Raw genomic sequence first — 57,671 nt, 5'->3', positions numbered from 1 at the left:
GCGCTGAGAGTTTTCTCCTTCCTCACCGTGTCAAACATCAGGGTGTCCGCATAGACATTCAGACGCACCTCTGCCTGTGGGTCATAGTAGCCCAGCTCCATCAGCTTAGTTTCTGGCATTCATACCGATTCTCCTTTCGTTTTTGGACAAAAAAAGACCGCAACTGCCTTTGCGGGCAATTACGGTTTTTCAGATCCATTATTATATTCTTTCAGATGCTTTTCTGTGGAACGAAGGGGCAGACTGCCCCCTTGTTTTCGCCGATCCACCCTGCATACTCCGCCCTACTTACTCCGCCCTGAAATACACCCTCATTCTACCATGCGCCTTATACACTGTACAGGTGAAGATCTTTCACATAGATCAGCGAACGCCTACGCTGCACCTTTCCGGATGGGCGACCTCGTTTCCGCCGCTGGCGTCGATGGCGTGGTAAAGGGAGTCCCGCTCCCAAAGTGACGATGGAGTTTACCGTTCGCGCATGGTGCAAGAGCGAAGATTACTGGGATGTCTATTTTGAACTTACGCAGAGAATTACCGAAGCGATAGCGGCGAACGGCGTACAGACCCCTGTTGTACGTGCCTGCGTGGAATCTGTAAAGAAACTTGAATTGATCCGCAAAGTGAAAATCGCCGTCTGCCCACGCGAAATGGGCAGACGGCAATTTTACTTAAAAAGATATTCTTTTAACGCATGAGGAGATTACATTTTATACGTGTTGAGCTTGATAAAAGACGGGATGCGGCAATGCATGCTATATTGCGTGCCCCGAAAAAACATGATATGATGAGGCTGTATAGCAAGGGGATACCCCCTTTCGTTCACATCTGATACCAGACAAGATCTTAAGCGGATAGGGAGGCGAAGCACCATGCGTATTGCTATCTGTGACGACCTGGAAGCTGATCGAGCCTCACTCCGGGCAGCTCTGAACAGCATCCCCGCGCTCTTCGCTGGAACAGCGACAGAGGTTCGGGAGTATGTCAGCGGTGAGGCCCTTTTAATGGAGACCGAAGATAACGGTGCCGTTTTCGACCTCATTTTTCTGGACATTTACATGGGCGGCATAACCGGAATGGACACCGCAAAAGAGCTGCGGCAGTTAGGCGCTTCCGCTCCGGTGATCTTCCTCACCACCTCGCCGGACTTCGCCGTGGAGAGTTACGAGGTGAACGCTGCCGGCTATCTGCTCAAGCCGATTCAACTGGAGAAGCTGTCGGCCCTGATTAGCCATCTCCTTACTTCCGTAGAGCGCCCTCGGGTCTGTATCCAGTCCGGTCGGCGCCGCCGGTATGTCTTTCTGGATGATATCCTGTTCGCGGAGAGCGACAACCACAGCCTGGCCATCCATCTGTCCGGCGGAGAGATCCTGCCCTGCTCGGAAAAGCTCAGCGACCTGGCCGCCCGGCTGGACGGCCGCTTCCTCCGCTGCCATCAGAGCTATCTGGTTAACATGGCCCATGTGGCCGACGTGGTGGAGGACTTCATCCTGAAAGACGGCCGCCGGGTCCCCATCCGCACCAGGGAGCGCCGGGAGATCGCCGACGCCTATTACCGCTTCTTTGTTACCCATACCCTGAGCGCGCTGTAAGGAGAGAATTGCCATGACCATGACAGGGAACAATCTGATCTACAGCACCGTACTCATTTTCTGCCAGCTCAACACCATGGCGGCCGCCTTGCCCTCCCGCTTCTCCCGGAAGAAGACTTTCCTGTTTATGAATCTGGTGGGTGCGGTGCTGCTGGGGTTGTGTGCCCTGCTTTCCGTCCTGTTGGACGCGGAGACCGCCATCGCCATCTTCGGCGAGCTGTACGTATTCCCCCAGATCGCCGCCGGACTGTTCATCTCCAGGTACCGGAAGGGGCGTTTCTGGTGCATTTTCTTCGCCTGCGACGTGTCCTCCGTCCTGTGTTCCACGGGGGCTTATACCCTGGGCTCCCTGTTCTTCTCCTATAACCAGGCGAACCTGGGGATGCTGATTTTCCGCACCGGGGGCGTAGTCCTGGGAACGGTGTACGCCGTCTTCTTCCTGATACCTAAATTCAAGAATCTGATGGACACCAAGGGCGTACCCTGGGGTTCCCTGGCCCTGGCCGTGGGCATGATGGAGGTGATGATCATGGTCATGAGCACCTCTCCGGCCCTGATCTTCCTGCGTCCGGAGGAGCGGTTCAACCTGCTGGGTGTCTGCGTGGGCAGCGGAGTGGTGCTGTCCATGCTGGTCATCTCCCTGAATCGGGTGAAGCTGGCGGCGGACGAGAGCCGGGCCGCTTCCGAGCGGGCTGGGGTGCTGGAGGGCCAGTTGGCCCTCTCCGAGCGATACTACACCGATCTCACCACCCAACTCCAACAAAACCGGATGCAGGTCCACGACCTGCGCCACCACATCAACACCCTGGGCGGCCTGTGCCGGGAGGGTGACCTGGAGGGCATCCGAGTCTATGTGGCCAGCATGGAGACCATGACGCCACCGGCGGAGGTGCGGCAGTACTGCGCCAGCAGTCCGGTGAATGCCCTCCTGGCCTATTACGACGCCCTGTGCCGGGAGGCTGGCATCGAATTTTCCTGCGACCTGCGGCTGCCGCCCCTGGAGAAGGTAGACCCTCTGCACCTGTGCCTCATTTTCGGCAACGCCCTGCAAAACGCTCTGGAGGCCATCGGTCACCTGCCACAGTCGGCAGAGCGGTATCTTCGTGTCCGGGGCGCCAAGACCGGGGATAAACTGGTCCTTTCTGTGGAAAATCCTTTCTCCGGAGAACTCCAGCTGAGGCCGGACGGTCTGCCCGAGACCAATAAACAGGAACCCGGTCACGGCTTGGGCCTGGCCAGCATTCGCCAGACGGCGGAGCGCTACGGCGGCTGGTGCGGCGTCCAGGCGGAGAGCGGCATATTTACCCTCCAGGCAGTGCTGAGGGATTGAACCAATGGTTACATTTTTGCTTTTTGGATGCAAATGAGTGCCGTTTTCGTAATTATACCGGCAGTTTTCGCAAGCGCCCCACAAGGGGGCGCTTTTTTGCTATGATAAACAGGAGAAATTGTCAAGTCCCCATGTCATCTCATCTTGAGGGAGGGATGTCCGAATGTTAAACGCAGACCGGATTATCGGCCTAACGGATAGCGGGGAGCCCATTGTGCTGCCAGACCACAGCTGTGCGTATTTCATCCCCGGCAAAAATCCAACGCTGGACTTTCCTACCTGCTGGTATTGCAGGTACGCGGATTTTCGCAAACGCACGGATGTGATGTTGACGCAAAGCATCTGCCACTGCCCGGATAACCGCGTGGACATCATCCCGGGCAGTGAAAACGAACACCTTGGAGAAAAGGGAGGAACCGAGAGATGAAGAAACGGATATTCAGTGCATTCCTAGCGATGTGTATGTGTCTGAGCTTGCTGCCGGTCAGCGCGATGGCGGCGGAGCATGACCACAACACCGGCGACTGGAAAGCGTTGACTACCACGAGCGGAACACTGGAGGAGGGGAGCTACTACCTTGCGGTACCCGCAGAATCCGCAGCCCCCGAAACCTCATTGACCCTGACCGGCAATTTGACCATCAGCGGTGCGGTCACCCTCTGCCTGAATGGGCAGACGCTGGACTGCGGCAACTACTATATTGAGGTGTCCAGCGGAGCAAGTCTGACCATCTGCGACTGCAGTACCGGCGGCTATGTGACGGGAAGTAACTGGTCAGGTACCGTGCAGAATTACGGTATCCTGACGCTGGAAAGCGGCAAGGTGGAAAACACATACTCATATTCCGGAAGCCAAGCGGTCTATAACGCTGGAACGTTCTACCTGACCGGCGGCGAGGTATCATCGATGAGCGGATGTGGCCTTTTCAATTCTGGCTCTACTGAGGCCAAAATCTCCGGCGGCTCCATCACGGGCGGCTCGGCGGCGATCTATAATGATTACAGCAGTGAAAAAGTGTATTTGAGCAATACGCCTACCCTGACCTCTGGTGAGAACTATGCGGATATTTACAGTGGCACGGTTTACGCCAACGACGGAAGCACGGACGCTCCCGCCTATTATACGGGCGAAGCGATTACGGTTCAGCGTAGGTCTTCCTACCCCAACGGCGAAGCGGCGGTATGCGGAGTGAACGAAAACAACAAGTCGAGCTTCACTTCCTTTAATATCAATTATACCTTGAATCCTGATGAGGGCGATCCGACTGCGCTGGTCTACAAGGGCGTGGCCTGCAATCTGACCTGGCTCGACCGGGACGGCACAACAACGCTGACCGGCGACAGCTATCCCACGATTGAGGAGTATGGAGAGAGCATCTCTCCGCCCACTTATTCTGCGGACAATCAGGTTTTCCTTGGATGGAAGTACAAGGTGGACAACGGCGAATTTAACAGCAACTATGCCAGCTCCTCCCAGCGGATCACCGGCGCGATGACCTTCCAGGCCGATGCGGTGGCCGCCATGCCCGGTAGCGGAACAATAGCCGAACCCTATGAGATCGACAGCACGGAAGATTTGAAAACGCTGGCCACCATCGCCAACAGCGGCAATACCACCTATAACAATAGGGATGTTTGGTACAAGCTGACGGGGAGCATTGACCTGAACAACGAGGAGTGGACGCCCATTGGCAAGAATTCCAGCTGTGCGTTCCAGGCCAACTTTGACGGCGGCGAGCACACCGTTTCCAATCTGAAGATCACCGGTACAAATAGTTATTGCGGCCTGTTTGGTTACGTGTATGGTGACTACTCCATCCATACCAAAATTCAAAATGTGACTGTAAGCGGTTCCGTGAGCGGTTCATCCAATGTGGGTATGTTGGCGGGGTACGCCAGTTATGCCGACATCGCAAACTGCACCGTATCCGGCACCGTTCAGGGGAGCGACTACGGCTATCAGGCGCTGGTCGGTACGGTTGATTCCTCGGTGATACTGACAGGTAACAATACCAGTGCCTGTCATGTAAGCCCTATGGGCTATACCACGGACGACAATGGTGTCATGGCCATTGGCCAAGGTGATGGGAGCCTTGATATCGTAGGCTGTTATAAGGGGAAATGGATACAAACAACTTATTCTAATAATGGATACAGAACAGAAACGCAGACAGACAGCGAATCTATGGCGGTGACGGTGAAACCTGCTTTCCTGAACGACGGTAAATATATTCAGCTTAATTATACCGTAACAGCTGGAAACAGCGCCGTTTCCGGCGGCAAGCTGGCTGTTCACGCCGATGTGCAGATCGGTGACAACGATGCTGCTACGGTAGAAGTGATCAAAGACCGCGCCGGAAAGGCCATCGGTCTGCGGATGGTGGACACCCACACCAATGGCTGTGCCTCGCAAGATGCCCAGTTCAACCTCTACTTCGGCGGCACTGGCGGCGTGACCCCAGCCGATACCTATTGGTTTGGATACTATAGCAACCGTGACGATAAAAATTCTGTTTCAGGTACTTATAATTACTTTACACAAATCGGTGCGGAAACCATCAACAGCAGCTATGCGAGCTACTATAATACCGACTATGCCGCGACAGGGATCCATTCTTTCTCAAATAAGGACAGCGGCATCGCCTTCTCCTGGCAGGGCATCGACCTTGCCGCCAACGAGTCCAAGACCTTCTCCGTGGTCATCGGCGTGGGTGAGAAGTCCGACCCGCCCCAGTGGGGTACCTACCCCGTGGAGGGCGGTGAGCCCGTTCCCGTGGTGGCCCTGAGCGTAGGCGAAAATGCGACTTCCTTCCAGGTAAAGGCCCTGGTGAAGGATGCCGCCGGCCAGACCAACACCCTCCATTACAGCGTCCAGGACAGCGAAGGGATCTATCTGACCGACAAGGAAGATGTGAACCTGGTCAGTGTGGTCGCGGACGACACCATGAAGGAGTTGGCCCAGACCATCAACACCAGCAGCGGATATGAACCCGGGACCTATACCTTTACCTTCTGGGTCAGCAACACCGCCGGCGCCCTGACCGAAGCCGTGACCAAGACCATCATCATCGGAGAAAATGGCGTGGTCATCGGTGGGATGGACACGATCACTGATGCCCCCAGTGAAGCCCATACCTGCGCGGGCCAGGACCACGGCGTCACCGGTGCCCAGCCGTTTGCCGCCACCGGCGGGGAACTGGCATCGGGCAGCTACTATCTGACCGGCGACGTGACCCTGACCGACACTCTGGTGATTCCCGCCAATGTGACGGTCAGCCTCTGCCTCAACGGCCACACCCTGGCCGGGCCGAATGTCGAAGATGCTGTTTCTACCATCGAGATTCGCCCTGGCGGAACGCTGAATGTTTACGACTGTTCCGAAGGGGAAAAGGGTGCCATCACCGCGACCAGTATCGGAAATGTTATCTGGGTCGGCTCCGACACGGAGAGCGTGAACGCGACACTCAACCTGTATGGCGGCACGCTGAAAGCAATGCGGGCTTTTGCAATCTCGATGCAAGGCTATGGCAAAGCCTATCTGTATGGAGGCAAGGTGGAGGGGCAAACTCAGGATATCTCCATCACTACGGGAGACCTTGAGAAGACAATTTTCCTCAAGGGAAACACCACTCTGAACAGCATCTATGTGGGGCGTTCCAATAGCATCGACGCGAAAGACTGGGTGGGTAGTGCCCCCATCACGCTTGTACTGGATGGAGCTGCGGAGACCACATGGGAAACCATTGTCTGCAACGCCAGCGACCCCGACAAATTTATGGTGACGGATTACAACGGCACGCCCCGCACCCTGGTGGCCGAGAACGGCAACTTGATCCTGCTCCCTGTTGCCGCCTATGTTCTAACCCCCAATGGAACTCTTGCGAAGGATACGCAGTATCTGGACAGCGAGAGCGGCACCATCACCTATGACAAGAATACTAATACCCTGACCCTGACCGATTTCCATTTGACCGCCAAAGAACCCTCTGAATGCCACGACATGGTCACCGGCTTGTGGGTAGGTAAAGACTGTGAAATTGAGCTGGCAGGCGAGAACGAGGTCATCACGCCTACGATTGACAGCGAGAGCTTTGACGGCTCAATGGGCATCCATATCTCCGATTGTTCCGCGACCGTGAAAGGCACCGGCAGCCTGACGGCGGAAGGGTATACCACCGGTATTTTCTGCCCGAATGGGACTCTGACGCTGAAGAGCGGTACGGTGAACGCAAAGGGTGCGTTGTATTATGGAGTTTTTTGTGCTGGCGAACAAACCACGGGCAAACTGGCTGTCACGGGCGGCACATTGATCGCTTCCGCGCCTACCTTTGCAATCTCCGTCAACGAATTGGACGTTGACGGAATGACCTGCGTGGGCAGCACCAACATTTCCGCCACCGAACTGGAAGATGTAAAATTCGCTGACATTCAAGGAATGCAGATTCCTTATACTGGTGACAGCTTTGACAGTGAGGAATATACAAACGCCGCCAAGCTGGTGAAGATCTACGCCCCCGCTCCCGCAACCTACACCGTGACCCTTGATGTCAACGGCGGTACAGTCAGCGATACTACCCTTGTCACCGGCACAGACAAGAAACTGGCCAATTTGCCTACACCTACCCGCAGCGGCTATGCCTTTAACGGCTGGTACACGACGACAAGCGGCGGGACACAGATAACAACTGAAACTGTATTTGCAGGCGATCAGACCATTTACGCTCAGTGGACGAAGAACAGCACTCCCACCACTGGCGGCTCGTCCACTCAACCCACCTATCCGCCCGTTATCATCGAACCCGTCGGCGGCGATGTGAGCGTTTTCCCCAAACGCCCGGCGCGGGGCGACAAGGTCACTGTGACCCTCAAGCCTGAGAACGGCAGGATCGTTGACAAGATCACCGTCATTGATGAGGACGGCAAGCCCGTCGAGGTCACAGATAACGGCGGCGGTACCTACAGCTTCACCCAGCCCGACAGCAAGGTGAATATTACAGTGACCTTCCGGCCTGCCGCCTGTGACGGCGGTGCAGACTGCCCCAGCGCGGTATTTACCGATGTGAATACCTCCGCCTGGTATCATGAAGCCCTAGACTACGTGATTACCTGCGGTTTGATGTCTGGCTATGGCAACAGCAAGTTTGGCCCCAATGACACGCTCTCGCGCGGTATGGTCGTGACAATCCTTCATCGGCTTGAGGGGTACCCCCCAAGCAAGGAACACTCTGCTTTCCTTGACGTTCCCTCTAATCAGTACTATGCTGACGCCGTGGCGTGGGCTGCTGAAAACGGCATTGTGGGTGGCTACGGCAATGGAATGTTCGGACCGAACGATGATATTACCAGAGAGCAGCTTGCGGCCATACTGTACCGCTATGCGCAGTACAAGGGCATGACGGCTGTGTCGCTGGAGGAAAACCTCATCGGCTTTTCCGACCACGAGAAGATCTCCGGCTATGCGGTCCAGGCGATGAATTGGGCTATAGGCCAGAAGCTGATTAACGGTGTGGGCGACAATATCCTGGATCCCCAGGGCAACGCCACCCGCGCGCAGGCCGCCATGATCCTCATGCGGTTCTGCGAAAACAAGAAGTAAACTTATATTCAAACAGTCAGGGCAGGATGGAGTTCCATCCTGCCCTGTGTTTATAGCGGTAAAATGTGATCTATAACCTCATTTAAAGAAAAACCGATGCCCACTTCTGTGGCTTCATTTTGCTTCTGCTGTTTCAGCCAGGGACACCGGAACAGATTTATTGAAAAGTAAATATTGCAAAACGGAGAAAGATGTACTGTCATATAGTTTGGTTGTAACTACATCTTTCTTGGAGGCAGTCGAATGGATAAGACAGAACGACAGACTACTAAAATAACCAGAGAAGCCGCGAAGCTAACGCTGCAGACTATGCGCGCGGAGGGGGGAACAGCAGAGTTTGACTTCATCCATCTGGTTCGTCATTATCCCGGCATCACCCAGGCAGAACTGCGGGAAGCTCTGAAGATCGATAAGGGCGCCGCTGCCCGGCGGGCCGCCCATCTGGAGGCCAAGGGTTATTTGGTGCGGCGTGAAAACCCCGCAGACGGCTGGAGCCAGCTGCTGTATGCCACCGAGAAGGCAGAGAAACTGAAAAACTCCAAGGCCGGCATTGAATCTGCATTCAAGCGCCTTATTTCTTGAAATGTTCCTATATGTTGCGGACTCAGGTTGCATCAGTCAGCTTATCCAGCTCCAGAAGAAGGGTTTGAATATCCAGCGGCTTTACAATATAGCCGTTCATCCCTGCCGCGCAGGCCAGTTTCTTATCCTCCTCAAAGGCGTTGGCGCTCATGGCAAGGATAGGAACGCTGTTAGCGTCCGGCCGGGGAAGTTCCCGGATGGCCTGTGTGGCAGCCAGTCCGTCCATGACCGGCATGCGGATATCCATCAGCACCGCCAGAAAATGATTCACCGGCGCCGCGGCGAAAAGGTCCACCGCCTGCTGACCATCCTCGGCGGTAACGACTTCCATGCCGTAGATTTCCAAAATTGACTTGGCGATCTCCATATTCAGCGCATTATCCTCGACCAGCAAAATTCTGTGTCCGACCAACGGATTCGCCTGCGCGGTCTGTTCAAGGGATTGACTGCCAAAGCGCAGCGCGGAGAAGGTATCGCAGATCGTGGAGAAAAACAGGGGTTTGGAAATAAAACTGTCGGCCCCGGCCGCCCTTGCCTCATCCTCAATGCTTCTCCAATCGTAAGCGGAGATGACGATAATTGTGGTTTCCGGCCCCACAATCGTCCTGATCTGGCGTGTGGTCTCAATGCCGTCCATATCCGGCATTTTCCAGTCGATCATGGCGATGTCATAGTGCCGGCCCCGGGCGGCCACGGCACGGACCTCCTCCACTGCCTTCCGGCCGGAATCCACCCATACGGTATGGGCGCCAATCTGATCCAAAATCGCGGCGCTTTGTTCTCCCACCAGTTTATCGTCATCTACCACCAGAACTTCGATGCCCTGCATCAAAGAGGCGTTCTTCCGCCGCCGTTCCACTTCCTGGTCGTCCTCCACACGGCCCAGCGGAATGGAAATGGTAAATGTGGAACCTCTGCCCTTGACGCTGCTGATCTCCACGGTGCCGCCCATGAGCTGGACCAGGTTATGCACAATAGAAAGGCCGAGACCGCTGCCCACCTTGTTGCGGGCAAAGCTGGAATCTTCCTGCTCAAAGGGCTGGAAAATCCGCTCTAAAAATTCCCTGGACATTCCAATTCCGGTGTCCGAAACAGTGAAGGTCAGGTAGGAATAGCCGTTGGTCCGGCTGCTTTCCTTCATATGAAGGGAGACCCTGCCGCTTCGGCGGGTAAACTTGAGCGCATTGGACAGCAGATTCATCAGAATCTGATTGAGCCGCAGGGCATCCCCCACATAGATCCGGTCCAGCGGTTCCTCATGGGTGATTTCAAAGAAAATTCCATGCTCGGCAAACTGGGGATACAAAATTGTGGTGAGCTCCTGTATCAGCTCAGAAAAATCAAAGGGCTTTCTCTCAATCGTCATTTTTCCTGTCTCAATTTTGCTCATATCCAGTACATCGTTGATAAGGCTCAAAAGGTAACGGGAGGAAGCGTCGATCTTTTGGAAGCAGTCCTGGGTCCGCTGATGGTCGTCAGCTTTGAGTTGGCCGATGGTGCTCATCCCGATGATGGCGTTCATGGGAGTTCGGATATCGTGGCTCATACGGGACAGAAAATCGCTTTTTGCATGGCTTGCCGCGTTGGCCGCCGCCAGCGCATCCCGAAGCAGCTGTTCCTGCCGGGCCTGTTCCGCGTGCTGATCATCCAGCACCTTGACCAGCATGATGCACAGCTCATCGCTGCCAAACGGATTTTCCACGGAGATCAAACAGAGGGATATCCAATGCTCTAAGCCATTTGCGTCTTTTGCCTGTATTTCGATATAGAGCTCCTTCTCACCACCGGCAAAGCGATTCAGCACGGTTTGCCGGTCAAATGTCGCGGTATAATTCTGCTGGAAAGAGGGAGCAAGATTCTCATTTGTTTCCCGGACCAGTTTGGAATAAATTCCGCCCGCCGGCAGTGTGCTTTCTCTGCCGTTTTCTACAATGCATTGATAGGTATCCTGGGTCAGATTCACGCTGACGATCAACGGATAGGTGGTCTGGATGGCCGTCTGGAGCAAGCGGTTCTCCAGAAGCTGTGCCTGCTCCCGTTCCTGCTGAAGCAGGTGGAGGTTGGTCACATCGGTGAATACCGCCTGGATAACGTCCTGCCCGTTGGCGTTTAAGAGCCGCTCCATCACCACGTTAATCCACACTTGGGTTCCGTCCTGCCGGACGCTTTCCCGGGTATAGGTAGCCGGGCTGCCGTTTAGGGCAAGGCCGTCCGCCACACTGCGGATATGCGCGCGCTCTTGCTCCAGGACAAGCTGGAACGGATCGAGCACCGCCGCGCGGTAAGCCGCCTCGCTCTCATATCCGTAAAATTCCCAGACCATTCGGTTCACGCTCACGATGGCATAAGGGGGCTCTGGTTCAAACTGCAGGATCCCGCAGGGGACCGTATTGTACAGCTGGGTCAGAAAGTGTGCCTGCTGCGCCGCCTCCTGGTTGGACTCCATGATCTGTTGTTCCCGAGCCTTTTTTTCCGAGATGTCAGAGATAAAGCAGTAGATCAGCGCCGTTCCCTGCGCGGAGACGACCCGTTTTCCGAAATCCGCCACCCACAGCGTCCCGCCATCTTTTTTCCGCACCCGGTATTCCGTGCTGTAGGCGTCTTTCTTCAACAGCGCGGCCTTTGTCTGCGCCAGCATCGCGCCGTAATCTTCCGGAACCACGAAACCACGGACGGTACCGCCGGAAGCCCGATACAGTTCGTTGGTATCGGCGTAATCCAGCAGCTCACATAAGCCATCACTGACCCACTCAATGGTAAAATCGTCGTCCGCCCGGCAGGTAAGCATCCCGCCGGGCAGCTGAGAGAGCATCAGCTCAATTTGCTGCTCCCGCTGGGAGAGGATGCCCTTCAGCCGCTCATAACCGTCGCGGGCTTCCTGGATGGGGAACAGCTCTCCCTCCCCAAAGTCTTCCCGCATGGACATGGAGTTGTGGATATACGCCGTTTCCAGCCCGTGGGGCGTTTCGCGGAAGACGAAGGTACAGCGCTGGTGATAACGCACATACATCTGCTGCCCCGGTTTGCTGGTGATCCAGCCGATCCCCTGGCACAGATAAGTGCCGCCGCCCATATCCAAGGTATCGTAGTGTTCTTCCGTCAGGTCGTAGGCGATCATCTCGCCGCCATTTCGGAAAGCGGCGGTCACGGCCTCGCGCCCGCGCGCCCGCATTTCTTTCCCGCCGCCCAGCCATAAAACATCGGGCGCCAGGGTAGAGATCAAGCATTCAACGTCGGAATTGCAGAAATAGCTGGTCAGTATCCTGCGGGCCAGGGCTTCCGCCTCATGACATATTTGCTCTTTAGAATTCACTTTTGCTTCCTCCTAAATGGGACGCAGACTCAGTGCGGAAGAATCCGGGCCTGTGCAGCCAGCCTCTCATGTTTTAGTTAATGTTTTTATGAACAGCGGCGTGAAGTTCGTTATAAAGCGTTTCAACATCCACCGGTTTTGAAATGAAGCTTGTCATCCCGGCCGCCATTGCCGCCTCCACATCTTCCTTAAAGGTGTTTGCGGTCATGGCGATGATGGGAATGGTTTTGGCGTCCGGCCGGTCCAGCGCCCGGATGGCCGCAGTGGCCTCCAATCCATTCATCTCCGGCATCTGGATATCCATTAAGATCGCCTGGAAAGCGCCCGGCCCCTTGTCTTGAAACAGCTCCACCGCGAGCCTGCCGTTTTCCACCCGCTGCACCATGGCTCCCTGGCACCGCAGCAACTCTACCGCAATTTCGGCGTTCAGATCGTTATCTTCCGCCAGCAGGATATTGGCGCCCGCAAACGTCCGTTCTCCGGCCGACATTTCAATCGTCGGCTCTTCCAGAGTCCCTTTCTCGAGCGTGATTGTAAAATAAAAGACGCTGCCTTTGCCCGGCTCGCTTTCCAGGAGCAGGTCGCCGCCCATCAAGCGCACAATACTCCGGCTGATGGCAAGTCCCAGCCCGGTTCCCTGGCTCTTGGAGGTACTGGTCCCGACCTGTTCAAAGCTGCGGAAGATGCGCTGCTGATTCTCAGCGGATACTCCCACGCCGGTGTCGATCACCTTGACGGTCAATGTCCGCTCTGTATCTGTGTCGGAATCCCCCTCAACGCAGAGGCGCACCGTGCCGCCTTCTGGGGTGAACTTGAACGCGTTGGACAGAAGGTTTAAGATCACCTGCCGCAGCCGGATATTGTCTCCCAGGTAGACCTCACCGCGCAGATCACTATCCACTTGGAAATGGATCTGCCGGCGCTCCGCGTCGGTGGTCAGCATACTCTCTATGTCGCACAACAGCGTATCCATGGAAAACGCGGTATGCTCCAATTCCATTTTCCCGCTCTCAATGCGGCTCATATCCAAAATGTCGTTGATCAGGCTCAGCAGATAGTGGGATGAGGATTTTATTTTATTCAGATTGTTCCGGGATTTCTCCGACAGCTCCGGATCCCGCTCGGTCAGATCCGCCAGGCCTACGATCGCGTTCATGGGCGTGCGGATCTCATGGCTCATGCGGGACAGGAATTCACTTTTTGCCCTGCTGTCCGCCTCCGCTTTTTCCAATCCCAACCGCATTTTAGCGGACCGCAGCCGGAAGTAAAAATAAAGGCTCACCAATAGTATGGTCAGCGCCAAAAACAGGATCACCACCGTGATCGCCAGTTGGGGATTGGAGGCAATGATGCTGGACAGCGTGATATGCGTGTCCCCAATGGAGACCATATTCAAGCTGCTGATGGCTTCTTTTTCGGATTCCGACAGATTGTTGACGGCCTTATTCAAGATAGAGAACAGCGGCGAGTCCACCGGCTTGGAGACCGCAAAACTGATCTCGGTGTTGTTATTGGGCAGGCTCACCTGAACCACGTTGGTGAAATTCTCCGTGCGGATGATGTTTTCTATGTGGGCGCCTAACCCATAGAAGAAATCAATCTTTCCCCGGTTGACGTCGCTTAATCCCTCTTCGACGCTGTCGTAATATATTATCTCGTCCGCGACAATAGACTCTGATTTGATTCGGCCGTTCATCACGCCGCATACCCGGCCCTCCGAGGGATAGGTGACATTTTTATTTCGGACCAAAATCGGAGAAAGACCGGCATAGGCTGTCGTTCTGGCCAACTCATGATCGGACGCGCGCGCTTCAGGACCCAGGAAAAAGCCCAGCATATCGGCTTTTCCCTCTTGTACCATAATGATCGAGTCCATATAGGAGTCGCAGAGAAGATAAGTGAATTGCAGGCCGGAATACTCGGTCACTTTTTTCAATACGTCCGGCACAAAGCCCTCATGATAATCGTCGATGTCCACGCAATACAGGGGGTGCCAATTATCCGGGACCGCAACGGTAACCGTGCCTTTCTCCGCGATGTACGATAGTTCCCCCTCTGTCAAAACCGCATACCCGGTCATGTTGTCCGCGAAATTCTTCTCTTGCTCTTTTTCCGAAAATTCCGGGTCCGCGGCATAGATCTGCTCCAGCGCCATATTGAGCTGGTCCAATATTACATTGTCACCCGGCTGGGTGACAATGTAATGGGCCTGGCCGCCGAAGGACTTCGCCGCGTATAGGGTGTCCGGCATGTCCGTACCATAGCCCAGCAGCAGGTCCACCTCTCCGCTCTCTAACCGGTTATATAGATTCCCATTTTCAAGGTCCTCACGGCTGTAATAGCGGAGCTCGCAGTCCAGAGCCTGAATGGTCAGCCAATCTTTGAGACGTTGGATGTTTTCGGTGGACCGGTCATACACGCCGATGGTTTTGCCGTTCAGCGTCCCCGTGTCATAGCTGCGGATGGAGGCGTCATCCTTCCTGGCCATCAGCTTTGCTTCTGTGTAACCGCAGTTATAGTCCGGGTAGCCAAACATGTCTTCCAGGCCTTCGTTGTAAAAGGTCCCGCCCATTAAATCAAATTTTCCATCCTGGAAGTCTCCCACCGCGTTGCTCGTAGGGACATATTCGTATTTCCAGCCGGTGTATTTGGAAATCTCGTTGAGATAATCCACCACCACACCGACGGGTGAACCATCCTCTGAAAGAGAGGTGTACCCCTCCGCATTGGGGAATGCTACCCGCAGAACAACTTCCTCTGGCGCCGCCGCGGCCGCGCAGGGAAAGAAAAGAGATACTGCCAGAAGTGTCGACAGAAATGCCGCGGCAAGGCGGTGGATCCCTCTATGTATTTGCTGTTTCATATAGTCACCTCTTGTGTTGGCGTTCCTTGAGCCTCAGATTTTGTAATATCGCGTTTTTTAAAGTCGTTTTCAGCACATTCAGATCGATGGGCTTGGCCACATGGGCGGTCATCCCTGCTTTTAACGCGGCCTGCACATCCTCGGCAAAGGCGTTGGCCGTCATGGCGATGATGGGGATCGTGCCGGCATCCTCCCGGGGCAGCGCCCGGATGGCTTTTGCCGCCTCATAGCCGGTCATCACCGGCATCTGAATGTCCATCAAAATCGCGTCATAGGTTCCCGCCGGGGACATGGTGAACTCCTGTACCGCCTGGGCGCCGTCGGTCTTCACCAGCGCGGTGCAGCCAAACATCTCCAGCAGGCTGGTGAGAATCTCCGCGTTGATCTCGTTATCCTCCGCGATCAAAAACCGCCGCCCGGCCAAGGCGCTGTCATCGCCGGGGCCGGGAAGTTCCCGCGCCTTTGACATGGACATCTCTTCCGGCTCATGGCAGAGCTCAAATTCCAGTTCGACCCGGAACAGGGAACCCGCGCCCTCCCGGCTTTCTGCGGAAATGCTTCCTCCCATCCGGTCCACCAGCCCCTTGGTAATGCTCAGACCAAGACCGGTTCCCTCAATACGCCCCACATTCTCGCCACGGGTGAAAGGTTCAAAAACATGGGATAACACTTGCTCGGACATGCCAACCCCTGTGTCCTGAATAGAGAAACGGTAACGAACGCAATCCGCTGCCGCCGCCGGGCATTCCTCTGCCAAAAAGTCCACGATGCCGCCCTCGGGGGTGAATTTGACCGCGTTGCCCAGTATGTTGATGAGGATCTGATTGAGCCGCAGGGGGTCGCCATAAAAATACGCATGGGCAATGGAATCGGCCCTGGTCCGGAACTGCAGTTTTTTTTCTTCCACCTGGGGGCGGATCATCGTGGAGACCTGCTCCGCCAGCTCCCGCAGGGAAACCCGTTCCCGCTTCAGCTCCACATCCGCCCGCTCGATCTTGCTCATCTCCAGAATATCGTTGATGAGGTTCAGCAGGTGCCGGGAGGAGACTGAGATCTTCCCCAGGCAGTCTTCCACATAGGACCGGTCGTCCATATGGGCGTTTGCGAGTGTCGTCATCCCCATGATGGCGTTCATGGGGGTGCGGATATCGTGGCTCATGGAGGAGAGGAATGCGGTCTTGGCCTGATTGGCCTGTTCCGCCAGCTCAAGGGCGTGTTCCAGCTCCTCCTTGGTTTTCCGTTCGGCCGTCAGCATTTCGGTCACATCCGCGCGTACAACGCAAACAGTCTGATGGTTCCGGTCGCCCCACAGGATATTGATTTTTTTGTATCGAAGCCCTCCCTCTTCATGATAGGGGCACACAAAATCATAGCCCAGGGGCTTCTTTTCCAGTTGGTCCAGTATGGTGCTCAATTTGAACTGACCGTGGAGCTTCTCCCGCTCCTGCTGCGTGTTTCCATAATGATTTATCGCTTCCGCGATTTGCGCGCCATAGTCCTCCATAATATACGGCGACAGATCCTCCAGTACCGTCTGGCGGGTATACATCACCATCCGGCCTGTTGCCACATTGACAAAGCTGGCCAGCTCAAACGTATAGGCCAGCATGTTCAGCAGACCCTGCTGCTCCCGTACCGACTCCGTCACATCCGTTCGGGCCAGACACGCCAGCCCCAGCCGCGGGTCGATGGAAAAAACGGTCATCCGCTTTACCCGGATGCTCCCATCCTCATCCGCCACGGAATAGTCGAAGGTGTAGGTCCCACTTTTGGCCAGCCGTTCGGCCATATAAGCGGCGTCCAGATATTTCTTGTAATTTTCCTGGTCTTTTGGAACGACCCAGTTCTCCAGCATATACTCCATCCAACCGGAGTGGGAGCCGCCGTCGGGGAGCGGCACACAGCAGGCGCTGGCGTCGCTGGTGAAGATCTTGTACCGGTCGCGGATCAGGTCAACGGTCACAATATGGTCGTACCCAGTGTTGGAGAGCCGGTGAAGGACCCGTTCGGAGACGGCCTGTTCCGTGATGTCCGTTACAGTCAAAATGCCGGTGATATCGCCGGTGTCGGGCTCCTTCACCAGATTGACCTGACACCGGGCATACCGCCCCGTTTCTTCGCCGGGGATCCGGATAAAACAGGAGCGGACCTGCTCGGTGTTCTCGCGGCGGTAGGCCGCCAGAAGCGGCTCGTTGAGATAGGTGTCCAGAAACTTCTGCCGCTCTTGGGGATCGACGATCAGGCCGGCCAGCGCAGTAAAGAACCCCTCCCGGTTTGGGCCGAATGACCTTGTGGCCTGAGAGACGGTATAGTCGTTGATCTCCAGGATCAAATCCCGGGTGACGTTGCAATGGCCCACGATCAGCGCGTTTGGGCCGGGCGTCCGGTAATGCTGCAGCAGCATTTCTTTATATTGCTCGCGTATCCGCCTTTGTTTCTCATGTTCTTCCGTGATATCCTGCAAAAACATATACAGCCGCCGGTTTCCATCCTTGCCGGTTATAATGGAGAGCGTGTTTTTGATCCAGAGATAGCTTCCTTTTCCATTCTTCAGCCGATAGGACAGCTCTCCGCGGGTACTCTGCTGGGAGAACAACGCATCAAGCTGTCCGATCAGGATTGGCCGGTCTTTCGGATGGACTGAAGCCATAGTGTCCTCTCCGTAAATTTCCCATGCCCTTTCCACCGTGACGCCGACCATGGCGGCAAAGCCCGCCGATATAAACTCTGCCGCGAGAGCTTCACCCGTTTTGCCCCGCACCACAACGACCCCGCCGGGCAGCGTTTCCACCAGCGTCTGAAAGTACTGCTCCAGACGCTCTTTTTCCCGCTGAATTTCAATCTCTTCCGTAGCGTCCCGCAGATATTGGATATAGGCGGGAATCCCGTTCCAAACGGTCTTCCGGTAATGCATGCTGTAAGTTCGGTTGTTCCGGTGCGAGACGGCCTGGATATTCTCACCGGGATTGCCTTTTAGAAAATTGCAGAAAGAGCAAGGGGTCGTGCGGCCCTGCAAGGCCTCGTAACACTTCTTCCCAATGCAGTTCTCTGCGTCTGGGAGCAGCTTCTTTGTCTCGTAGGAATAGAGCAGCTCATAGTTTTCCTGGCTGATAACATAGATGGAATCCGCCAATTCTTCGGCCAGTTCCTGGTACATGCGGGACTCCGAGGACAGGCCGGTAATAGAGGCGTAAAACCGCGTGGACGCCGTGAGAGGCCCGATTCTGCGGCCGTTGAAATGGACCCATACCAGGCTTCCGTTTTTATGCCGCGTCCGGTAGGAGATATCCAGGATGTTCCCAATGCGCAGGGCTTCCTCCGCCGCCCGGATCACCCGGTCGAGATCGCCCGGGTAGATGGCGTTGTAGGCATCCCCGGCGATCATTGCGTCAAATTCTGCCGGGGTGTGGCCCGAGAGGGCGGAAACCCCTTCCGAATAAAAGACGGGGATAAATTTGCCGTCCTCAACCCGGTAGCTGGCGACGCCGCCGGGGATGGAGTCCAGCAGATGGCTCATCTCTTGCTGGGTCTCTTTCAGCTCGGAGATATCATGGAAAACGCAGTGGATCAGCGGCGCCCCGTCCGCTTCGCCGATTTGTCTGGCCTGAATGCGCACCCACACGATATGGCCGTCACGATGCCGCTTGCGGAATTCAAATTTTGCAGTCGTATGGTTCCGGACGGCCTCCTGCAATTTCTCTATGACGGCGGGAGTATCCTCCGGATAGGTCATTTCCGCCGCGTCGCGCTTACACAGCTCGCGGTATTCCTCCGCCGTGTAGCCGGTCAGCTTGGGGATGCCGTCGGAAAAATAGACGGTTTCAAAGATATTCGTCATTTTATAGATGGCCACGCCGCCGGGGATCGCGTTGACAATATCCTGCATTTTCTCATTGGCGGCCGCCAATTCCGACTCTACATGTCTTTCTTCCGTGACGTCCGTGTAGGTGATATACAGAAGTGTTGAGCCGTCCGCCTGGATTTGGCGGGAACCCTCCAAATGGATCCAGCGGCGGCTTTGGAGCCGGTCGTTGAAGACCCGCAGGGTATAGACCATCTCTTCATCGCTTTCCAGCGCTTCCATGGTCCTTTCCAAAAGGGCGGACCGGTCCTCCTCAATGATATTGATAAAGAGCTGCCCGGCTTCGCTCTGGGCAATATGTTCCTCTCCATATCCCATCACCCGGTAAAAAGCCGGGTTGCGGAATATAGAGCAGAGTTGTCCGTTATTAAGCTGATAAATTGCCAGCCCACTGGGAAGCTGATTGAGTGCGGCCTGCAGTTCGGCGGAGAGGTGATTCGTCTGCATCATATCGATTTCCTTTCTATGCGGAAACGTCTAAAAGGCGCTTGTGAGTTGATGCTTCATGTGTGCGGCAGTACTTTTAGAGCGTATGAACGCGTTTTAACGCTTCCGCAAAGTCCTCCGCCTTTTGATATTCCGCTTGAACCGCCGTGTAGAGCTGCGCATAGTCGCCGCGCTCTTCCCTCGCGCGCAGCGGCTCCACAATGGCGTGGACCGCTTCAAATAATGGGGTCAGGCCCAGGTTTCCCGCGACGCCTTTCAGCGTGTGCGCGGCCTCAAAAGCGCTGTCCAGATCCCCGCTGTCGATGGCGGCGCCGAGTTTTTCCAGGCTTTTATCCTTTGGCAGCATCCCCAGCACGCGCAGATATAAAGCCATGTTCCCGGCGAAACGCCTCAGCGTGGCGTCATAATCCACGCCATACGCCGCAAAGATTTTCTTAAAATGATCCATAATCCGTTCCCTTTCTGTTAGCGGTTTCTGCGGCCCCGCAGGTTCGCCGGTTTTACAATATGACGCACTGGCCATCATGGGTTGTCTTAGCATGGTAGAGGGCTGTGTCCACCTGTTCGACGATATCCTCCAGGGAACACTCCGCGTTCCACATCACGATTCCGGCGGAGGCGGTGGCCGGCATTCTCTCAATGATAGGCGCTTCCCGGAACACATTGCAAATCTCCTGGCATTTCTTCAGCGCGATTTCCGGGGACTGCATTCGTTTCATCACCACCATGAACTCGTCGCCGCCCAAGCGGGCCACGATGTCCGTGTCGCGAATATTTTCCTGAATCACCTTGCTGAACGCAACGATCAGCCGGTCACCCTCGCCATGCCCATGAATATCATTTATTTTTTTGAGGTTATCCAGGTCAAAAAAGCACACGGCCATGGGGGCGTCCCCTTTGTGAAGCGCGCCCGCCGCAGCCTGCCAGCCGCGCCGGTTCAGCGCGCCGGTCATAGGATCCCGGAACGCTTCTTCCCGCAATGTTTCTTCCCGCATCCGGGAGGTGTTCAGCCGGATGGCATGGGCAACCCGCTTTGTGAGGCTTTCCGGCCAGTGGGGCTTGGCTGCGTAATCCAAGGCGCCCGCCTCCAGTGCTTTTCTCTCAAGATCCCTGTCTGCCGGTCCCGTAATAATGACAGGAATCTTCCACAGATCTCTGTTCTGCCGGATCAGCTCCAGCACCGCAAAGGCGCCGTCTTTGGAAAGGCTATAGCTGAGCAGCACAAGGGCGATCCGGTCGCCTTGCTCTGCGACAAGATTCATCGCCGCATTGACATTTGTTGCGGCGATGACGTGAAACAGAGCCGAAAAATTTGCCCGCACCTGCTCTATGTACTGCCCGTCCTCATCCGCGATGAAGAGTATCTGCTTGTGAGATTCGGATTGACCCTCATCATTGGAAGGTGGGGGGGTTCCCAGCATGCCGCGCAGCTTTTCCTTCTCCAGAAACTGCTCAAAGTCCTCCGGCGGCATGGGCCGGGCAAAATAATACCCCTGCACATAGTCGCAGTCCACTTCCATCAACCGGTTCAGCTGCTCCCGTGTTTCAACGCCCTCGGCCACCACGCTGAGATGCATCCGGCGGGCCAGGTCTATTACAAACTGCAATATCCCATGCTCAAGCGGCTTCGCCGTTTCACTTTGTATAAACTTCATATCCAGCTTCAAAACGTCGATTGGCATCTGGTTGATCATATTGAGGGAGGAATACCCGCTTCCGAAATCGTCCATCTCGATGATAAATCCAAGCTCCCGCAGCTGGCTGACCACCTCGATCAGCTGTTTCGAATTTTCTGTGTACGCGCTTTCCGTGATCTCCAGATGGAGCCGTTCCGGCGCCAGCTCATATTTTTCCATAATGCCGATCAAAAGGTCCGCAATATCCACGCTGTAGATATCCGCCCGGGACACATTGACGGACACAGGGAAGTGGGCGTATCCTCTTTTTTCCCAAGCCTTCAGTTTCCTGCATACCTCTTCCCAAACGAACTGATCCAGCTTGGTAATAAAGCCATTCTTCTCAAACAGAAGGATAAACTCCGCGGGGGACAGCATTCCCCACTGGGGGTGCGTCCAGCGCACCAACGCCTCTGCGCCGGCCAGATGATCGTCCCGGATTCGGTACTTGGGCTGAAAATAAACTTGGAACTGTCCGTCCCTGAGCGCGGATTCCATACTGTCAATGATGGCCTGTTGACGCAGCAATTTATCCCGGAGGCTGTTGTTATAGAACGCAAAATAACAGCCGTATTTCCCTTTGATGCTCTGCACCGCCAGCATCGCCCGGTCGCACATCTGCTCCACGGGCAGGTCCCGTTCCTCAATGGCATAGATACCCCATTTGATATCGACGCTTTTGTTGTTGGACAGGATACTAATCTTTTTGCTGAGTTCGAGGAAGACCTCATCGCTGTAAGTTCTTTCGCGCTCTACCAAGCAGACAAAACGGTCTGAATTCAGCCGCCCGCATATGCCGTCCGTTCCGGTATACGCGCGGCAGCAATCGGCAATTTCCCGCAGTAGATCGTCCCCAGCCCTGTTGCCCAGCACATCGTTGATGAGCTTGAAATTTTCAACATCGGAACAGATGATATCAAAGTCCCGTTCCGGATGCCGCATCAGCAGTTCTTTGGTGCGCTGGCAGAAGAACGTCTTGCTGTAAAGGCCTGTCAAGTGGTCATGCTGAAACTGATTGATCATGGCTGCGGTTTCCCGAAAGCGAATGGTGCTGGAAATGCGGTTCAAAAGGATTTCAGCTTTGTAGGGCTTTGTGACAAAATCCTCGGCGCCGTGAGTCAGCGCGGCCACCTCATCGGCGTCGCTGTCGTTTTGGGTGGTTACAATGACAGGAATTGCAGATAGATCCGAATCCTTTTTGACGATGGAAAGAAAGGTGTATCCATCCATGACGGGCATGGTGATATCCAGCAGAACTAGAGAGATATCATCCTTCTTTTCTTTTAGGATATCCAACGCTACCTGTCCGTTTTCTGCTTCCAGGATTTGATATTGAGAGGCTAACAGCCCGCAAAGGGTCGCCCGGTTGATTTCGTTATCCTCCACAACCAATATACATTTTCGCTCGAGCATACGAAAATCTCCTCTTTTCTCTCACGATTCCGGCATAGAAAGAAGGGAGATGAACCGCCCTTTCTTTCGTAAAGTTTGTTGATTACAAAAGCTGACTATTCTGTTCATATTGGACGCAGATTGTGCCGATAATCTTATGGTAGAATTTGCAAAAATACAATTAATAAGGTTTAAAGTGTCACAGACGTCAGTTTTATGACTTTTTCACAGTGCGGGAGAACATCCGTGAACTCCTTATCATTTTCTCCGGCCCAGGCCCATGCTGCGTGAAAATTACAGTGCCGTCCTTGTCCATGTATGTATATATGATTTTATTGTACCAACTTCAATTGCATAAATCAACAGAATATTACTTTCTTCTCGCAATCCGGCTAAAAAAGTGTATAATGAATATTAATCCAACACGAGGTGCCCGGTGCGATTTTCTAAAAACCAGAGGAGAGACGATTTTGGAACGTGGAAAGTACAACTTGATTTACGAGTATTATAAATGTCACATTCTGTTCGGACATCTGCGCAAGGGCGAATTTCTGCCCACCATAGAACAGATCGGCGGCACATTCCAGGTAGCGCCTCAAACTGTACGGAACGCTTTGAGAAAATTGCAGCAGGACCATTTGATCGATGTTTCTCCCGGCCGCCATACCCTGGTGGTGCATGAGACCACTCCGGAAGAGACGCTCCAGGTCACGCGGCAATATTATCTGGCCCGCAAAGAGGCCATCGGCACCGTTTATCAAGTGACCGATCTGCTTTTAACGCCTGTGTTCCGCGCGGGGGCTCAAAAACTCACTGACTATGAGCTGCACGAGATTTTGCGGGTATGCAGGCAAAAAAACGCGGGCATCGTGTCCATCTCTATGTTCTGCTGCAACAGGATGCTAAACGCCGTCCAAAATCAGCTGATAAGATCTCTTTTTGCAGATATGGTTTCCTTTTTTCAGTTCCCCTATATTACATCCTTTGATGAGGAGACCAGTGAAGAATATCAGGAATGCCACAGGAATCTGATAGCAAGCTGCGAAGCTCTTGACCGCGGCGGCGTATTCCGGGCGTTCATGGGGTTACAGTCGATAACTCAACAGGTTTTACAGGGGTTTATTGACGACACTTCCCAAACCGCGGCAGTGCCGGATCAAATCTCCTTTCACTGGCAGACCTATCGGGACAGGCCGCAGCACTGCCATACCCTGGCCGCGAGAATCATTTACGGTCTTATAAAAGGAAAATACGCAGAGGGGGAGATGCTTCCGTCCTATGAAAATATGGCTCTGGAGTTCGCCGTTTCTGTAAACACCGCCCGGCGCACGGTGGGACTGTTGCGGGATATGGGCTTGATCCACTCTATAAACGGCGTGGGAAATCAAGTACAGTTCTCCGCCCCAAACTGGGAAAAACTGCGGCGGCCGTCCATACAAAAAAATGTCCTGATGGCAAAGGAGAGCATTGAGCTCCTTTTGCTCACTGCCGAGGAAATCATCAGCAGGGATCTGCTGAGACTCGATGAGACGCGAACCCGCGATCTGAAAAACCTCCTGGCAGACAGCAAGGGCCTTTGCGGGCTGGAAGCCATTGTTTTGGTAACGGAATATATCCTGGTCCTTCATCCGGTTACGGCTTTCTTTGAGACCTACGGCAAATTGCTGGAGTTTTTGCTTTTCACCTATCCGTTCCTGTCGGAGCAGCAGAGTACAATGGGCGCCGGGCCATCCGCACCGATTGAGAAGCTGACTCGAGCGATTGATGCGGAAGATTCAGATCTATTTGCCCAGGGGTATATGGAATTGCTGCGCGAGGTGGGCGCGAAGATTGAACATACCGCAAATTTTCTCCAAAAACGGAGTTGAGCAATATGTTTAGGGATGTGAGACACCGGTGTTTACAAAGATTTTATATGGAATCGCGTTATTATGGTTCTTCATTTCCTTTATCAAGGATAAAGAGAAAACGAAACTTGCATTAAAAAAAGCGTGGCGGTCTTTTGAAAATATTCTTCCGTCTGTACTGGCAGTTTTGCTTTTAATCGGATTTATCCTGACTTTATTAGATGTGCAGACAATCTCTACGCTTCTCGGAACTGACTCTGGTATTATGGGAATGATCATCGCCGCTGTTGTGGGCTGTATCACTCTAATTCCGGGTTTTGTGGCTTTACCGCTTGCCGCTTCGCTTCTTGCCGCCGGAGCCGGATATGCACAAATCGCCATTTTTATTTCAACACTGATGATGGTTGGAATCGCTACATTACCGTTAGAGATTCGATATTTTGGAAAGCGTGCCGCAATAAAAAGGAATGTTTTATCCTTACTCTTTGCAAGTATTACATCGTGTGTGATAGGAGTGATTATGTGATCGCTCAAATAAAGAATTTTATTAAGCGGTATAAGTTCTTTTTGCTTTTAGTGCTGATAAATGTTTTACTGCTGATGCTCCAACCAAGACTCGGGCAAAAAGTTGCCAAGCTTTCGCTGGATTGTTTTATGGAAATGTTATCTGTAATCCCCCCGATCTTTTTACTTTTGGGGCTGATGGATGTGTGGGTGCCGAAAGAAACTATTATGAAATACATGGGCAAAGACGCTGGAATAAAAGGCAGCGTTTTTGCTTTTGTTTTAGGCTCTTTTTCATCCGGCCCTTTATATGCTTCATTCCCGATTGCCGCGGTATTTTTGAAAAAGGGTATATCACTGGGAAATGTTTTCATTTTTGTGGGCGCATGGTCAACGACGAAAATCCCGATGATGTTATTCGAGATTACGCAGTTGGGAAGCATATTTGCGCTCAGCCGTTTTGGATTAAATTTAATTGCAATCATCCTTTTGGCGTTTGCGTTTATAATGGAGCGGACAACTTCAAAAGAGGATGCGGAAACAATATATGAAACAGCGTCTAAGCAAGCAGGCGGGAATTAAAGCGAAGGACAAGACGATGTGAGAAAAAACAAATAAATAGATGCAAAGGCGAAAAAGAAGATATGACGCTTTTCGTATATAACTATCAGATAAAAGGAAAATAGCATCACCGCAGCACACATGGTTCAAGAGAAAACCAAAAAGCTCCAGGGATTGTCCCTGGAGCTTTTCGGTTTTATTCTTCGACAACATCCCAATTCAGCACCAGACGCCCATCGGTAAAGGGTTTGATCTCACCGTCCGCCCGCATCACCGGGCCCAACAGCTCCACAAAGGTCTCCTGGTAGATCTTCTCCGGTTCCAGGCCGGGGATGATCGGATCTGTAATCTCGGTGCCGGAGCTGCCCGGCGTGGTAAAGGAGCCGTTGCAGTAGCTGACGGAATAGGTTTTATTCAAATCAAACTCGCTGCCGTCATCGTTTGTCACCTTGACCAGATGTTCCCCGGAGGCGGCCCACGGGGCGTATTCCACCTTCAACCCAGAGGTAACAAAACAGGTAAAGGAGCGCTGCTGCGCGGGATCGTCCTCAAAGGAGTACCGCAAAATCTCCATGATCTGCGCCCCAGTCATGGTGGTCACCGCAAATTTATTGTAGTCCGGGTCCTCGGCATCAAAGGTGTTCAAGCCGATGTTGATCAAATCGATTTCGGTCACATCGCCCTGGTAGATCCTCGCGAGCGTGCCGCAATCGGCTTTCCCAACCAGAATGATGCTCAGGTCGGTATCCGTTGCGCGGCGCAGGGCATCCGCGATGTAGAGCCCGGTTTCCAGACGGGAAAAGTCCTCCGCGGCGGCGGTGTACAGCGCCGCCGGCTTCTCTTCCGGTGTGGTTTGGAGCAGCTCCAGCACCTTGGCGTCGCAGTCACGCATCACTTCTTCCGGCGTCTGGGTGCCCTTGGCGATATTCCAAAAGCCCTGTTGGAACGTTTCGTAAAACGCTTTGGAATCGGAGGCGCGGGTGTAATACGTCTTGGGCACCAGGTGCCCTTTCGCAATGGTCGCCTCTATATTTCGGGTAAAGTCAGTACTGACCATGGGGACGTCTTTTACGCTGCTGATGGTCATGCCCATCCCATCGATCATGGCCAGCTGGCCCTCCGGAGTGCTGAGCCACGCCATGATTTCCATGACCTTATCATACTTTTCCTCGCTGCCCTCGGCTTCCAGCGCCTTGTTCACCGCAATGTTGTAGGTGCTCTCCACGCCCAGATAATCCGAGTCTGGGTCGTTGCCGCCCCAGAAAGGCATCATGGCGTACTGGTGGTCGGAGTTCAGCTTCTGGGCGTAAATGGGCGCCATCTGGGTCTCGCTGGTCATGGCGGTGGTGTGCTCGGAGTACAGGGCCTTGCTGCGGTTCCCCGGCTCACGGGTAAAGGTGCCCTCGGTGATGGCGCCGGCGTCCAACAGCTTTTGGAACAGCTCAAACATGGGCTCCATATGACCGATCATGCTTTCCTCACCCGCCGCGTACTTCTGCAGCCACTGATAATTGGCGTCGCCGGCCAGCACCTCTCCATAGGCCCATGTATTCAAAACGACGGACAGCCCGCTGGCCCACTTAAAGGTAAAGTCCGCCGGAAGCAGGTCGGTTTCCTCCTGGATCGTTTTACAGAGAGCCAGATATTCATCCAGGCTGGCCGGAACTTGCCAGCCGTGCTCCTCAAACAGTGTTTGGTCATATACGAGCCCCTGGATCTTGCTTGGGCCGGGGAGGAAATATAAGCGGCCATTATACGCGCAGCTGTTGAGAACTGAGGTATAGTAATTGCTGACAAAGCCTTTTGAGGACAAATCCGCAAAGTTGTCCGCCAGGCGCTCGCCGTCTGCCGTGGAGATCCCCCAGGAGAAAACCATATCCTCAAAATCCTGATGCTCCAGACAGGCGCCTATTTCATCGCCGCCGTTAGGGCTGGCATGAAGGCGGATCACTATATCCACATCGGGAAACTTGGTTTCAATGACCTCTTCCAAGTTTTCCGGCATCCCATTGTACTCGGCGCGGATGGTGATCAGCATTTTGCCGTCCTCCACAGGCTGATAAGCGATGATCTCGTTTTCCGCCGCGCCCACGGGCAGATCTTGCTTTGCGTCCCGCGCCCCGCAGCCGCTCAATGCACCCACACTCAACGCGGCTGCCAGCAGCAGCGAAATTGATTTTTTGTGTTTCATTCAACAGTTCCCCCGTTTATTTTATATACTTTACAAGGGCCGCGTACAGCTGATCCAGCTCCAGCGGCTTTTTTAAGTGGTCGTTCATCCCGGCTTCCCGGGATGCTGCTGCGTCGTCTTCAAAAGCGTTGGCGGAAAGCGCGCAGATCGGGATGGTGGCCGCGTCCGGGTGGCCGGATGCCCGAATGGTTTTCGCGGCGGTCAGGCCGTCCATTTCCGGCATGTGGATATCCATGAGAATGAGCGAATACCAGCCCGGTTCGGCCGACAGGAAACGCTCCACCGCTTCCTTGCCCGTCTTGGCCCAGTCCACCTCCAGCCCCTTCATCCGCAGGACTTCGATGGTGATCTCCGCGTTGAGTTCGTTGTCCTCGGCAACCAAAACCCGTTTTCCCGCCAGGGTGTCCACCTTGCCTGGCGTATCCTCATCAATTTCCCGTGTCTGGATGTCTGTACGCTCCAAAGGCAGACAGACCACAAATTTTGTTCCGACTCCTTTTTCGCTATGTACTGAGATGGTTCCCCCCATCAGATCCAGGAGGCTTTTTACAATGGAAAGGCCCAGGCCGCTGCCGCCATAGGTTTCCGCGGTCTCGTTGCTTTCCTGCAGGAACGGCGTAAAGATATTCTTCAGATATTCCGGCGACATGCCCACGCCTGTATCTGCGATCACAACTGTGATCCGGTCATATCGGTCGTCTGCCCTCTCAGTGGATACCTCCAGGCTGACGCCCCCTTGCCGCGTAAACTTGAAAGCGTTGGAAAGCAGGTTCATCAAAACCTGGTTGATCCGGAGCGCGTCGCCCAGATACCCATATTTGCTGCTGATATGGAAAACTGTCTTGAACTCCAGATTTTTCTCCGCGGCGGTGATCTCAAGCATATTCTTAATATTTTGGAGCAAGTCCTCCATGGAGAAGGCTTTGCTTGCAATCTCCATTTTCCCGCTTTCGATTTTGCTCATATCCAAAATATCGTTGATGAGGTTGAGCAGGTACTTGGAGGTGTTCTCCATTTTTTTCAGATTCTCCAGAGCGCCCTTGTCGTCTGTGCCGATCTTGGGAACCGTGAGGTAATTCATGCCGATAATGCCGTTCAGCGGGGTCCTGATGTCATGAGACATTTTGGCGAGGAAATCGTTTTTCGCCTCCATCGCTTTTTGGGCGAGGCGGAACTCGTACAGTTCTTTCTGGCGCTGTTTTTCTTTTCTTGTGCTCATGAGAATCACATAAAACACCAGCAGGAACAAGGAAAAGAACACGCCCAAAGCTGAAAGCAGGGTGGCGGTCAAGCCTTGATAGGTCCCGGCTGCCGTCAGCGCCAACGGGAGCATGATAAATGTAAAGCTGCCCTCCTCCAGACGATGATATTGCAGCAGCCACTGGATACCGGACAGCTCACAGACAAGGGCGTTGTCTGTGCCGTTTTCCAGGTCTGACTGAAGCTGATCGTAAATGGAGGCTTCGATCCCTTGCTCCTGCAGGGATGTCAAAATATTAAAACCGATCTCACCTTGATCCACAGCTTCCGGAGACACCGTGATCACACCATCCGGTTTGATCAGGAAAGAATAACCCAGCCCGTCAAATATTGAGATGGTCATATTTTTAGAATAGGATTCTTTATCCCAGGCCAGGATCACCGCCTGAATCTCTTGACCGTCCATCATACAGGGCCGCTCCAGCAGCGAGGAAAAAAGCCAGTATTCATTCTCCACGCCGATCCGCTCAAAAGCGGGGTAATTGTCCTGCCGCAGAATCCGGCTGACATAATCCCGATTTTCGATTGTAACCGCTGTCCCATCAAAGGTCAAAACAAGACCATCGGACGTTGCAAAAAATATTTCTCCGCTGCTGTCTTGGGAATAGCTTTGCAAAAGCATACAGCAGGCTTCAAACGTATCGGGTTGAGAAGCGGAAAGGACGTCTGCGAGTAAGGTCGAGAGCCGCATATTGACGGAGCGTGTCGTGGAGATGTTTGAATCAAGCTGCCCGCTGATTTCACTGACATAGGCTCTTCGCTCCTGTTGAATATTTCGGCTTAGCTGCTGGTAAGAATACAAAAAAACAGCGACAGACGCCAGAATCAGGAAAATGATCCCGGCTAAAATACACATCGAACGCAATTTCATTCGCCTGGCCTTTGTCGAAATTTTCATACTTCTTCTCCATCCCCTTACCAGGCTTAAGTCAATTTTGCTAACCTTGTCCATGTATAGATAAATTTATACTATCATTTTTTGTCACATAATGCAATAAGGAACCCGTAGTATGCGTCTAAAGTGCAATGCAAGCGGTTTCTCTTGATAAGCAAAGCAAAAGGACGTAGCTCCCAAGGCAGAGCTTGCCGACTATGTACGACTTGGCGGATTTCCCGCGACGCATCTTCAACAATTTTCTCAAGAAGAAATCTACACGATTGTCCGAGATATCTACAATTCAACTCTCTTTTCAGGTATTGTAAAGCGCAATCAAGTAAGAAAGATAGATCAGCTGGAGCGTGTAGTGAAATACACCTTTAATAATGTAGGCAATACTTTCTCGGCAAAATCCATCTCTGATTATATGAAAGCAGAGAAACGTGCGATTGACAACGAGACGGTTTACAATTATCTTGAGAATCTGGAAAAAGCGTATCTGCTTCATCGGTGTTCCCGAAACGACTTGCAGGGAAAGGAAATCCTCAAAACACAGGAAAAGTTTTATCTTGCGGATACGGCGCTTCGCTACAGTGTTCTCGGCTACAATTCCGACAGCGTAGCATCAAGACTTGAAAATGTAGTATATCTCGAGCTGTGCCGCAGAGGATATACCACGCAGATCGGAAAGACGGCAGACGGTGAGATCGATTTTGTGGCGTCCAGGCAGAATGAAAAGCTCTATGTTCAGGTCACGCAGGAAATCAAATCCGAAAAGGCTGAAAAGCGGGAGTATGAGCGAATGCTTGGTCTTCACGACAACTATCCCAAATATGTCCTGACGACAGATGCGTTCGCGGGAGGAAATTATGAGGGAATCAAAACCATTATGCTAAAAAGAATCCCACACCCGAAAGGATGTGGGATTCTTCGCGTTGTAGACGATTACCACTTGGAGAGGATCTTTCCGTACATTTGCCGCTTGGACGGCTCAAACCGCTGTACCACCAGCATGACCTGATCCCCCGCCATGAAATCGGAGTCCTCATGCTGATAGGAATAGTTACACATACAGACCGTACCATCGGGCAAGTTGCAAAATACGCCGCCGCCATACTTGCCGGCAATGACCGCCAGGCGCCGGGCGCCGACCGGATGGCGCTGCTCCGTCCGTCGAAGGGGTTGGACTCAATCTCCTTGATAGAGATCTCCAGCTTATCATTTTCCTTGTCATATGCCTTTACCACACAGTCCAGCGTCTGGCCGGGGTGGTACTCTGTCCGCAGGTCGGAGATTGCCGTATAGCGCATTTCCCGCTGCGTCAGTCCAATGTCATGGCCATAGCATTCCACAAGGCAGCGCCGGGGGCCGACGGAGAGCACATTGCACTGAATGCGCGCGCCGACGCCCTGCAGCGCGGGTCGCCGGGAGAAGTAGAGCCGGCGCACCCGGGAAGCCCGTTTGCGGGAGGCAATGGCAAAGCCGCCCTCGCGGTCCACCTTGATGACAATGAAGCTGATATGCGATCCAACCATGTTCTGCAGAACGAAATCCGGGCGGGCCTGGCCATCATCCCACATCTCCGTGGCGGGAATGACAATGCGCACGCGATAAGGTACCACAATGGCGCAGTACATATCCTCACGTTCCATCTCGTCGGTTTCGGCATTGTAAACCATGAGAGAGAGCCGGTCTACACCGATGATGGTACCGTTCAGGGCGCTGCGGCCGCGGTAGGATGCGTAGATGGAGTTCCATTCCTGGCGTTCCTCCGGGGTCAGGCGTCGATCCAGTTCCCGGAAGTCCAATTCAAAGAACATTTGACGGTCACTCTTGGCCGGCTCCGCCGGGCCTTCTTCAGCCAGGACAGGTTCCGCATCTTCTTCCGACAGAACCGGCTCCGCTTCTACTGCCGGGAGATCTTCTTCCACCGGCTCCTCATCATCCGGCGGCGCTGGCGCCAGAGTCTCCACTCCGGCCGAAAAGTCGATATCCATGATTTCACGTTCGAGCGTGTGCGCATCATCCGGCAGTGCTTCCATTGCCTTATCAATCTGGTCGGCGCCTGCCGATTTATCCGGTTCCGTCTGCTCTGAGGTTTCCTCCTGCGGTTTCTCAGCCTGCGGCGGTACCGCAGGAGCTTGTTGTTCCGCGCTGGCCTCCGTGGCCGCCCCCGCTTCGTCAAAAGGACTCTCCTCCTCAAGAGGGAAATCCGCTGCGATGGCTCCAGGGATCTCGTCTTCGGTGGATTCAGGTGCGGACAGAGGGGCTGGTTCTTTCTGCTTAATGGTTTCTTCCTGCTGTAGGGAATTCATGTCCTGCTCCAATTCTTTGGGGATGGGGGCTGCTTTCTTTCTTGCCATAATGAGTTCCTCCTTCGTGTTTGTGTTCATGAATCATCACCGCTGTAAAAGCGGTGTGAGCCATCGTTTTGACGGGCTGCAAAAAACTGCTTTGGCGGCAAAACAAGCCGTTCCGGCGCGCAGCTGCTCTCGCTGATCCAGACGATCCGCTCCGACCGCTGACGCTGGACGGATGAGAGCGCCTGGGGCAGCATACCGTCCAAATCTGCCACGGTAAAAAGCCGCGGGCGCTCTCCCTCCAGTACGAAGCGAAGCAGCGCCGGCGTCTCCTGTTTGATGGATATATCCTGTGCGTTGCCGCCTGTCAGCTCCAGCATGACGTCGATGGCCTCCAGAATGCGTTCATTGGGCTTTACGCCCATGAGGTGAACGAGGTCTCCGTCCAAAATCACATCTCCGGTACAGTGCCGCAGCTGACGCAGCATGGCGTCCACAGCGCCTTCAGACAATTCCCGGCCATCAGAGCGCGGGAAATGGCTTTTGGTCAAACGGTAGAGCTGCCTGCGGCGCAAACATTTTATCTGGCGCAACAGGATGAGAATGTACCGCTGCTGAACGGATAAGAGCATATTCCGGTCACCTCCTTCCCGGCGGCGCGCGCAGGCTGTTGAGGTAGGGATCTACCATCAGATCGCTCTCGCTCTCCGCGATGCAGTTTAAAATTGTGACCATGGTATAGGCGGTGGAGTTTTTGACATCTCGCTCCAGGTTCGCGTGGAGTTTGCTCTCGGCGCTTTGCAGAATGACACCGTCCAGCAGGCGCAGCTTGGCCCGGATCCTGCTTTGAGGCAATATTGCGTTGCCCAGGCGGAAGCTCTCCGAGTAATAAAGCCGCTCTACCGCGTTTTCAAACACCCTGGCGATCTCTGGCTCGAAGCAGTAGAGTTCGCAGGACTCCAAAATATCCAAGAGTTCCTGCTCATCGTCTGTCGGTCTGTCTGTGGCCTCCGGCCATACGGACTGACTGACTTCTAAATGACTTTGTTCTTTTTTTCTTTCTTCTATCTTTTTTGGGCGCGTATCCTGCGGTTCTACAGACGCAAAATCCGCGGTTCTTGACACGCGGATTTCGTGATTCTTGAGCCGCAGATTCTGTGCTTCTTGATACGGCATACTGCACCCGCTGCCATCAAGAGCCGCAGAATCCGCAGTTCTTGAACCGCAGTCATCCGGGCTGTCCTGCGCGCAGAATGGCGCACACTCGTACCCCGGATCGGCTACCGGCTCCACTGCGGCCAAATAGATTTGATTGGCCTCACCCCGACCGCACCGTTTTTCCCAGACCAACTTTAGCTCCACCAATGCCTTAAAGGCCGCCGTGACGCGTTGCTCGCACACGCGAAGTTCATTAGCCAAAGCCTTGCGGGGGAAAATCACGAAGACCTCACCATCGTCATTCACCCAGCCGTTTTTGCGGGAGAGCTGGAAGCGGTTTAGGAGAAAGGTATAGGTTACTTTCGCGTCCAGACTCAGCTCGCAGTAGCGCGGATCGTAGAACAGCCACAGAGGCATCTGCATATAATAGAGATTCTGAATGTCGGTCTGCTTCATCAGCGTGAAACCGGGGTGCTCTTTCAATTTGGCCGCCCTCATAGTGACCACCTCCTCCAAAATGATTTAGTTGCCCCAAAAACTTCGGAGAGCATCATATTTCCGAAGTTTAAGCACAGGGGGTATGGTTGTCAGAACAGGTTTAGAAAAATGTGCGCCTTCAAGAAGATAATTGTCGGAAAAATGTGAAAAAATTGATTTGAATATATCAAAAAATGTGTTATGCTTATTGCAGTCTCCAATTCTCATATAGGACGGTGATGATAATGGAACGAAACGCGGTACAATCGCTGTGCGCATGGAAACAGGATGCAGACCGAAAGCCTTTGATTTTACGGGGCGCCCGGCAGGTCGGGAAAACCTGGTTGATGAAAGAGTTTGGCCGCAGTTACTACGACAGTGTTGTTTATTTTAACTTTGATGAAGAAGATGAGTTGAAGTCGATCTTTGAGACAAACAAGAACCCCCAGAGGATCATTGAATTACTCTCCCTGATTGCCGGAGAAAAGATTCTTCCGGAGAAGACACTCGTTATCTTTGATGAAGTTCAAGAGTGCCCCGAAGCTTTGAATACGCTGAAATATTTTAGGGAAAAAGCAAACGAGTATCATATCATGGCGGCGGGGAGCCTGCTCGGAACGCTGTTGGCACAGCCAAAGTCTTTTCCAGTGGGTATGGTCAATCTCCTGGACATTTACCCGCTGACCTTTGATGAATTTCTTCAAGCCACAGACGAACCCCTGTATGCCTACTATGCGGGCATTGAAAAAGGACAGCACATCGAGGAAATCTTCCACAACCGACTTTTGGAAGCATACAGCCATTATCTCATTATTGGAGGAATGCCAGAATGTGTGGTATCCTGGTGCAAATACAAAGACCCGAAAAAGGTTTCCCAGATCCAGCATGAGCTGGTGGAGATATATGAAAACGACTTCTCCAAACATAACGGGAAGGTCAACAGCGGCCGAATCCTTATGGTATTCCGCAGCATTGTTTCACAGCTGTCAAAACCAAATGAAAAGTTCATGTACGGCGCCGTGCGGGAAGGCGGTCGGGCAAGGGATTTTGAGGAAGCCATTGAATGGCTGGTTTCCGCGGGGATGCTCAGCCGTGTATACAATGTTTCAAAGGCGGAGCACCCGCTGTCCGCTTTTGACCGTCTGGACTGCTTTAAGCTATTTCTGTTTGATACTGGCCTGCTCAAGCATATGGCCGGTATTGACAACAGCGCGATTCTTCTGAAAACGGACTATCAGTTCAAAGGCCCCTTGACCGAAAACTATGTCCTCCAACAGCTCCGCGGACAATTCCCCGTTGAACCAAGGTACTATGCTGATAAAAACGGGGAGATTGACTTTGTCCTGCAAAACGGCGTCGGAATCATTCCCGTGGAAGTCAAAGGCGGCGAGGATAAATCCGCGCCGTCATTCAAACGGTATGTCACAGAAAAAGAGCCGGAGCATGCCATTCGGTTCTCCAAGCGCGGCTACCTGCAAAACGGCAAGATTACAAATCTGCCACTTTATCTCGCCCGAAGAACAGTGCAGTTGCTGTAGAGAAACAGGGTGCGATCGGCTGTGGAGCGAATGCTTGCTGAGGCAGACAGGCTTGCCAAAGCCCCGCGGACCAATACACCTTCCGACGATTGGTTCCGTATCAAGAAATAAGGACATGAGAAGCCGCTGCTGTCAAGCAACGGCTTTTTCATCAGAAAAAGTTACGTGCATGTGCTTCAAAATGAACGCATTGTGTTGACAACAGGTACGATGATAAAATTTTGTTATCGACCTTTGCACTCTAGCTCCAAGTCATCTTCATCCTCATCATTCCCGCCGCAAACGGCATCTGGAGAAGTCTCCACCACGCTGCCCGGATGTTCCACCATGCCAAGGTCGGATTTGCCGTTGGGTGTACCGGCGGCACTCTGCGGGTGGATGAGCGTATACTGCCGGTCCGGCGAGACGGTAGCCTGATGGACTGGTTCCGCTTTTGGAGCATCGTCTTCGGCGTCAGTCTTTGTCCTTTGGGGTTCAGACTTTCGCTTTTTTGATGCCATGTCTTTGGCGGCCTGTTCCATCTCCTTTTGGCGCCACGCTGGAATGTAGTCAATGATACGACAGGATTTCAGCGTTCCGAAATCTGTCATCTCCTCCGGGGCCAGCTTATAGAGCAGAGCCGGCTTCTGAGATCGGAACAGCGCGATGCACTTGCGGTTATCCAGACGCAGCACTTCGTCGGGCTGCATAAGATCCCGTTGTGTATTGCTTCGCGTCTGGGAATAAGGGCGGGTGGAGGTATACACCGGTGAGAACAGCGGCATAAGAGGCATCTGATTGTTGGTGACGGAGATCGTCACTTTGCCGCATTTCTCGCTGATGTACTTGGCAGAGGTCAGATCGTTGCAGCCCATATAGAGTACCTGGTCAAAGGTGGCGAGTTGGTTCTCCCACTGCTTGTCCGGGTATTTTTCTTGCCACTGACTGAGACTTTGCACCACCGCCTGCACGCTCATATTAAAACCGCGGACGCTGTTGAGGGTGTCGCTGATGCCCTCCATGTAGCCAATATTGCAGTACTCATCCAGACAGAAGTTGACCAGTACCGGCAGACGTCCGTTTTCGCCGTGAAGCCGGGCGTGGTCGGAAAGACGGGGAAAGGCCAGCGAAAAGAACAGAGAGCTCAAAAAGCGGTAGGCGCTGTCTTGGGCGGAGATGATGACAAAGTAGGCGCAGGGCTTCTGCCCCGGCAGGAGAAGATCCACATCGTTGTTGCGGGTAATTTTGTCTACCAGCTGATTCTGGAAGATGGCCAGTCGATTGCCAAGGCCGATGGTGATATTGCCCCACAGGTTTTCTCGAGCTTTCAGGAACAGACCATGATGCCCCTTTGCCGGATGGTCCGGCGGCAGAGCTGCCAGCGTGCGGTTGATCTGGGAAATGCTTTCGTTGGCGAGGATCCGGTAGACGTCTCCGAGACCGCGCTGCTCAATGGGCAGTAGCTTGCCGTTTTCATCCTTCAGATTGCAGACATAGTGAATCAGCGCCATCAAAAGGTTGAGCTCCGCGCGGCTCCAGAAGTCGTCGGCCTCTCGTGGGCCAGAGGTGTTCTGGATGATGCAGTTGGCCACCGTCTGCACCAGGTCGCGCTCCTCATCCAAGCGGTACAAACAGTTCCAGCCGTCCGAATGGGCCATGTCGAGGAAGTTGACGGCTTTGACATAAAAGCCTTTCTCTCGAAAGTACGGGGCCATCTTTTCAAACAGCTCTCCCTTTGGGTCGGTGGCGATAACGGATTCCGGGTGTCCGTGACTGCTCCGTTGGGCGCATCCCATCAGAAACGGGAGAATGAACCCCCTGGATTTTCCGCTTCCCGGTGCGCCGATGCAGAGGAGATTGTTGTTGTTCCCTGGCTTCATGTGGTGAGCGACATAGACGGAGTATTTGTCGCTGTCGTCCGGATGATCTTTCACCTTTCCGAGCATCATACCCTGAATTTCCGGCGCCGTACCCATCTCCAGAAATTCTTTCATCTCTTTTTTGGACAGGAACCCGGAGGAACCGTGGGTGCCATCCGGCAGGATATCGAAGCCGCGCGGGTCGCGGGTGTACTTGTAGCCGGAAAACCAGATGTAGCCTTTTTTTGTGATAAGACAGATCAGCAGCACGATGACCGCTGTTGTACCCAGCCCAAAGGGGGTAAAAACAACAAGCCAGTTCTTAAACGGATTGAATACCCAGATGCTCTCGACAGCTTCACCGGTGGTGTGAAAGGTGGCGGCCGTTCCAAGCTTCAGAGAATTGAGAAGCATTCCGTAGACGTACCATGCCGCCAGTACCAATGGGATGTACAGCGGCAGTTTCGCTTTGTGCCGGTCGTACCATTTTCCAAATCGGCCCTCAGCCTTTTCTTCCAGTTTTTCGATGAGTTTGGATAAGCGGGGCATCCACGACATCTCCTTTCGCGGTCAGAAACTGCCGCCGGGAGGGGGAATGGAGCGACACTGCATCGCAGTCCAGCTCGGAAAGCGCAGCATCGGTCAGGGTAAATACCCTTGCCAGCCCAGCATCTCGATACCGGGTAAAAAAAACGGCCTCGGCCTGCTCCTCCAAGGCTGCCAGGGCAATCTGAGAATACCCCCTCTCCTGTGCAGTTGTAATAGCGGCGTCCACGCGCCGCAGGTTCATATCCGCCGCCATGACAAAGGGAATATCGCCATAAAGCGCATCCCAGGCAGGTGCGTTTTTTGGCGGCGGCTCATAGTGCGCTTTCAGCGCGGCCATTGAAAATTTTTTGCGGTAGTCCGGCACGTTCATGATGCGCAGCTGCTTGGCGCCGGTATCGTCGCAGGAGAGCAGATGCACCGGCATGGTCATTTGCCGGTATGCTTCGCCGTAGGTAATCAGACGGCTCTCCCCGGAGTTGTCCAGCTGTTCTAATTCTGAAAGAATTTCCGGATAGCTGGAGCCAGCAAAAACTATCGACTGCCGCACATCTTTCAAAGCGCCGGTGTTGTTGGCAAATGCATTGAGTTCATCCATCAGCATCAGCTTGCCGATTCCCGGACAAACGAAATGGACAGCACAGGAGAGCCCTTCCAGATGGACTATGGCGGCGGTTCGGGTGTTGCCCCAGGGATTGCGCCCTCGGCCGCGCATGATGGCCGGAAGAAAGAGGGCCGGCGCTGGTATCAGCTCCTCTGTTGTTGTAGTAAAGATATTCAGCCCCGCGCGATATGTGGTCAGCACCAATTTGGATAGCCGGAGCCTTCGCCTTGTGTCGGGCTCTCGATAGGCCAGCGGAATACCGCTGGGCAAATCAGAAAAGACGCTTTCAAGAAAGCGATTGCCACCGGCAGTCAAAATCAGAGCGCCGCTTTCCTGATACAGCTTGAGATAGGACAGCGCCGTCAAGTTGGAAACGATGTCCTCTGAAAAATACCGGACAGCATCTTCCCGGAATATGCAGCGGCACCACCGCAGTATCCGTAAAAGATCAATGTCCCGTTCACTGAACACCACAGAATCGACCACCCCCTTTCCTAATTTCCTGACAGGCGCCGAAACCGCCTTTGTGCCGTACCGGCACAAAGGCAATTTCGGCGCTTCTGTTTGGCCTTTTTCAGCACAGAACCGATGACTCTCCGTAGAAGTCGGCTGCCCTGCCCGGCACAACGCACAGGGCATGTGGAAAACTTTTGGTTTTCCAAGCGTTTCCCGTGGCAGATACCCCATCGGTTCCACGGATTGCTCCGCGCCGTTTTCGCGCGCCTTTGAATCAGGCGCAGCCGATGAGGTCACCAGCGTCCATATACGTTTGGCAGCGCACAATCTCCAGAGTGAAGGGAGAGAAAATCGGCGGCGTCAGCCATGTCGAGAAGCGTGATATGGCAGACATTTTCCGTGCTCTGGGTGGAGAGCAGACAAACCGCGAGCGTATATTGGTCGTCGTCGGGAATGAGCCTACCCTTGATGGCATTGCTGATGGCTTTCCAGCCCTTGTTGTCCTGGTCGTATACATGGCGGTCCGCAATGCTGCTATGCTCATCAATCACCAACATGGCACGCCGGTAGTGCGGCAGCTCCGTACCCTGGGCTTCGTAGTCGTCCAGCAGGCGCCGAATCGTATCCGTCAGCCACGCGGGCGATTGGAAACGGCAGTGCGGCAGCAGCGTGTTGAGGCGAATGTGGAGCCCGGTGTAACCGAGCTTTTCTACACGTCCGGAAATCTCCTTCTGCGGCAGCCGAGACCTTTTTCCATAGCCGCCGGAACCGGGGGAATACTGCTCGCACAGCCTGCGCAGCTCCAACACGGCGGCCTCAAACTGTCCGGCGGTTTCCTCCAGCGTCCGCTGCAGCCGCTCCGGATTCATCTGGCCGCCGTCTGCAAGGGCCACCAACTTCCCGGTTTCCGCAAAAGAGTTGCCCACCAATTCCTGTATCCTTGTCATATCCTGCTTGAAATCCGTCATACAGCATCCTCCGTTTTCCGGCCGCGCAGGTCGGTTGGGGATGTGGTAATGGCATCATACTCTCGCTGTGTGGCATGAAAAGCAATCGGTACATGATTGTAGCCGATACAGAGAAGCCCCTCGCCGCGCCGGAACCGGGTGATCTGCCGCACCTCATCTTCCGAGAGATTGAGCACACCCTGAATGAGCCGCGCTTCCTGTTCCTCCATTTGCATCACCAGTTTAATGCGGCTGGAATCCAGAATACCTTTGCCGTATTTACCGCCGTCCAGACTGAACAGATCCTGCATGCCCTGCGTTGAGGTGACGGCAATGCCGCCCAGGCCGCGGATGGTCTTTACCATCTCCTGAACAAAGCCTGCGGCAAGCGGATTGGAATTGGCTCCGACCAGGCTCCACAACTCGTCTGCAATCAGCGCGGACAAATCTGTGCCGTTGCCGATAATCAGGTCGTTTGCGATGTCGGTTGCCCAAAAGATGCCGGGCAGCAGCAGATCGTCCGGCATCCCAGAAGTGTCCAGCACAATGTATTTGTTGTCAAGATCAATGTCGTTACGTCCGCCCATGGCTGCGGCAGAGCCGGTGACATACCGCGCGAGGACAACCGCCAGATGTTTGGTATCCGGATTTTCAGATAAGACCTGATACCAGTCGGCGATGATAGGCATGGTCCGGAACGCTCCGTCTTCGTCTACCAGGGATGCGTTATCAAAGGTAATCCCATAGCGTGCGTAGCATTCCACCAGCGAGGAATCCAGATGGTTTTTGTCCTCGTCGGAGAGGTCGCGCTTTTGCAGCGAGTACCAGATGATGAGGCGGGAGATTTTGTCCGCCAAAACGGAGTCATCGCGGGCATCCATATCTCGAAAGCCCGCATAGGCGTCCAGGTTTTTTCGCCGAATTGCCATGATGTTCGGGCAGTCCTTGGAGGATGGAGACATCCTGAGATACAGGCCCCCAAGCTGCTCACACAGCGGACGAAACTCATGCCCCTTTTTCGGGATGATGAAAATGATGCGCTTGCCCTGCTGCCGCAGCCTGCCGCCCATGCATTGCAGCGTAAAGGTCTTGCCGGCGCCGGACGAACCACCGATCCAGATGTTGCCGTTGGTGTACTTGTAATCGTCATAAGGGTCGAGGAATACCGGGGATCGGTTATACAGGTTCAGACCGAGAAAGACGCCGTTGCGGTCACTGAGTTCGTAGGAGGCAAAAGGAAACGCCGCCGCGACGCTTCGGGTCAGGGCATTGCGCCTGGACTTGCGCTCCACATCCGCGTCCAGCGACAAAAGCGGCAGCATGGACAAAAATGCCTGCTCCTGTTTGTGGTCGCAGCGCCGGGCGATCATATCCACCGACACGCACAGCTTCTCCACGGCCGTTACCCGCTGTTCCAGCGTCTCCGGATCGTCAGCCACAACCTCGATCAAGGTGTGCATGTAGTAGAAATCCTCCCCCTGACGGTTCATCACATCCTTGAGATACAGCCCGGAATTGATGGCGCTGTCCAGTTCCTCATAATCCTGACGGGTATCGCCCACATCTCTCATTCTCGAACGATTGACCATCGTAACCTGGGAGATCTTCGAAAGAATCTTCTCTCTGGACTGCCGGTTGAAAATAAAGCTGAGGCTGACGCCTTCACCGGCCTCCACCAGCGGCGAGAGCCAGCAGGATCCTACGGTGGTGGAATATCCGTAGCCCGTCACATAGAGATAGGCATGAAAAACGCCGTCCACTACAATGTAGTCACGGCTGTTGGTATCAGCGAGAGTGGTGGATAAAATGTCGAGAACCGTAGTAGCGCCGGCTTCCAGCTCTGTTAAGTCCGGGCGTTCCTCTCCGAAAATAAGGCGCTTCAAAAACGGCTGCTTGACTTCGGTTGCTTCCTGTCCTTTTTCGGGCTGCGGCGCCGGCTTTGATGTTTTCTTGGCTTTCTTCTTTAGCATCGGTTACTCCTCCTCATAGATACCATGGACTGTCGTGGTCATATCAAAGACGCCTTCCGGCAGCTGGACGCGGCGGCTGGTATGCTTGTTGATGATGGAGTAGAGCAGCTCCAGCGTATAGTTGTCTGAATAGCGGGGCTCGAGCACCTCCAGCTCGCACACATCCAGATAGCGCCGCGCGGTATCCGCTTCCTCATTGAGCCGCTGAATGATGCCTTTGACGGTGTTGCGTTTGGCCTTCATCCGTGCTTCATACTGGAAGATGAGGAAGAAACGGTGTCGGATGGTATCCTGTGCAATGCCCAGACCGATTTCCTGGATGTTGTCCTCGATCATCTCCCGGCAGTTTTCGTTCTCCTCTTTTTCCGCATACTGCTTCATGCGCTCCACATATTCGGAGGTGTCTGAAGGCAGCGTGCGGACTTCAAACTGCAGGTCGTCCGGCCCAATTTTCAAGTAAGCCGCAAACGAGGCAATGATATTCTGACGATCCGCCGCCGGCTTGAGATAAATGTTCACCGGAAGCACCTCTAAAATCTTGATGAAGCGGTTGTCCTTGGTAATGACAACCCCTCCCATGATGTTTTTGATAGGAAGCCAGGCCTGTGTGCTGTCGCGGTAGACGCCCACATTGGCGCCGGAGTCTTTGACACCAGCGCCAAAAATCAATTCTTTCAGATTCATCGTTTAACCTCCCCTCGAAATAGAATGAGGCGCCGGCTGCGCCTCCAGTGCCACCATGCGCTCAACCAGCGGCTCAGGCTGTCGTCGCTGATACCAACGAGCGCAAATCCGCCCAGCGGCACGATGATGGCCAGCGTGACAATGATTTTGGGCGTCAGAGCCAATGGAAGGAACATGATGCAAAGATAAAGGGCGGGCAGCGTTACAATCAGTGTTTCCACCAGATTCCGCGGCGCGAATAAGCCCAGTACCCGCCCAGCGTCCGTGAAGTTTGCGGGAATATAATAGGTTTCATAATTCATTTTCGTTCTCCTCCATAAGAGTCAGGAGTTTGCCTTTGCAGCGAAAATACGCTGCTTCCACGTTGTTCAGCCGCGCTCTGCTGTCAGAGATCCATGCCTCCACGGCACGGCACACTTTTTCTTCCTGTTCTCGTGTGCATGGCACCTGCTGCAGCTCCAGACGGCTGAGCTGCTGGGCAGAAACGCCGGCCTTCTTTGCCAATTCGGGCAGGCTGATGTTGTACCGGAGACGGAGCTGCCGCAGATAGGTCACTTGAGGCACTTTACTCATCCTCCTCGACGTATGTAATAAAGGGGATTTTGCACCACCCCTGCCAGCCGCGGCCGTCTACCTCTGTCAGGACAACGCCATACTTGGTACCCATCGCTTCTATCGCCATTCCGTCGCCGATATAGACGCCGATATGCCCGCTTTTCCATAGCGCAAGGCCGGGGATATCCGGCATGGAATCCATGGAGCCGTAGTCTGTGCCGTACTCTTCCGCGGAAGCGTACATCTGATTTGCACCATAGTCCGGCATCCCGTTTGTGGCATACTCAATGGACAGCGTATCCGGATTCAGCCATGAATACCCTTTAATAAGCCCGCAGCAATCCGTCGTGCGGCGGCCGAGCCAGTTCTCGCGGATAAAGTCCTCATAATTCCCTACACCGTCCGGGTACTGGTCCAGCTTATATGCAAACAGGGATTCCGTCAGGACATTGCCGTAAGTACCCCAGACATAGCCCCAGCCGTTTTCATAGGCCTGCTTTGCATAAACGACAAGATCCAGATTGTTTTTAGTATGTGGGCTGACGAAGCCAGAAATGTCTATGTCGTTACCGTAGCTGTCGCTCCTCTCATACGAACCGTCGTAGGAGCTGTCGCCGCTGTAGTCGGGGCGGGCGTCTTCAAACTGATCTGCATACTCCTCAAGGGCGTCGCTTTCAAAGAGTACTTCAAAAAATGCGCCCGTCCAGGTCTTCGCATCTTCGTCAAAACCAAGCTCATCCATCACTTTGTCCGGATCAAACTTTGAGAAGTCTACCTTGAGGGTGGTGACCGTCGTGACGCTCTCTCCTGAACCGGTGATTTGCGATACCAAAGAAGGCGTGTAGGTCAGGCTGGAGATGTTTAGATTTCGGATGTCCTCTGTACTCATGGTGTCAAGATCCTGTTCATGGGCCACCGAATTGATGGCGATCAGCCAAACGAGGTCGTCCTCATCAAAGTCGCTGGTCACCTCAATGTTGTCGATGCTCACGCCGTCCTTCTCATATTGGGCGGCAAGGCTGGTCACGATGGCGTCCATCTGTGTCTTCTCAAAGTCCTCCACGCTCATGTAGGCGCCGCCAATCTCCAGTGCCTTGGTTGTCATATCCATGACAGGCTGAGTGGTAGAATTGTCGAAACCAAAAAAGATATTGGGGATTGCAGTGAAAACGACCATAGGGAGTACAACGATGACAACCAAAATACCAATCGCCAATTTGATGAGAAACGGGAGTGCTTCTTTGACTGCCGCGACGGCCGCGCCGTGAAGCCCGGCAGCAATCGCCGCTCGCGCAATGCGGACAGCCGCTTTGATGAGCCGTGCAGCGTCTATCGCCAGCTGCGCACCGGAGCGGGATGCGTTATTTCTTTCGCCCATCTCGATCACCTCTGGGGGGCCTGTCCGGTGGACTCGTAGGATTTGGCGTCAGGTTCTTTTGTGCATGAGATGCGATGGACGCACTCCGCGAACTGCCGGCACCGTCATCTGCCATTGGGGTGGATTTTGCCCGCGCACCGCTTCGGCGGGCCGTATCACGCCCCTGCGACGCTCGAGCCGTATCCCGCGCGGTTCCTGCCGTACCGGGCTTTATCACCGGGCCTGTGTCGCTGCCGGCTGCTGCCGGTGTGCGAGGCGGCTTGGCCGGTTCCTGCCGTGCCGGACTGTGCTGCCCTGCAGCAGTGCGTGGTGCGGCGGTAGAAGATACAGAACCGCTCCCGGACTGCGGCGATCTGGATGGCACTGCTTCACGCACCGTTCCGCCCATTCCTGCTGTACCGGGCTGTGAAACCGCAGCTTGCCCTGTGCGGAGAGCCTGAGCAGTTTGAGGACGACCTTCTGGAGTGAGCTGTACAGAGGCTTCCCTGTGGGTAAAGCGGCTTTCCGAAGGTGGTGCGGCCGCATGCTGCGCCGGAATGTCTGCGCGGGCCGCTTCCTGTGCTGCGCTTCCTGCCGTGCCGGGGCGCGGAGCGGCGCCGTCAGCGGCAACAGCAGCACCCTGCGCGGAAGAAACGCCGGAAGCGGATGGGCGCACTCTGCCGGGAGCGCCGGGAATTACAGAACTGCCCACGCCGCTCTTGATATGTGAAGTCGTGTGCCTTGCGCCCGGAGGCACAGACGTTTTCTTGGTCCCCGCCGGACCGGACTGATTGAACTGTGTGCTGGCATTGAAAGCGGGGCCGGTGGACTGTTCCTGCGTGGAAGTCTGCGAAGGACCGCCTTGTACCGTTGCGCTCTGCTGTGTGCTGCTCTGGTAGGCCGCGCTCTGCTGACCGGTTCGCTGGCTGTAAGATGTACTGGCAACTTGGCCGCTTCCTGCCGGGCCGCCACTGCGTGGTCCGCCAGCTCCGCCTGGGGGCGTGCTGGGCGTATGACCTCTCCCTGGCGCATTGCCGCCGGAGGACTTCCCAATCGTCTTTGTGACCTGTGACATCGCCGTGCGCGCGACCATATAGGTCAACATGCCTGGGAAGGTGCGGCCTAAAGAATCGCCGGTGATTGCCGGGTTGAGGCCAATGCGTGTAATGATGCCATCAATTTTTTTTGCCACCTTGACGGTTGAAAGTACAAGAATCATCCAGGGAAGCACATCCAGACCGCTGGGGCAATAGGAAAGGACAGATAACAGCATTTTAATGAATACCACATTCATGACCATAAGTAGGCACATGGAGCCGTACATCCGGCACCAACCGGAAAAAATGTCGGAAGTATTTCTGCTGCCTCCCATACCGAAAGCCAGCGGCGCGGTGATGGTCAGCACAGCAAGAATGAGATATCGCTCCGCCATTTCAAAAATCAGCTTGAAAGACTGGAACATGACGATGATGCCGCAGATGACCACCAAAATCCACGCTGCGGCAAGCCCGCCAAAAGTCGCCTCCTCAGCAAAGGTAATATTCACCGCATCCGGTACTTCCAAAAGATCTATGACCGCTGAGGTGAAATTCAGGCAGAGATTGCAGATTTGCGGGCTTGCCAAAAGCAGAAAAGCGAACACAAAGGTGCGGGTAAAAAGAAGTTTGGGATATTCTCCCTCAAAGCCAATTCCGGAAAGCATAGTCTTAATGGCTTGGAATATCAGGTTGCCGATGAGCAGCGCCCAGCCGACCGCCAGCAAGAGATTCATAATGGTATCAATGATGGGCATGTGCTCTTTCAGATAGGCAAAGTCCATGCTCATAATGTCGAGCAAAGCTGAGGAGAAATACTCCCAGCATTCCAGTACCAAGCCATAACACCACTCGACAAAACCTTGAAAAATAAGCTCCAGCAAAAGTCATCACCTCCGTCCGCCGGAGTCTTTCCGTTTTACGGATTCAACGTGGCAAGGCCGGAGAAGTGCGGAGCGATGTAAGCGATGAAAGCGCCAATGCCGTTGATAACCGCCCACGCAATCCAGATGCGCCGCAGCCAATCCCAGGCCTGGTCCACTTTGTGCTGATTGTTGGACATCTTCGCGCCGACAACGGCTACTGCCGACATCAATCCTGCGAGCACTGTACTGATGCCGGCGATGTGGGTATAGACGTCGACAATCAGATCGTTGGCCACAGTCCACATATCGTTTACTGCCAATGCAGAAGTCGTCATAAATCCCATGATCAGGAGCAGCGACAGGCAGGAGAGATAGGTTTTATACAGCTTTTTATTCATGAGGAGCCTCCTTGTAAATCAATGCTTCAATTTGTTGGGCGCGTTTGGCCAGAATACTGCGCAGGACCGGAGAGAACGCGCCGCATCCGCCGGAGAGTATTAGATTTGCCGCCGACCGGTGACCCATGGGCGGCCTATAGCTACGCTGCGCCACAAGCGCGTCATAGACATCGGAAAGGCTGACTACCTGCACGTACATGGGAATTTCCATGCCTTTGAGCCCGTCCGGGTATCCGGCGCCATCCCAGCGTTCGTGGTGGTGCAGACATATTTCTATGGCGTAAGTAAATGCAGATGTATCACGCCGTTCCCGCAAGCTACAGGAAAGCAGGGCCTCGCCCCAGATGGGGTGCTTTTGGACAATGTGAAATTCTTCCGGTGTCAGCCGGTCAGCCTTTTCCAGGATCGACGCAGGAAGCAAATGTTTTCCGGCGTCGTGCAGGAGCGCCATATCCGCGGCCAGTGCGGCATCTTCCCGTGTCATTTCGCCCAGCATTCCATATTCCCAAACCCATTGCATGATGGAATGGACAAGCGTACTGAAATGCGGCGTATGATCGCGGGCATACAATAAGAAAGAAAGCGGCGAACAATCCGCCGTACAATTGATTGAATCGGTAAAGATAGGATCACTCCCTTGTAAAGAAAATGCCTGTATGATATGATGAGACATATAATATAATGCAGGTGAGAAACATGGTTTTTGTGTGTGAACACTGTCACTTTTTATTTAGCCGGTCACAACAGCCGGAGCAATGCCCGGACTGTGGAAAATATGCAGTTCGCCCGGCTGAACCAGATGAGCAAGCGGAGTTTGAACGATGCTTGGCTATGCAGAAGGATATGGAGGACTTCAAAGTGACGAAAGACCAGCACAACATGGATTTGTTCCCAGATTTCTGTGAAGTTGTAATAAACAATCACATGTCATATTTCACTTTTCTTCTTCCTGTTACGTCGTTTGGTTATCGTGACGATATGCTTCTGGAGCTGAGTGCGGAGTATTGGAAGTCGGAAGATGAAAAGCAATATCAGGCAAACGTGTGGGCGAGGGAAAAAGGAGCGAAGACCAAGCATTTTGTCTATCCAGCGTCCGTTCCGGTCAGCGAGGATCCGGAAACTTCGATTGTGGAAGCACTGAATCAGAACGACGACTTCATTAGCATCATGAGTGACCTTATTTGTGAGATCGCAAAAGACCGCTGAGTTTTATGAAATGGGGTGGCCCAGTTTGCTGGGCCACCCCATTTGGCTTAATATCCGGTTTTCGGGAGCTGGGGTTTGGTCGGGGGAGTGAGGTTGCGTACAATGGTAATCCAACTGCTGTTGGCGGTCTGCCAGACACCTTGGTATTTCCCGCCGGCGTCGGCTCGGTTTATCACATAATATCCGTTCGCGGCTTTGGGACTGACAGCTATCGTGAGCGTGGCCTTGGTGCTGCTTTGGAAACCTGCAGGAACCGTGCCAAAGTCAAAATAAATATCCGTCACGGCTTCACCCGCCATCAGCGGAAGCGCATTGAGCGCAAAGGAATAATTGTTGGTGCTGAGCAGGTTGCTTGCCAGCACCCGGTAATCGTTGTAGTTGGTCTTGTAAAGAACGCGGTAGGTCAAACGGTGGCTATATGTGCCGGTGGTCAGCGAAGATGCGGAGGCAATATCCGTCGGCAGACGGTCATGCCAGAAGAAATTCTCCAGCGCCACATTGGAGGTGTTGGCGACCTTGATGCTGTAGGAAATCTTATCGCCCGCCAGCACCTCCTTAATGCCGGTTTTTACGATAGATACGCCAAGTTCAGCCGGCTGGTTGAATGCCGCCAGCTTGATAATCTGGCCGGGGTACTCCAGCGTCACATCAAAACGCTGAATGGATAGCTGCCAATAGGCCGGCGCTGTGACCTCTCGAATAATATAGCGGCCAAGCGGAAGCGGATCGGAAGCGGCGACGCCCCGGGCATCCGTTGTGATATAGCCCACCACCTTGCCGCTGCGCTCGCGTACAATTTCAAAAACGGCGCCCTTAAGCGTGGTTCCGGCAGCCTGCCCGGTGACAGCATTGTTGGTGGCAGCGTACTTTGTGACTTGGATTTGGCCGGTAATCGGGGTGTTTTCCCATTCCACCGTGGTGGTCTGACCGGCCCTGACATAAACGGTCTTGTACTGGGTATCGACGACATAGCCCTCGTTTTCCAGCTCGCGGATATAGTATTTTCCTGGACTCAACTCCGCTTCGGAATAGGCATAGCCATTTTGGTCAGTTGTAATCTGATCCACTGGATTGCGGCCGGAATCGTAGATAATAAAAGATACACCGTAGATTCCTTTGCCGGTGTTGGCGTCGGTTTTATGAATGAGGATCCCCGAAACAGGGCGGTTGTAGAAGGTCAGAATCTGCGTATCATCCGGATTGATAACGACCGTCTGAGAGCGGGTGCTTTCGTCGATAACATAGCCGGAAATTGTTTTTTCCTCTGTGACAACCACGGTTCCAGTGATGCCGGAAAGGATGATCTGGCCGTTTTTGTCCGTATAATACAGTCCTTTAGAAGAGAGCTTTCCGCCCTCTGCATCCACATAACTACCGTCGGCATAGGTGATTTTGAAGGTGACGCCTTCCAGAGGCTTCTTTGTCACGCTGTCCAGTTTGTTGATAATCAATCCACCCTTGGGCTGATTCCGAAACTCCAGCGTGACAGTTTCCCCAGCTTTAATCTTGATGGTCTGCGGCGTGTCGTCCAGCAAATAGCCGTCTTTCGCGCGCGTTTCCTTTGCAACCAGCGTTGTTCCGGGGGCGATGTTCTCGATGAGAATAGTTCCTGCGCTGTCGGTTGTAAAGTAGCCGTTGTTATTGCCCACGACTGTGCCGTCTGAGGTGGTTATAAAAAACTGCACATCAGAAAGCGGCTTATGGGTGACGCTGTCGATCTTCTTGATCAAAAGCGCGCCCTTCGGACTGTTTCCAAAATAGAGCTGCACGACATCCTGCTCTTTCCCGGAAATATAGACAGTCTGCGGAGCTGTATCAATCACATGAGAGCTGTCACTGGCCAATTCCTCTACAATATAGGTGCCAGCTTTCAGTCCCGTCACCGTGAAACTACCGTTGGCGCTGGTTTTATAGGTGCCTATCACTGTGCCACCAGTTCCGGAAGTGCCGGAGAGGTATTTCACCTGAAAAACCGCGCCTTCTACCGCTTCGCCGGTCACGCTGTCGTATTTGTAGACGACGAGAGCGGAGAGCGGCGTGTTTTCAAAGGTTATCTCTTTGCCGGTGCCGGCATTTAAGTGGAAATCCTGTGTGGCTGGTTCCGTGATAGAATACCCCGGCGCCGGTTCCAGTTCCGTTACACGGTACCAGCCATCTTTGAGCTTATAGAGTTTGATCTGGCCGTTTTCATCGCTGTAGTAGGTGCCCAGGTCATTGATCTCTCCGCTAAAGGTATCGTTGGAGGCATAGGTGATCTGAAACTTTGCACCTTGAATCGGGTCGCCAGTAATGCTGTCCACCTTGTTGATGGTCAGTGAAGGCTTCGGATAATTCTGAAAGCGGACCGTGCCTGTCCGGTTGGGCACGAGGGTAATGTGCTGATGATTTTTGTCAATGAGGTATTCGTCGGGTACGGACTGCTCCCAGATTTCATAAACACCCGGCTCCAAATCTTCGACGAAAACCTCGCCTTTTTCATTGGTGGCCTCGGTGGTGATGGTGCTGCCATCTGCTTTCTGAATGGTAAATGTAACGCCGGAAACCGGCTTGCCGCTGACGGCATCTGTTTTGACAATCAGCAGATCCGGCTTGGCATCGTTGTTCACGACAAGCTGAGATGTCTGCCCGGGGAACAGTTCCACATGGTATTCCGTTTCATTTCGGATGTAGCCCTCCGGCGCTGACATTTCCAAAACAGAGTAAACGCCCGGTTCCAAGTTTTCCAGCACGATTCGGCCATCTGTTCCGGATACACGGTCAAGATAATGGCTGCCGTCTTCGATTTTGGCAATACGGAAGGTCGCACCCGCCAGATATTCGCCGGTATTCGGATCGTATTTTACAATGACCATAGAAGGCTTTTTGGTGTTGGTGAAGACAAAATTGGCATTTTCATCCGGATTGATCTGCACCACGCGCACGGCATCGTCGATGAGGTAGCCATCCGGCGCTGCCAGTTCACGCACTTCATAGGCTCCGGGTTCCAACTTCGAGAGGTCGATTTCGCCATTGATATCAGAGGTAAACTCCTGCCGGTAACTGCCGCCAATCAGCTTAAACTCAAATCGGACATTGGGTAGGGATTTCATGGTCTGGCTATCCACCTTTACAAGATGGATACCGGGCTTGAGCTGGTTAAAGAAAATCAGAGTTTGTGTCGCCGTCTGACCTGCCTCCAGCTCGATTTCCTGCGGCGTCGAGTTGATTACATGAGAGTCTGGACCTGCGACCTCTTTTACGAGATAAGTGCCGGGTTCGAGATCATACAGGAAAATTTCTCCGCTGTCATCGGTGGTATAGCTGCCGATGAGCGTGGTGTCTCGGTACACTTCAAAAGTGACGCCGGACAGCGGCGTATTGGTCTGCGCGTCATACTTTACGATGCGCAAAGCCGGCTGTGCTTTGTTTGTGATAACAAGAATCGGGTCATCCTCGAGCGCCGGATTATAGGGGTCAATGTGGATACCGTGCTTTGTGGAGTCCAGAACATAGCCGGAAGGCGCTGCGGTTTCCACCACTTCAATGTAGGCTTCCTGTGTAATGCCGGTCACATAGGCTTCACCCGCGTCATTGGTGGTCACGGATGTGATAAACTTCCCGTCCGCATAGACGTCAAAGGAAGCGCCGGGGAGAGACACCCCGGTCTGCGCGTCCGCCTTGATGATGGTCAGGCTGGGCTCGCGGACGTTCTCAAAAGTCAAGACAATGTCCTTGGTACCGGTCCATTCCACAGTCTGCACGCTGGTGTCCTTGAGGTAACCAGTCGGCGCGGACTGCTCCATCACACGATAGCTGCCGTAGGGCAAATCGTCGCCAAGAAACTCAACCACGCCGTCAAAGCCGGTGATGCCGGTGGTTTTATAGGATCCATCAATCTGCTCAAAGAGAAAAACCGCGCCCTGCAGAGAGGACTTGTTCTGGGCGTCGATTTTCTTAACCTGGAACGATTTTTCGTTGCTGTTGCGGACGGTCACGTAAGCGGTTCGTCCGGCAGAAAGCGTGACGCTGACCGGGTCGACCAACGTGAAACCTTCCGGCGCCTCGATTTCCCGCAATGTGAAAGACTCTTCCGGGTCGAGACCAATCCAGGTGATCTGGCCGTTACGGTCGCTGGTTCCGGTCAAAGAGGTACCCTTGTTTCCGCTCAGGATAAACTTCGCGCCCTCCAGAGCGTTGCCGGTGCCATCCACCTTGAAGACCTGGAGGTTGGCAGATTTCTGTGTTCCTTCAGCAAGCCATTTAATTGTTCCGATTGCATTACAGGTGGTATAGCCGGGGTCTGAAATAATGTAGGACTGTTCCGTAGAAGTGGGGTTTAGCGCGAGGTATAGATTGAACTGTGCAACGCCGCCCACGGCCTTGATCTTGAAGGAACCCTCATCCGCCGCATTGTCCACGGGAATGCAAACCTTAAATGCGCCGTAATACTCCATTCCGTTTGCATTAAGGTTGGTAACGCGGGATTTACTGGTATCTACTTTGTAATAGGTCGTACCGCCGCTTGTCTCCGTAGTCAGAGAGCTGTTGTTTTCCGCCACAAAAATCGTACCGGCCGGCGCGTCTGTGGAATAGACCTTGGTGGTGTAGCCGTCGATCCAGGTAGAGGTGGCGGAGGCTACGTACATCAGGCGGGTATAGTACTCCTCACCGCCGATGATTTCTTTTTTGATGCCACCGATGTTTTCGTTTGCGGCACCCTCCAGTCCGAGATCATGAACAATCTCCACGGTTTTCATATCCCGATTCAACTCGCTGCGCACATACATACCGCAGTAGAGATTTTTCGTCCAGTGGGTTGATAGCGCCAAGATGGCCTTGACGCTGTCGAAAACGCAGATCTGTTGTGCGTCGGAGGTCGGAACGATCAAAGAGGATCGGCCGGCAGTGTAGGCTGTACCGGGTACGGCAACCTGGCCGCAGGTAGCCCATATCGCAAGCTGTGTGGCATACTCATACTCCGCTGTCGTCAAATTGGCAATGCCGCGCACATCGTTTGGATGCAGCTGCTTAAATTGCTCCAGCGTTCGCATGGGATAGCCGTTGGCGAAAGCCCCCATCGTTTGAGGATTGCGGCTATATGGCTGCAGCGTCAACGCCTTATTGGGAGATACATTTTTAAGCCCTCAGTTGACGCAATAGGCCGTTCCGGTGATGCCGTCGTTGGTCTTGTATGACCAGCTATTTGCACCCATGGTAGTGTTGCCTGTCTTTTTCAGAATTTCAGAGCGGCCGGCAACCTGTATATTTGCAGTATTGCTGTTTACAATAGAGACCGCTCCCGCAGACACGGAAAGTACGCTGATCAGCGTTATAACAGCCAGCAGGATAGAAAGTAGCCTTGAGAAATGTTTGTGTTTCATAGCGAAACTCCTTTCAGCGAAAAGTGGGTATAGAAAAAGCAGGCTATTCACGCACTATAGCGTGAACAGTCTGCTTTTTATAGGGCATGAAACTATCTTATCTGAATAGGCGCGGATAGTCTGCCGCGCCGTTCATAAACGCGATGAATGCGCTTGACATATCGCTAATTTACTGAAGTTGAACCAGGAATAATTAATTCTTTGAGGAACGCGGTCATCTCAGGTGCTTCATCAATGTAGCCAAGCGAGGTCTTGCTGAGAAGCAGGTTGTGTGTATTTGCAGAACAGTCATTGTTGGTTACATCCACATGGAGCCATTGAGAATCTAAATACACCAGATTCCAGCCGTGATTAGCGGAATGAATCTTTATACACGGTATTTTAGCCGCAGAACATAAAAAACTGAATGCACGGGTGTAAGTACCGCAGGCCGCTTCAATCTCACGGCCGTTATCTGAAAAAGTCTGCGTAATACCTGGTGCCGCCCCTTCCTCATAGGTCAGCAGCGTACAGAGATAGTCATTGAGATATGTGACCTTATCCCTGTCAGAATCCATCTGGTTCACTTTTTCGAGAACAGGCTGAACGAAATCGTAAGCATCCTGATAGTTTTCCGGCATGGCTGCCGACACGGCAAAGTAGTCCAGATATTCATAGTAATTGCGTAAGTTTGCGGGTACATAGTGTTCATACCGAAGGACGCCGTCCATTCGCCCCATTAGGTTCACGGCAATGCTGTAGTCTTCGACGCTGACCATGGTATAGGCGCACCGATCACCCGCACTCTTATCCGTACCGAAATCCACGATCGTCTGACGGAAGGTGTTGTAGAGCTTCCGGGTATAGGCTCCGGTGAAGATGGCGGGGTTGGCCTGCTGGGAAAAATCCTCGCGGCTCCAGGATTCCTGCGTGATGGTGATAGAGCCATCCGGATTTTTCAAAACGGCATCGCCCTGCGGATTCGGTGTCTGCTCAGCCTCCTTTTGCAGCGCGCGGCAGATCAAGACTGCCATGTCGCCGCGGGTGATTACACTTCCTTGCGCCGCGGCCTCGTCCAGAAGCCCTTGCGCTGCGGCATAGGCGCAGGCGGTATTGTAATTCCATGCGCTGCCTTCGCTGTTTGCATATCCGTAAGTGCGAAGCATTACCGTACAGGCCATTTCCGGGCTGACCATGTCGCTTGGACCGAATTGGGCGCTGTTGTAGCCGTTCATCAGCAGCATGGCAACGCAGTAACCCACATAGGGCCTGGCCCACGCCGGAACATCGGTGAAATAGCAGGCCCATTCATACATGGCTGGGTCCACTTCGCCTTCGCCATGCAGGCGGGTGAGCAGAGCTGCAAGCTGCGCGCGGGTCAGGCCGCTGTCCAGCATCAAGTCACCCCTCTCATTACCGAGAAGGATACCTTGTTCTTTAAGATGCGCGGCAGCCGTCTGCACCTCGCTTTCCGGCTCCGCGGCCAGCGCCGTACCACTCAGCAGCAGAGCGGCCGCGAGCAGGAATGCCAGAAGACGCTTCATCTTTTTCATCGTATCACGCCCCCTTCCGTATTTGATAGAATTTTGTTGTTACGCTTGCCGTCATTCGCTTTGTCTTTTCATCATAGATACATTCATCAAAGCGGCAGATGCCAAGACGCTCTGCTTCGTTTGCCAGCTCTTCCGGAAGGTCAACAGTGATATCCATGCGGATACAAACGGATTTTTCCTTTGGTCGGCGGCTGAATTGCTGCATAACTGACCCTCCTATTTTAAGTAGTTTTATAGGTTCCCGGGATTAGAGCATAATACAGCTTTTGCCGCTTGTCAAAGGATTATTTGAAATGCTTTTGCCACCAAAACTCCTGATGCCGCAAGGCTTTGCGGCGATAGGCTATTTCACGGCGACGGCCTGCACGCAGACCCTGAAATTGGGCCGGTTGGCAAGGCAGGTTGTCAGTGTGATTCGGTTGTCGGCGGTTGCCTGCAAGACCAATCGGTACTGGAGATGGTACCGACGAATACCACTTTATATGTCCTAGTGCCGTAAACGGTGGTGTAGGTGATGGTGTCGCCGATCTCCAAATCTTTGATATCGCCAATGGTGTACTTCGCCCCGCGGTTGTGTCCACAGACGCCTATATTTCCATCCCAGCCGGAGGTGCTGCTGTAATGCCCCAGCCCCTTGGCCATGCTGGCATTGGTTTCGCCCTCCCAGACTTTCATATTGATGTCCAGCGTGGGAATTTTGAGAGTACCTATGCTCCCGTCTTTACGCACCATGTCTGCGGTGCTGGTGTAGGCAGGCTGCTGATAAACGGGCAAGGACGGATTTTCCGGAATCACCGGAACATAGAGTCCGCTGTCGCTGTTTCCGATAGCTCCTACTGATTCTGCACCTCCGTTGGGAGACACATTTAAGCCAGGAAGGGGAACCTTCTCCATCGGGCCAATAGAGGCATTGCTGGAGATACCATATGGCAGCTCCGGAATGTCATAGTCGATCGCATTCGGACCGCCGTAATTGTATTCCGACCGATAAGCAGATTCATAATTGGTGGAACGATAATATTCCGTTTCTTCCACAGCGTCGATATTGTACTCCAGCGCACTGGCACCGACGGTCATGGAAAGCGACAGGCAAAGCGCCGCCCCCAGACTCAAGGCCGTATGTTTAAGCTTCATCCTCTGGTTCCTCCTCATCTTCAGGTATCTCAATAATTTGTTCCTGCAGCGTGCGGACCTGCTTTCTGGAATGAATCAACAGGCCGGCAAGAACGACAATGGCCGCAATGCCAAGCCCGCTGATCAGGATGGGAACATAGCCTTTGAAAAAGGCAGCCACCCAACCGCCCTCATCGCTTTCCGGGATGAGCGTCGGCTCTCCCGTGTAGGTTACGGTATAGGCAATGTTTTCAATTCCGCTGCAGGAAACCTCTCCCACATATTCTGCAGTGGTGATATATCCGGTAGCGGCATTGTAATAGGCCTGACCGGAATAGGTGGCAACTGCTTTATACTGGGATGGAACAAGCACATCGTCCACCAAAGTCGTACCCTGCACCTGCCAATCGACAGACTGGAGCTGAATGGTTTTGCCATCCTTTACGGTGCTTGCGGGAACATAGGACATGTCGTTGCTGTCGAGATTACCGATTTCCTTTGTTTCGCTGACGGTGTAGCTTTTGGTCGTGTATCCTGCCGCCTCTGTCTGGATGGTAGTATGATCCAGGCTTAATGTACCGCTGTACTCCCCATCGTTGAATTCCATGGTAGGTGACAGCACTGCCAAAACGGCAGACAGGTCTTTTTTCTCGGTCTCCACCGTGATGATTTCGGTATGTCCTTTGCTGTCCTCAAAGGGTGTCGTCTCTTTTGTAATCGAGGAAAAGGTGTAGGTATAGCCTTCGTAGTCAAATGGCTCCTCAATCAAGGATTGCGGATCGGTGTCCGGCGCCACAGTATATGTCTTGATATACTGCTGAACGCCATTGAGTGTCTGGACCGTTGTACCTGTCGGAACCTCCATAGCAAAGGCGTTGACAGAGCAGAAAAGGGCTATTATCAGGGCAATGCCGGATGCTGCTAATTTTTTCATAGGGTTGTGCTCCTCCATTTCGTTAAAAATATGAGCCCCGCCGCAACGAGTGCGACGGCCGCCGCTGCGGTGATGCTGGTGAGTAACGCTCTTTTCATGTACTATCCTCCTCTTGAAAGTTGAATTCTACTGCGTACTCCGGGTGCTCCCGGATGTCCGCGAGCATTTTAAGGGATAAGTCGAGCGCCCGCATGGCATCTCGAGGCTGGCGTTTGACAAAGGGTACCAACAAAATGATATTGCCATCCTGAATTGTGAAAATGATTCGGACCAGAATCTTATTTTTCTCCCGCAGCTCATAAAGCTGGTTGTATTTCTCCAAGACGAAGTGTTTGAAATGCGGTTCTTTCAAATCGCACAGGGGGATCTGAGATAGTCGAAAAATCTGCCAGAGCAGCTTATCCCTCAGTTTTTCTTTCAGCCCCGCTAAAAAATCCATCAGCGGCCCGCGTGTTCCCGGAGGGCAGTAGATTTTAATTTCACGCATAGGTTATATCACCTCCATTTCGCCGGTAAATACCGAGAGCCATGCGAAGAAACTGTCCACAAAAGCGGAGGCCAGCTTTAAGTCACCGCTGATCCACCAAATTGGCTCCGGCAGACTGAGATAGATCGCGTCGTACACGGAACAGAGTGTCAGCATCTTTTGAGGCGCATCCTGTTTAGCTGCACGGGCGATCAATTCCCGACAGGCGACATCCTGGCCTGGCAGCGTTTCACAAAGATGTCCATAGAGCAAGCTGGCATACATACGCGCGATTACATTCACCGCGCTTGCGTCCGGTTCTTCATCGGAGGTAAGAAGCCCCATGCGCTTTCTCCACACGCAGGCCGCTGCGTCGAAAGGGGCAACGCGGAATTTGGCGGCCGAAATAGACTCCATCTGAAAATCTCCTTTCATTTGGG

General features: G+C 53.6%; 41 protein-coding genes and 1 pseudogene (1 of these 42 only partly in view). 12 read left to right on the top strand and 30 right to left on the bottom strand.

Annotation, left to right across the window (positions count from 1 at the left end):
- On the bottom strand, positions 1-119 hold the 5' end (the start) of the coding sequence (locus tag H8790_RS11740; RefSeq protein ID WP_187332700.1) for a hypothetical protein. The gene continues 571 nt to the left of window position 1, outside the view; only the first 119 of its 690 coding nucleotides appear in the window; the start codon lies at positions 117-119; its stop codon lies beyond the left edge, outside the window.
- A 342-nt stretch (positions 120-461) separates the two neighbouring features.
- On the opposite strand from H8790_RS11740, the gene H8790_RS14090 reads away from it, so the two are divergent.
- From H8790_RS14090 to H8790_RS11715, 6 genes are all read left to right on the top strand, one after another.
- Positions 462-698: a hypothetical protein gene (locus tag H8790_RS14090; protein ID WP_404821721.1), complete on the top strand. Its 237-nt coding sequence runs from the start codon at positions 462-464 to the stop codon at positions 696-698.
- 174 nt (positions 699-872) lie between these two features.
- Positions 873-1,592 (top strand): LytR/AlgR family response regulator transcription factor, encoded by a 720-nt coding sequence (locus tag H8790_RS11735; protein ID WP_187332699.1) that lies wholly within the window; start codon positions 873-875, stop codon positions 1,590-1,592.
- Positions 1,593-1,605: 13 nt separating this feature from the next.
- Positions 1,606-2,922 (top strand): sensor histidine kinase, encoded by a 1,317-nt coding sequence (locus H8790_RS11730; RefSeq protein ID WP_187332698.1) that lies wholly within the window; start codon positions 1,606-1,608, stop codon positions 2,920-2,922.
- Positions 2,923-3,085: 163 nt separating this feature from the next.
- Positions 3,086-3,349: a hypothetical protein gene (locus H8790_RS11725; protein WP_187332697.1), complete on the top strand. Its 264-nt coding sequence runs from the start codon at positions 3,086-3,088 to the stop codon at positions 3,347-3,349.
- Complete coding sequence (locus H8790_RS11720) at positions 3,346-8,517, top strand: S-layer homology domain-containing protein (RefSeq protein ID WP_187332696.1); 5,172 nt, start codon at positions 3,346-3,348, stop codon at positions 8,515-8,517. Before H8790_RS11725 ends, H8790_RS11720 begins: the two co-directional genes overlap by 4 nt.
- A gap of 243 nt (positions 8,518-8,760) precedes the next feature.
- Complete coding sequence (locus H8790_RS11715; RefSeq protein ID WP_187332695.1) at positions 8,761-9,099, top strand: MarR family winged helix-turn-helix transcriptional regulator; 339 nt, start codon at positions 8,761-8,763, stop codon at positions 9,097-9,099.
- A 22-nt stretch (positions 9,100-9,121) separates the two neighbouring features.
- Here the strand turns inward: H8790_RS11715 and H8790_RS11710 are convergent, their stop codons facing one another.
- The 5 genes from H8790_RS11710 to H8790_RS11690 form a co-directional block, all read right to left on the bottom strand.
- Positions 9,122-12,412: a PAS domain-containing hybrid sensor histidine kinase/response regulator gene (locus H8790_RS11710; protein ID WP_187332694.1), complete on the bottom strand. Its 3,291-nt coding sequence runs from the start codon at positions 12,410-12,412 to the stop codon at positions 9,122-9,124.
- A 73-nt stretch (positions 12,413-12,485) separates the two neighbouring features.
- Positions 12,486-15,275, bottom strand: coding sequence for an ATP-binding protein (locus tag H8790_RS11705; protein WP_187332693.1), 2,790 nt, complete (start codon positions 15,273-15,275; stop codon positions 12,486-12,488).
- Between the two features lie 4 nt (positions 15,276-15,279).
- Positions 15,280-19,587: a hybrid sensor histidine kinase/response regulator gene (locus H8790_RS11700; RefSeq protein WP_243208502.1), complete on the bottom strand. Its 4,308-nt coding sequence runs from the start codon at positions 19,585-19,587 to the stop codon at positions 15,280-15,282.
- Between the two features lie 73 nt (positions 19,588-19,660).
- On the bottom strand, positions 19,661-20,032 hold the full coding sequence (locus H8790_RS11695; RefSeq protein WP_187332692.1) for an Hpt domain-containing protein: 372 nt from the start codon (positions 20,030-20,032) through the stop codon (positions 19,661-19,663).
- Positions 20,033-20,084: 52 nt separating this feature from the next.
- Complete coding sequence (locus H8790_RS11690; RefSeq protein WP_187332691.1) at positions 20,085-22,673, bottom strand: EAL domain-containing protein; 2,589 nt, start codon at positions 22,671-22,673, stop codon at positions 20,085-20,087.
- 449 nt (positions 22,674-23,122) lie between these two features.
- On the opposite strand from H8790_RS11690, the gene H8790_RS11685 reads away from it, so the two are divergent.
- From H8790_RS11685 to H8790_RS11675, 3 genes are read left to right on the top strand one after another with little or no spacing between them, the layout of a single operon-like run.
- Positions 23,123-24,520, top strand: a complete 1,398-nt coding sequence (locus H8790_RS11685) for a GntR family transcriptional regulator (RefSeq protein ID WP_187332690.1) — start codon at positions 23,123-23,125, stop codon at positions 24,518-24,520.
- A 28-nt stretch (positions 24,521-24,548) separates the two neighbouring features.
- The gene (locus H8790_RS11680; protein ID WP_187332689.1) at positions 24,549-25,025 is read left to right on the top strand and encodes a permease; all 477 of its coding nucleotides are present in this window, start codon (positions 24,549-24,551) and stop codon (positions 25,023-25,025) included.
- The gene (locus tag H8790_RS11675) at positions 25,022-25,585 is read left to right on the top strand and encodes a permease (RefSeq protein ID WP_243208501.1); all 564 of its coding nucleotides are present in this window, start codon (positions 25,022-25,024) and stop codon (positions 25,583-25,585) included. Before H8790_RS11680 ends, H8790_RS11675 begins: the two co-directional genes overlap by 4 nt.
- A gap of 175 nt (positions 25,586-25,760) precedes the next feature.
- Here H8790_RS11675 and H8790_RS11670 read toward each other — a convergent pair whose 3' ends face one another.
- Together H8790_RS11670 and H8790_RS11665 are read right to left on the bottom strand one after the other, a co-directional pair.
- A complete protein-coding gene (locus H8790_RS11670) occupies positions 25,761-27,755 on the bottom strand; it encodes an extracellular solute-binding protein (RefSeq protein WP_187332688.1) in 1,995 nt (664 codons plus the stop codon).
- Between the two features lie 16 nt (positions 27,756-27,771).
- Positions 27,772-29,568 carry an ATP-binding protein gene (locus H8790_RS11665; protein ID WP_187332687.1) on the bottom strand — a complete coding sequence of 599 codons (1,797 nt, stop codon included), beginning with the start codon at positions 29,566-29,568 and terminating at the stop codon, positions 27,772-27,774.
- Positions 29,569-30,163: 595 nt separating this feature from the next.
- Between H8790_RS11665 and H8790_RS14005 the strand changes: the two are divergent.
- Positions 30,164-30,634: pseudogene (locus H8790_RS14005) on the top strand (ATP-binding protein); the annotation flags it as partial.
- Between the two features lie 145 nt (positions 30,635-30,779).
- Here the strand turns inward: H8790_RS14005 and H8790_RS14000 are convergent.
- Genes H8790_RS14000 through H8790_RS11650 form a run of 3 tightly spaced genes read right to left on the bottom strand, consistent with a single transcriptional unit; the run spans position 30,780 to position 33,848 of the window.
- Complete coding sequence (locus H8790_RS14000; protein ID WP_256403991.1) at positions 30,780-32,255, bottom strand: hypothetical protein; 1,476 nt, start codon at positions 32,253-32,255, stop codon at positions 30,780-30,782.
- A gap of 26 nt (positions 32,256-32,281) precedes the next feature.
- Positions 32,282-32,824, bottom strand: coding sequence for a DUF5697 family protein (locus H8790_RS11655; protein WP_187332686.1), 543 nt, complete (start codon positions 32,822-32,824; stop codon positions 32,282-32,284).
- A gap of 7 nt (positions 32,825-32,831) precedes the next feature.
- Positions 32,832-33,848: a replication initiator protein A gene (locus H8790_RS11650; protein ID WP_187332685.1), complete on the bottom strand. Its 1,017-nt coding sequence runs from the start codon at positions 33,846-33,848 to the stop codon at positions 32,832-32,834.
- 224 nt (positions 33,849-34,072) lie between these two features.
- Between H8790_RS11650 and H8790_RS11645 the strand changes: the two genes are divergently transcribed.
- Positions 34,073-35,365 (top strand): ATP-binding protein, encoded by a 1,293-nt coding sequence (locus H8790_RS11645; RefSeq protein WP_187332684.1) that lies wholly within the window; start codon positions 34,073-34,075, stop codon positions 35,363-35,365.
- 224 nt (positions 35,366-35,589) lie between these two features.
- Here H8790_RS11645 and H8790_RS11640 read toward each other — a convergent pair whose 3' ends face one another.
- From H8790_RS11640 to H8790_RS11590, 11 genes are read right to left on the bottom strand one after another with little or no spacing between them, the layout of a single operon-like run.
- Entirely contained in the window at positions 35,590-37,752 is a 2,163-nt protein-coding gene (locus tag H8790_RS11640; RefSeq protein ID WP_187332683.1) for a VirD4-like conjugal transfer protein, CD1115 family, read from the bottom strand.
- Complete coding sequence (locus H8790_RS11635; protein ID WP_187332682.1) at positions 37,706-39,049, bottom strand: hypothetical protein; 1,344 nt, start codon at positions 39,047-39,049, stop codon at positions 37,706-37,708. Before H8790_RS11635 ends, H8790_RS11640 begins: the two co-directional genes overlap by 47 nt.
- A 53-nt stretch (positions 39,050-39,102) precedes the next feature.
- Positions 39,103-39,777 carry a hypothetical protein gene (locus H8790_RS11630; protein WP_187332681.1) on the bottom strand — a complete coding sequence of 225 codons (675 nt, stop codon included), beginning with the start codon at positions 39,775-39,777 and terminating at the stop codon, positions 39,103-39,105.
- Positions 39,774-41,726, bottom strand: coding sequence for a VirB4 family type IV secretion system protein (locus tag H8790_RS11625; protein WP_243208499.1), 1,953 nt, complete (start codon positions 41,724-41,726; stop codon positions 39,774-39,776). The genes H8790_RS11630 and H8790_RS11625 overlap by 4 nt, the downstream gene beginning before the upstream one ends.
- Positions 41,727-41,729: 3 nt before the next feature.
- The gene (locus H8790_RS11620) at positions 41,730-42,410 is read right to left on the bottom strand and encodes a hypothetical protein (protein ID WP_187332680.1); all 681 of its coding nucleotides are present in this window, start codon (positions 42,408-42,410) and stop codon (positions 41,730-41,732) included.
- On the bottom strand, positions 42,407-42,712 hold the full coding sequence (locus H8790_RS11615; protein ID WP_187332679.1) for a PrgI family protein: 306 nt from the start codon (positions 42,710-42,712) through the stop codon (positions 42,407-42,409). The genes H8790_RS11620 and H8790_RS11615 overlap by 4 nt, the downstream gene beginning before the upstream one ends.
- The gene (locus H8790_RS11610; protein WP_187332678.1) at positions 42,702-42,974 is read right to left on the bottom strand and encodes a helix-turn-helix domain-containing protein; all 273 of its coding nucleotides are present in this window, start codon (positions 42,972-42,974) and stop codon (positions 42,702-42,704) included. Before H8790_RS11610 ends, H8790_RS11615 begins: the two co-directional genes overlap by 11 nt.
- 1 nt (position 42,975) lies before the next feature.
- Positions 42,976-44,343: a C40 family peptidase gene (locus H8790_RS13930; protein WP_243208498.1), complete on the bottom strand. Its 1,368-nt coding sequence runs from the start codon at positions 44,341-44,343 to the stop codon at positions 42,976-42,978.
- Entirely contained in the window at positions 44,327-46,240 is a 1,914-nt protein-coding gene (locus H8790_RS11600) for a conjugal transfer protein TrbL family protein (RefSeq protein ID WP_187332677.1), read from the bottom strand. Before H8790_RS11600 ends, H8790_RS13930 begins: the two co-directional genes overlap by 17 nt.
- Before the next feature lie 35 nt (positions 46,241-46,275).
- Complete coding sequence (locus H8790_RS11595; RefSeq protein ID WP_187332676.1) at positions 46,276-46,620, bottom strand: hypothetical protein; 345 nt, start codon at positions 46,618-46,620, stop codon at positions 46,276-46,278.
- A complete protein-coding gene (locus tag H8790_RS11590) occupies positions 46,613-47,293 on the bottom strand; it encodes an HD-GYP domain-containing protein (RefSeq protein ID WP_187332675.1) in 681 nt (226 codons plus the stop codon). Before H8790_RS11590 ends, H8790_RS11595 begins: the two co-directional genes overlap by 8 nt.
- 23 nt (positions 47,294-47,316) lie before the next feature.
- On the opposite strand from H8790_RS11590, the gene H8790_RS11585 reads away from it, so the two are divergent.
- A complete protein-coding gene (locus tag H8790_RS11585) occupies positions 47,317-47,826 on the top strand; it encodes a hypothetical protein (protein WP_187332674.1) in 510 nt (169 codons plus the stop codon).
- A gap of 47 nt (positions 47,827-47,873) precedes the next feature.
- On the opposite strand, the gene H8790_RS11580 is transcribed toward H8790_RS11585, so the two are convergent.
- The 8 genes from H8790_RS11580 to H8790_RS11545 all read right to left on the bottom strand — a co-directional run bounded on the left by H8790_RS11580 (position 47,874) and on the right by H8790_RS11545 (position 57,648).
- The gene (locus H8790_RS11580) at positions 47,874-52,919 is read right to left on the bottom strand and encodes an MSCRAMM family protein (RefSeq protein ID WP_243208497.1); all 5,046 of its coding nucleotides are present in this window, start codon (positions 52,917-52,919) and stop codon (positions 47,874-47,876) included.
- A 30-nt stretch (positions 52,920-52,949) separates the two neighbouring features.
- Positions 52,950-53,186: a hypothetical protein gene (locus H8790_RS11575; RefSeq protein WP_187332673.1), complete on the bottom strand. Its 237-nt coding sequence runs from the start codon at positions 53,184-53,186 to the stop codon at positions 52,950-52,952.
- A gap of 164 nt (positions 53,187-53,350) precedes the next feature.
- The gene (locus H8790_RS11570) at positions 53,351-54,718 is read right to left on the bottom strand and encodes an S-layer homology domain-containing protein (protein WP_187332672.1); all 1,368 of its coding nucleotides are present in this window, start codon (positions 54,716-54,718) and stop codon (positions 53,351-53,353) included.
- 4 nt (positions 54,719-54,722) lie between these two features.
- A complete protein-coding gene (locus H8790_RS11565) occupies positions 54,723-54,923 on the bottom strand; it encodes a hypothetical protein (RefSeq protein ID WP_187332670.1) in 201 nt (66 codons plus the stop codon).
- 200 nt (positions 54,924-55,123) lie between these two features.
- Positions 55,124-55,852 (bottom strand): sortase, encoded by a 729-nt coding sequence (locus tag H8790_RS11560; RefSeq protein WP_243208496.1) that lies wholly within the window; start codon positions 55,850-55,852, stop codon positions 55,124-55,126.
- A complete protein-coding gene (locus H8790_RS11555; RefSeq protein ID WP_187332668.1) occupies positions 55,842-56,765 on the bottom strand; it encodes a hypothetical protein in 924 nt (307 codons plus the stop codon). Before H8790_RS11555 ends, H8790_RS11560 begins: the two co-directional genes overlap by 11 nt.
- A 94-nt stretch (positions 56,766-56,859) precedes the next feature.
- Positions 56,860-57,252: a type II toxin-antitoxin system RelE/ParE family toxin gene (locus tag H8790_RS11550; RefSeq protein ID WP_187332666.1), complete on the bottom strand. Its 393-nt coding sequence runs from the start codon at positions 57,250-57,252 to the stop codon at positions 56,860-56,862.
- Between the two features lie 3 nt (positions 57,253-57,255).
- Complete coding sequence (locus H8790_RS11545) at positions 57,256-57,648, bottom strand: hypothetical protein (RefSeq protein WP_187332664.1); 393 nt, start codon at positions 57,646-57,648, stop codon at positions 57,256-57,258.
- Between the last annotated feature and the right edge of the window lie 23 nt (positions 57,649-57,671).

Source organism: Oscillibacter hominis (assembly GCF_014334055.1).
Classification (GTDB): domain Bacteria; phylum Bacillota; class Clostridia; order Oscillospirales; family Oscillospiraceae; genus Oscillibacter; species Oscillibacter hominis.
The sequence above is the reverse complement of the archived record's forward strand: the minus strand, read 5'-3'. Positions and strand labels throughout refer to the sequence as shown.

Excerpts from the sequence above, each read along its gene's own strand:
- H8790_RS14090 (WP_404821721.1), top strand. The coding sequence starts at position 462 with ATGGAGTTTACCGTTCGCGCATGGTGCAAGAGCGAAGATTACTGGGAT.
- H8790_RS11735 (WP_187332699.1), top strand. The coding sequence starts at position 873 with ATGCGTATTGCTATCTGTGACGACCTGGAAGCTGATCGAGCCTCACTC.
- H8790_RS11730 (WP_187332698.1), top strand. The coding sequence starts at position 1,606 with ATGACCATGACAGGGAACAATCTGATCTACAGCACCGTACTCATTTTC.
- H8790_RS11725 (WP_187332697.1), top strand. The coding sequence starts at position 3,086 with ATGTTAAACGCAGACCGGATTATCGGCCTAACGGATAGCGGGGAGCCC.
- H8790_RS11720 (WP_187332696.1), top strand. The coding sequence starts at position 3,346 with ATGAAGAAACGGATATTCAGTGCATTCCTAGCGATGTGTATGTGTCTG.
- H8790_RS11715 (WP_187332695.1), top strand. The coding sequence starts at position 8,761 with ATGGATAAGACAGAACGACAGACTACTAAAATAACCAGAGAAGCCGCG.
- H8790_RS11705 (WP_187332693.1), bottom strand. The coding sequence starts at position 15,275 with ATGAAACAGCAAATACATAGAGGGATCCACCGCCTTGCCGCGGCATTT.
- H8790_RS11700 (WP_243208502.1), bottom strand. The coding sequence starts at position 19,587 with ATGATGCAGACGAATCACCTCTCCGCCGAACTGCAGGCCGCACTCAAT.
- H8790_RS11695 (WP_187332692.1), bottom strand. The coding sequence starts at position 20,032 with ATGGATCATTTTAAGAAAATCTTTGCGGCGTATGGCGTGGATTATGAC.
- H8790_RS11690 (WP_187332691.1), bottom strand. The coding sequence starts at position 22,673 with ATGCTCGAGCGAAAATGTATATTGGTTGTGGAGGATAACGAAATCAAC.
- H8790_RS11670 (WP_187332688.1), bottom strand. The coding sequence starts at position 27,755 with ATGAAACACAAAAAATCAATTTCGCTGCTGCTGGCAGCCGCGTTGAGT.
- H8790_RS14000 (WP_256403991.1), bottom strand. The coding sequence starts at position 32,255 with ATGGCAAGAAAGAAAGCAGCCCCCATCCCCAAAGAATTGGAGCAGGAC.
- H8790_RS11655 (WP_187332686.1), bottom strand. The coding sequence starts at position 32,824 with ATGCTCTTATCCGTTCAGCAGCGGTACATTCTCATCCTGTTGCGCCAG.
- H8790_RS11650 (WP_187332685.1), bottom strand. The coding sequence starts at position 33,848 with ATGAGGGCGGCCAAATTGAAAGAGCACCCCGGTTTCACGCTGATGAAG.
- H8790_RS11645 (WP_187332684.1), top strand. The coding sequence starts at position 34,073 with ATGGAACGAAACGCGGTACAATCGCTGTGCGCATGGAAACAGGATGCA.
- H8790_RS11640 (WP_187332683.1), bottom strand. The coding sequence starts at position 37,752 with ATGCCCCGCTTATCCAAACTCATCGAAAAACTGGAAGAAAAGGCTGAG.
- H8790_RS11630 (WP_187332681.1), bottom strand. The coding sequence starts at position 39,777 with ATGACGGATTTCAAGCAGGATATGACAAGGATACAGGAATTGGTGGGC.
- H8790_RS11625 (WP_243208499.1), bottom strand. The coding sequence starts at position 41,726 with ATGCTAAAGAAGAAAGCCAAGAAAACATCAAAGCCGGCGCCGCAGCCC.
- H8790_RS11620 (WP_187332680.1), bottom strand. The coding sequence starts at position 42,410 with ATGAATCTGAAAGAATTGATTTTTGGCGCTGGTGTCAAAGACTCCGGC.
- H8790_RS11615 (WP_187332679.1), bottom strand. The coding sequence starts at position 42,712 with ATGAATTATGAAACCTATTATATTCCCGCAAACTTCACGGACGCTGGG.
- H8790_RS13930 (WP_243208498.1), bottom strand. The coding sequence starts at position 44,343 with ATGGGCGAAAGAAATAACGCATCCCGCTCCGGTGCGCAGCTGGCGATA.
- H8790_RS11595 (WP_187332676.1), bottom strand. The coding sequence starts at position 46,620 with ATGAATAAAAAGCTGTATAAAACCTATCTCTCCTGCCTGTCGCTGCTC.
- H8790_RS11590 (WP_187332675.1), bottom strand. The coding sequence starts at position 47,293 with ATGTCTCATCATATCATACAGGCATTTTCTTTACAAGGGAGTGATCCT.
- H8790_RS11585 (WP_187332674.1), top strand. The coding sequence starts at position 47,317 with ATGGTTTTTGTGTGTGAACACTGTCACTTTTTATTTAGCCGGTCACAA.
- H8790_RS11575 (WP_187332673.1), bottom strand. The coding sequence starts at position 53,186 with ATGAAACACAAACATTTCTCAAGGCTACTTTCTATCCTGCTGGCTGTT.
- H8790_RS11570 (WP_187332672.1), bottom strand. The coding sequence starts at position 54,718 with ATGAAAAAGATGAAGCGTCTTCTGGCATTCCTGCTCGCGGCCGCTCTG.
- H8790_RS11565 (WP_187332670.1), bottom strand. The coding sequence starts at position 54,923 with ATGCAGCAATTCAGCCGCCGACCAAAGGAAAAATCCGTTTGTATCCGC.
- H8790_RS11560 (WP_243208496.1), bottom strand. The coding sequence starts at position 55,852 with ATGAAGCTTAAACATACGGCCTTGAGTCTGGGGGCGGCGCTTTGCCTG.
- H8790_RS11555 (WP_187332668.1), bottom strand. The coding sequence starts at position 56,765 with ATGAAAAAATTAGCAGCATCCGGCATTGCCCTGATAATAGCCCTTTTC.
- H8790_RS11550 (WP_187332666.1), bottom strand. The coding sequence starts at position 57,252 with ATGCGTGAAATTAAAATCTACTGCCCTCCGGGAACACGCGGGCCGCTG.
- H8790_RS11545 (WP_187332664.1), bottom strand. The coding sequence starts at position 57,648 with ATGGAGTCTATTTCGGCCGCCAAATTCCGCGTTGCCCCTTTCGACGCA.